This window comes from Paenibacillus sp. FSL R5-0701 (genome assembly GCF_037973995.1).
Taxonomy (GTDB): Bacteria; Bacillota; Bacilli; order Paenibacillales; family Paenibacillaceae; genus Paenibacillus.
Window position 1 is genome coordinate 4265466 of the sequence record NZ_CP150230.1, and the last position, 57671, is coordinate 4323136.

Below are 57671 nucleotides of genomic sequence, written 5' to 3' on the forward strand. Positions count from 1 at the left end.
GCCTCCCCAGCTTGGTACGAACTTTTTATCCTTGTATACATAACTTCCTTCAAACACATCCACTCCATCATACTTAACGGATTTGCCTTGAGGAATCTGAGCTTGCCAATCCCATTCTTGAGGTAATGTGCGATACATCTTCCACCAATGATCTTGGGGAACGTCACCTTTCCCAATAGCAATATAGCTGCCTACACGTGGTTCCGTATAAAACATCCCATAATGATGATCCGTCAGCGCGCCTTTAGCCACATCATAACCTCCGCGGAATTGGCCGACTTCAGGATCATATAGCGGAGTATAATTCATATTTGTAACCAACTTGCTTGTTTCCCCATGAAGTTCTTCATAGGCTTGCCCAACAACAATTAAACCAGCGGATAACCAGCCATTATCGACTTGGGAAATAAATTGCCCCCAATCTTTCTTCACTGAACCGTCATCCGTGTTATACCAGTTATAAAATAGGCCGTTCCACTTTTCTAACTTTTCGAGGGAATTAATAGTCGTTTGCAGGCGATGTACAGCTTCTTTCTTCGAAATAATGCCCAATTGTTGCGCTGAAACGGTACTCATCATATACATTGCGATGTTTGTGGGCGAGGTACGTTTAGCTTCTTCTGTCCCGTTTTCAGTGTGTCGTACTTCATCGTAAGTCAAGCCAGTGTTCTGATCCGTATAGTCCTCAAAAAACGTATAGGTCTTATATGCAATCGCTTTCAATTCTGCTCGAAATCCAATTAAATTGCTTGAGTCACCTGCTGAAGCCATAGGAGTTAAAGCTAGATTAGCTAACAGACAAAAAGTTAAAATAAAGCTGAATTGTTTTACTTTTTTCATGATTTTCTCCCTTCAAATGGATTCGAAACGTTTCGTTTATATGTTATCATAAATTTCCCATTTCCGTAAACAAGAAAATAGAACGCTTACAAATACTGAATATAATATGGATTATTAATAAATGTAAATTCGAAACGTTTCATTATGTATACAGAGCACCCATCTGTTAGCTAAGCAAGCCATTCTCATTTTCATTGGAACTGCTCTGCAAAATCGAATATGAATCAGCTAAATAAACGTGCAGATCATGGCTTGTTTCCAGATTTGCATAACATGCCTGTAGAATACTGTGAGATGGCTACATCAAGCGCAATATCCATGGACAAAGCAGTGCGATCAGGCATGAGAATAGCGGTTACGGCCATGAGTCCTTTTTACTTATTTCCATTAGGTGTCACACGTCATATTACAATCCTCATTTAACTCGGCACCTTGCTCTAAAAGTATCGCACCATTTCTTCTCCACAATATCTAACTGCCTACAGGATCACCGTATTATTTTTGACATTCAGATTAACTCCATGCTCTACCAACAACTTAACCACTTCCGGTTGATTGCAGATTAAAGCATGGTCGAGTGACGTTAATGCTATGTATTTACTGAGCGTAATCTCTTCTTCGAGTTCCATGCCCTGCTTAATGAATTGTTCTACAGCACCGGTATCTCCCTCATATATTGCCCTGGCATGATCAGGAAGCGTTTCAAACAATCCTTGATTGCCAATTTTGAACAAGAAAGATCCGCTACCACTTTTTCTAAACCTCTTCTATATAACTACAAGTTGTGAAAAACCAAAATATTAGCTTGAATATCCACTCTCGATCATAATCAACGTCCCAATTTTGAAACCACTCGCAAAAGCCTCTTTTGAATGCATAGAGTGAACTTGATCTGTCATATCTAATAGTTCCTCCAACTGTTTAAAGTCATCCTCCGAAAGCTTTCTCTGAAATTTTTCGATATAAGCTGTTATCTCCTTATTAATAGATCGATACTCCGAATCTTGAGGAACAATATTCTCCTCTGGTCTCAGATTACCGTAATATAATTCTTCTATTATATTTCCCACATCACAGACCCCTTTCTCTTATACATGTCTGGTACTCTTCTCATGACAATTATATAAGTTTGTCAGACAATGCTGGGGATTTATGCGATATTCGCATATGATTCTTATAGCTTTCATAGGATATCACATGTTACATGCTTGCTTTGACATAATAATGTAGCGCTTGTTGAGCCCTACCTCGGGAGTATGCTAAGATAATGGACACCTATTTCTACAAAATCCTATAACAAATCAACCGCACAGAAAGGACACTATGAATCCTTCATCACTGTCATCCAAATTACAACAGATCGTTCCACCGCTGGATCTGCGAAGCTGCCTCGTCAGCGTACGCGGTGAGATTATGTACGAACACTACCGCAACCATGAGGCTGCGACCGATATTGCAAAAGTCAATTCCTGTACCAAGAGTGTGCTGTCCGCACTCATCTGTATAGCGATGGATAAAGGCTTGTTGCCAGAGGCATCAACCCCAATCTCCACCTTTTTTCCACAGTTGACATCCGATCCTGATCCGCGTAAACCTTCGATCACACTGGAACAACTGCTCACCATGACAGCCGGGTTCAACTGGGACGAGTTCGGCGGGCAGAATTCATTCCCTCGCATGACCCGCACCAATCATTGGGTGGATTTTGCATTGGAACAACGCTTAAGTCATGAACCAGGTACATATATGGAATACAATTCAGGAGTATCACAGATTCTATCCGCCATCCTGATGCAAAATGCAGGTATGGACGTAGCCGAGTTCGCAGAACGCTATCTTTTTGGCCCGCTGGGATTTAAGGATTATGAATGGGAAAGTGACCCTCAAGGTGTACATACTGGCGGATTTGGTCTTAAAATGTTACCCATAGATCTGCTGAAATTCGGGCAGCTGTTTCTACAACAAGGGATGTGGGAGGGTGAGCCTCTCATTTCAAGTGATCTCATATCCCGTTCGACGCAACCTTTCATTACAGTCACTCCACCGAATCACGGCAGTTATGCTTGGCATTGGTGGGTGGATGTCTATCCGAACGGAAGGTCTGACTCCGAAAATTTTGCTGCTGAAGACGACCAACCCAATCTCCATTATTATTACGCGCGAGGATTTGGTGGTCAGTATGTATATATTGTCCCAGAGCTCGAACTTGTTACGGTGTTAACCAATGACAAACGAAAGAAAGAGAAACCTCCGCTGGATGTTTTTCCTCGATTAATCGCCCCCGAGCTATGGAAAATGTTATAAACGGAGAACAATCCTTCTATCCTGTTTGACAATGAACCCCCAACCTTGTGGCCATAACCAGCCCATAGGTTGAGGGTTTATTCGTCATGCCAAAGCTTCTTCGATAGCAATTGTTATTGGATAAGGACCAGACTCTTGATTAGAGACCACAACCAGTTGTAGATCATAGTCCGGATACACGGAAGACATGAACGACACCCCTGGATCGAATCCCATAACATGAAATTTGAAAATGTCTTCCCCCTTGCGGTCAATCCAGATACCCTGCCCATAATACTCTTCATCCTCTTGATGAGCGTGTGGAGTTAATAACTGCTGTGTCGTCTCTTCATTTAACAATTGGTGACCCAGTAAAGCATCCCAGAATCGAATCATATCCGGTGCCGTAACATAGGCTCCACCATCTGATCCACCTTTGACAGGAATGGAGAACATATTAGTGTTCCAAGAGCCATCTTCATGGTCGATATACCCTAAAGCTGTGTTACGCGGAAGCTGATCTGTTAAGAAATAACCGGAGTCCTTCATGCCACACCTTTTGAAAATGTGCTCCTCCACATAATCTGTAAACGACAGTCCTGAATGTTGCTCCACGATAAGCCCCAGCACAATGAAACCCGCATTATTGTAATGAAAACGTTCACCCGGAGCAGACTTCATTGGCATATGCTGAAACATGGGCAGAAAGTTACTTAAACGCCGCATCGCGTAGACGGGTCTGTCTTTCCATAATTCTGAAAAGTCATCCATCACTTCTTCATCGAAATAATCCGGAATGCCTGACGTGTGTGTTAACAACTGCTGGATGGTGATCCCTTTTTCCCACAGTGGAAACTCCACATCCAACACATCCGTAAGCTTGGAATCAGCAGACAATTTACCCGCTTCAATTAGTTGGCATATACTCACTGCCGTGAAGATCTTACATCCTGATGCAATTCCAAAGCGTGTGTCCACCTGATTGGCAAGCTCTTCACTGCGATTCGCATAACCACGTTTCATATTCAAAAGGGTTTTCCCGGCTTGCTGGAGTAATACAACACCCGAAAAATTCACGCGTTCCATGACTTCTTCTACTTTTGTTGTCAGCTCTACTGCATTCAACATTTTGTTGTTCACCTGCTTGTCTATGTATTTATTACTTTCTCATTCTTAATTCTTCGTCATATCCTGCATACCTGCCAAATTTTCATAAAAAGAAGGATTACTCCTTATAAAAGGAAATAACCCTTCTTCAGACAACGTAAGATTAAGTTTGACATAGCATGCTCAAATGCTGATCAATCACTTGTTCCACTCGTTTTACCGTAAGTCTATCTGGCTGCATTAACATATGAATGGCGAGTCCATCCACAAGAGCATATAACTTCTCTATCTCCATCTCAGCATCCAGTTCAGGATGTGTCATCCCCTGCTTCTGCAACTCCTCTATCACCCATTGAACCGATCGATACATCCCCTGATGCATCTGATCACTTAACTTTTTTAATTCAGGGTACACCAATAATTTGGCTGTAAACGAAAACCAGACCTCCATTTCCATCATTCTGTCTTCGTCCAACGGGAGAAATTGCAAGAGCAAATTCTTCATATCCAGCAGTACAGATCCACTCATCTGTAGTGCCTCCACCCTTTTCTGTACCCGTTCTGCAAAAAGATTCATGCAAAAGGTGAACAATTCGGCCTGTGTGGCAAAATAATGACGCATGGAACCTACAGATAGTCCCGCTTCCTTTGCTATATTCCGAACTGTAGCATGCTCCAGTCCATGCACTTGAATGACCCGGATTGCTGCATCAGCAACGATTTTCCTTTGAGCTTCATGATCTACGATTTTTGGCATGACAACATTATACAACAAACTTCTCTTTTTGTAATACACTGTGCTATAATCTTTTTTAATACATTGTACTAAAATATAAAAACAGCTGTAGGAGAGGAATTCATAAGATCATGCATACAACTACCCCAGCCTCAAAAAGCAAGAAATTCAGGTTTTCCATCTTCATAATAAGGTTATTCTGCACAATGCTACTACTGATCGGTGCCGCATTCCTCTATGAGTGGTTTGCTTCGTCGCAGGCCAAAAAGGACTTTCCACCTCCAGGTACGTTAGTTCAAGTCGGCGGTTACCAACTACACATTCATAAACAAGGTAATGGTTCACCGACCATACTTATGGAGGCTGGAAGTGGTGAGACCAGTTTGTCGTGGAGGGACATTCCTGCGGAACTAGCCCAACATGCAACGGTGGTCACGTATGATCGCGCAGGATATGCCTGGAGTGAATCTGCACCTACAGAACGTACAGGTGCAAATATCGTCAAAGATTTACATGCTGCTCTGGAGAAGGAGAACATCCGTGGCCCTTACGTTATGGTAGGTCATTCACTTGGGGGGATGTATGCCAGACTCTTTGCACAGACCTATTCAAATGAGGTTCAGAGCCTTGTCCTCATTGATGCGCGACCTGAGGATGATGAACGGAACACAAAGGCTTTGTTGGAACAGGCTCAGTTTCAGGGAAACCCGCCTGCCTCCTTGTTATCTTTACTAAAGGTATCTGGCGCTTTCAGATTATTTCCAGACTTTATGCTTGATGGTCTGGTTGCCAAGCAAGATCGGGATACTTTTGTTAATGTGATTGCTACCCCTTCCTATTTTCACGCCAAAGAAGAAGAAGCCCTCCACGCCCATTCAACAGAAGATGCCATTCGTGGCCAAAGTCTTGGATTAATCCCTGTACGTATCATTGCACGCGGACGTCCTCAAGACTATGCTAGTGCAGGGATTCCGGTTGACATTGGGCAGAAGCTCGAATCCATATGGCAATCGGGACAACGTAACATGTTGAATATATCGAAGGATAGTCAGCTCATTGTGGCCACCCGCAGTGGGCATATGATTATTCACGATGAGCCTGAACTGGTTGTGAAAACAATCCTTGAACTAATCTCTGATAAGTAGAGATATTTTTTCAGAACATCCTGCGCTCGATCCAATGTTAAAAGGCTGTTCCTATAGCCAGTGTATGACTTGGAACAGCCCTTCAAGCAATGTACATTAAGATTAGATCTAATAAGTTCGGCTTTTTTAAAAAATATGTTAGCGTAACGCTTGCAGGTCCGACTCTGGACTCCCTGCACTATTCTTCATTTCACGGGGAGACCTCGTATTGATCAGATAATACAATGTGACATAGATTGTAGTGATAAACGTGCCAAAAAACAGGCAAAACGCCAGAGACGGGCGGCTTACACTCTCGTGCATCAGTTCAATCAGCGTCTCGCGATTCGTCAGTGCATCCCAGCTATTCAGTCGATATACACGTCCAAGCAATACCCCGTAACTTCCCAAAGCACAGCCTGCCAGTACAAAGATCCAGGATGCCCAGCGCCCAATTCGGTGAAAGATCACTTCCTGAAGCTGATACATCGACAGGAATCCAAGCAGAAGTCCAGTCCAGACAAACATTAATACAACACTCAAGTCGTACCAATACGTGTAGTCCACTCCGTTCCCACCATAATACCGGGAACTCCTCGCTGTCAGATGAACCAGATCCGTAACAATATAAGAGGAGTTCGGGAAAAACAACAACCACAGCAGACCACTTGCGACTGCAAGCCATGCGGCACCTTTCCATTTCACATTACTTAGAAGATAGGCTGCATAAGAGAACACAAAAGGAATCCAGCCCAAGAACAGATTCCAGATCAGGAAGCGGAAATAACGCTGATCCAGCCAATCTGCGGCTACATAGTACAACCCAAGCGTTACTATTGTGACCACACTAAGGAAAATAAATATGCGAATATAATTCAGTTTTCTCAATGATTCTGACCTCACTTGGTAAAATTCAATTAGTTTCGAAAATAGCGGATGATTTCTTCCTTATTCTTTTCAACACGCAAATTCAATCCACGCTTATCCTTTAATCCATACTGTTGTAATTCATGGCCTGGATCAAGCACCAACGGTTTAGTTGCCACATCGACCAGCAAGTCCATCGTCAATTGATAGGTTTCCCGTAACTTGTCCATCGACAGAGAGGATTCATACCGTTTAATCAGCTCAATCAGACGTTCAGCATACACGAGACGAACCATACTGTCCGCACTCTTCAATTGTCTTGAAGCAAATGCAGTAATTGCCGTAACAATTGTCGGTTCTGTCCGATGTTTGGCAATCAAAGCAAGTTCATCCACCGCATCCCAATTCATGATAGACAGCTCGGAACTTAATTGTTGAATTCGCTCCCCTATCCATTGTTCCTCTAACTCTTGGGGTACGTCCCATCGCTTATAGTCTGCATACACGCCTTCTCGATGCATCTGTATAGCGCTCCCGTAATGTTTGACGAACAAATCCTTTGCTACACTCCAATGGGTCTCTTCCATCTTTCTTTAACCACCACCATACCTGTTCCTATTTGTGCTTACGCTTTTATCCATACACAATACATAAATTTACTACTCTCCAAGCATACTAGAATCATACCATTTACCAAAGGAGAATCAAATTTACAATGAATCCAAATTCCATGAACCCTCAGAATTTAGTACAACCCACATTAAATGCTAATCCAAATGTCACCCCTAACATGAATCATGGCGGCCATGAGATGTTCGATGTGCATGAGATTCTGTCCTCCACCATTAACGTGCTGGATCAATACATGATCTTTCGTACATTTGTGCAGAGCCAGGAACTGATTGGCATTCTGGACCGGCAGTACAATTTCATCTTATCCCAGTACAATCTGACAGCAGAGTGTTTTGCATCCGGACAGAAGCCTCATGAAGAGACGGCAACCTACATGATCCCCAACATCGTACCACCGGTATATGGCCTTAAGCCATCAGCACCGAAAAAGCCAAATCAGAGCTTGGCTGATGTAAAGGATGCCGGCATTAGCGGTCATATGCTGGGACTGATCAAATCACATGCCAGTCTGCTCGGCATGACCTGCAACGAGATCACAAATGGAACGGTTCGCCGAGTCGTCGCTTCGCAGATCCAGCATTTTATCGAGATGGCCTATGAAATTTTCATGTTCCAGAATAAAAACGCCTATTATCAAGTACCTCAACTCACTCCAAGTGATACACAACAGATGCTTCAGGCATACATTCCAGCAACCGGAGCACCTCAGATGCCTATTAACAATAAACCACTTCATTAATTAGAAAATAAAATCCGCTTCCCCAGAACAGTCTCTTCAACCCATGCGGGTTTTAGGGGCTGTTCTTTGGTTATTTATAATCATTTTCCTACTGAAGACACTTGATTCGCTTACCAGAAACTGGTTTAATCAAAGACAAACCCGTACATATTCAACATACGGATCATACATATAAAATACGGTGAAATGCGGTTATACGAGAATTCAAATGGCTTTTTCTTCATTATGGGGAGGTATACAAATGAGATGGAATCAACCTGCTAAACTGGGTTTACTGGCTATGGCTCTCGGCTGTACTGCCATTGGCGCAATAATCACACCTTCAACAACACTAGCTGCACCTGTTCCCGCTTCCAAAGCGGTGTATCATCAATTCCAAGCCTATCGAACAGAAGCAGTAAAGTCCACAGAAAGTCTGGTTAAAGCGCGTAAATACTTGATGAATCATATCGATAAAGTCGACCCTTGGCAGGCCACACTAATGACGCTGCAACTGGAGAACATGCAGAACGTGAAATTGGCTGATATGGATTACCAAATGTATACGGAACAATTTCAACAGGCCATATCTCAAGCCCATGAACAACTTGGTTACGAACAGAAGCTTACATATCGTCGTCTGCTCAAAGAAATTAAAGATCCGACCGTGAAGAAACTTCTGCAGGAAGCTTCAGATCTCGGGTTCAAACTGGAAACCAGTGAAGGCTTGTATTACCCCATCATCAATTATGAGATATATCAAAAGTTCAAACCTTTTGTTAAGGCTGATATTGCTGCATACATTGATATTATGGCTACCGAGTCCAACCAAATGACAACTTCAGATGGGGGCATTATCATCTCTTGGAACGAATTAATCCAGCGTACATTGGAGAAAGAAGCCTTTTTGAACAACTATCCGAATTCCAATCGTACATCAGCAGTGAAGCAAGGGTTATTTGTGGATTATCTCTTTTACGGAAGTGACAACACGCCTGCTTATGATTGGTACACGGACGAAGAAATCCGCACCATGGACCCTGAGGTGAAACAGGCTTACGAGAAAGCTTTAGCTAAGCGAGAACCCAACACGAAGAGTGTTCTTCTGGATACCATGGAAAAGATTTTGCTGGTTCTCAATCAGAACAATGATGAGCTTACACCTGAGATTAGAGCAATCATTGAACCTGTTCAACAACAATTTGCTAGTGAATAATCGAATGGTGAACAGCTAAATGTGAATGCAAAAAAGCGGCAATCCTCGTGACAGAGGTTGCCGCTTTTAAGGTTAAATATCCAATCCGTACGATTTAATCAAAAAGTTGACGTGTCAATCGATGTAAGTTTGTTCGGATTTACGACGAGATATACTCCCTCAATCCGCTCACGGGAAGGGTCCAACTCCAAACAGAATACCTCGGACAACTGCCCTTCTTTCATCAACGCGAGTTGAAGCTCGCCATTGATCCACATCGGTACCCATTCTCTTTCACGCAATCGAGTAAGGACTCGCCGTGAGGTCAGGAGTGCAAGCACGCCTTTGTGAACGTTCATCGTTCTCATAACCGTATGCACAACGCCACCGCCATCTGCTGTAAATACAGGCTGATCCGCCAGTAACCCCAGCATGGCAGAGACATCATAACGAAGGAACGCCGTTGTAAAACGGCTCAGTAATTCGCCTTTGGCTATCATATCCGCATCACTCTGCTCGATCGGCGGTAGTCTTTCAGGCAGATTTCGTCTGGCACGGCTAAAGATTTGACGGCAGTTACTCTCCGTTTTGCCCAACCAATCCGCTATTTCGGAATAGTCATACCGGAACGCTTCACGAAGTACAAACACTGCCCGTTCCATGGGCGAAAGACGCTCCAACATGACCAAGTAGGCGTACGATATCATCTCTTTCTTCTGCATCGTTTCCTCTGGCATGTTATCCACTTCACGATCACCCATCGGCTCTGGCAGCCACTCACCAACATAACTTTCCCGCTGGTTGCGGGCGGAATTTAGCAGATTCAAGCTTCGGTTCACAACCAGTCTGGCGATGTAGGACTTGGGATTTCGAATATCCTGAGCAGACTTGCTCTGAATCCCCGCAAAGCAATCCTGCACAATATCTTCAGCTTCTACCACACTGCCCAGCATACGGTATGCTATCGAAAATGCATAATTTTTATAACGAATATACAGCTCACCAACATCCAGAGAAGACACTTCTGGCTCATTGGCGTGGAAATTAGAATTCATAAGAAGCCTCCTCTGGCATGGTGCATGTATTTTTAGTTAAAGCAACCCGGATACATCCCAGTTGTGATCGCAATCCGGTTCCAGTTATTAATTGTATTAATGGCCAGGATCAGATCCACCAGCTCGGATTCACTGAAATGTTCACGAACCTTATCGTACAACGCAAGGGGTACGCCCTGTTCCGAGATTAGAGTCACAGCTTCAGCCAGCTCCAGCATAACACGTTCTTTATCTGTGAAGAAAGGCACTTCACGCCACACACTCAGCAAAAGAATATGATCCGCATAATCTCCCAGTTTCATCAGATCTTTGGCATGCATATCGAGACAAAAGGCGCAGCCATTAATCTGGGACACTCGGATTTTTAACAACTCGTATAACACTTTATCTTCAAATTGCCCAGAAATATATTGCTCCATTGCCATCATCGCTTTAAATGCGCCTGGATTCGCTACTCTGTAATTCGTTCTTAAATTCATTTTTCATTCGCCTCCGTCATTTGGTTTACATACTGTAGACAAATGACCGCCGGGATCTGTGACATTCTTTGCGAAAATCTTTTAAAAAGCCAAATAATAAGTCCGAGAAATAACAAATTGAGACTTTTTTCTCTTTTTTACAATTAACATCTGACGTAATGTAAATCCGAAAATTTCCGTATTCATGTACGGTTTTTGCTGTACCGTTTGTGATTTCAACCAAAAGTAGGTTGGATATATTGATAATTTGACCAAAAGAGTAGTAACATACGTCTAATGAAGTTAACTTTTCTAACATAAAAAGAGAATCGTTTATTCATATCGGCAAGGAGTGTTTCCTATGATAACTTCCAATGCAAACCATAATGTGACGACCGAATTACCTAGAGGCTGTACGTTCACGGCTGAAGACTGGCATGTATTATCCCAATATTGGTACCCGGTAGCCCAAGCAACCGAAGTAACAGACCAACCCCTGGCTGCTCAATTACTCGATGTGAAGCTGGTTCTCTATCGCAGTAATGATCAGGTTGTGGTAGCCAAGGATCTTTGTTTTCACCGCGGGGCCCCACTTAGCAAAGGCTGGGTAGAAAATGGTGAGATTGTCTGCCCTTATCACGGTTTTCGTTATAATTGTGAAGGAAAATGTACCGCAGTACCTGCGCACCCAAGCTCCAAGATCTCGCCTAAGCTCAAACTTATCGTGTACCCGGCAGTCGAACGTTATGGCTTAATATGGACCACTTTGGCAGGAACGGAAGAACAGATCCCCTCCTTCCCTGGATGGGATGATCCGGATTATATTAATATTTTGCCACCCAACTTTGACATTGCTGGTTCCTCTGGACGTCAAATGGAGGGATTCCTGGATGTATCCCATTTTGCCTATGTGCATACCGAAACATTTGGTGACCGAAACAACACAGAAGTCCCCCAATATAAAGTGAAACGCGAAGGTAATGAGTTATTGGCCGAGTATTGGAGTACGGTAAGTAACTATGGCAAAGGGCAGGATCTTGTTGCACCTGAAGGGTTTCAATGGCTGCGCGAGTTTCGGGTGTTTCCACCCTTTGCGGCTTCTCTTACGGTACATTTCCCAGGAGACGACAAGCTGAATATTCTGAATTGTGCTTCGCCGATCTCTGCTCGTTATACACGTTTATTCTGTCCAATCACACGCAACTTTGACAAAGACGCTCCAATTGAAGACACAATCAAGTTCAACTTGCAAGTATTTGAAGAAGACCGCGAGATGGTTGAGTCACAGAAACCGGAGGATCTGCCCCTTGATCTGCATGCCGAAGCCCATATTCCCGCAGACCGTACTTCGATTGCTTATCGTCAATTATTAACGGAGCTTGGCTTGGGACGAAATTACACATCGTAAATATTTGGGGAAGGGTAGACCATTTTTCTAAGGAACTCAGGACATCTAATTTGGCCTCTAGGTTCTCTTTTTAAATTGTAAGGAATCTCAGACTCGTTATTTCCCAAAATTCCCCGATAAAACACTTCATACGGCTGTTTATTCTGATACAACGTGTCTCAGATTCTTTAGATTTCTGAGCACGCTTCAAATCCTTGATTAAGACGCCTACGACTCGTTAACACTCCATGCTCCGGACATGTTCAGGTATGCATTGGCTTTCAGCAGGTTTGAAGACACCTTTAATCAAAAAAAGAAGCGTTCCTTTACGGACGCTTCTTTTGCTATACCTAATTTAACTGAAATACTTATGTGTATTAGATAAACCTCGCCTCATGACCGTCATCTTTCCTCTTGATTATTCGTATTCATAGGAAGCTCTATATAATACGGACAGCCCGGCTCATGAATAATACGTGGATCAACCCAAGTGCCCCAGTACGGAAGACGGTTCACGTAAGGTTGCATGTTTGGCTGTGTGTTTGGTTGCATGTTGGGCTGTACATTGGGTTGTACATTCGGCATTACGTAAGGCTGATGATTCACATTTGGAGCACTGTTAGAGACAGGGGCAGCTGAAGCCTGGCAATCTGCCGGTGGGCCAATAATCACTGTTTTTTGGATGGGGGCGAGCGCTTCTTGAACTTTTGTCTCGTCCAGACAGTACGTATGAGCCAGAACATTCGCAGGGGTAAGACGCAAGATGTCTGAGCCAAATATCGCTTCAGGCACAGGTGCATCGAAGATCGCCAATAAGTGCGTATGATCTAGAGTAGCCATTTCATAGTGCCACCAACCTTGAGGTACATTAGCCACCTGCCCTGGAGTAATCGGGAAATGAAGCAATTCATTGGTGAACGGATTAATGAGGGACACGACGGCCGAACCGCTGATGCAGTATACTAGTTCAGTTGCATTCTGATGAATGTGTGGTTCAACCACATTGCCAGTGCTGAGGAAAATATCCAGTAAAGAAGCATTGCCCAATGTGTTTAACTGTTTGATGGAAAGTGCGTTAATATAGTTGTTCTCGTCCTTCTTGAATAACGGATTTTTGCTCAAATCGTAAGTAAATTCGGTGGTTGGTAAAGTAAAATCCATGTATGAGGTTGCCAAAATAAAACGCCTGCCCTTCGCTCTCGGTTTAGGTCATAACCTATATCCCAGCTTATGCCCAGCGCCCAGATTCGTGAGCCCATTTCCGCCAAGTTATCATCGCATAACAAATATCCCTGACTCGGACATCCCGAGCAGGGCTCATTGGCTATTAAAATTCTTCTTCGTCAGAGATGTCATCCCAACTAATCCCTAATGGAGTGCTATTCAAATTTACACCTTGAAGCCAACTCATTCGCTTGACCATGTCTGGTATTCCCTCGATCAATCCATTAGTTACACTCAAATAACGTAGTTTTTTTAGTTTCTCCAGTTCAGGCGGAAGCTCACGTATGCCAGAGTAGCCTATATCCAGAGTTACGAGTTCGCTCAATTCACCAATCTCGGATGGAATATGTTTCAGACCAAGATCCGACTTTTCCTTTGGCTTCCACCCGGTAGGAACATGATAAGAACTACCGCAATAAATTCTAAGCTCTCGAAGTTGTTTCAATTTTCCAATGTCATGGTGAATACCTTCCAAATCCGCAGTCATGATCTCCAATTCTTCCAATGATGTCAGTTCAAAAAGAGCTGGAGGAAGCGTATAAACATCCTGCTCAAAAATCGTCAAACGTTTCAAGTGCTTTAATTCCCGAATACGTTCCGGAATCTCTTTCAAGTAATGTGAACTAATATTCAGCACATCCGTCTGATGTCTAATCGCATCGTCCAGTAAGCAATGAATGTCCTGATGCCGATCTAATCTAAAAAACAACCCAGTGATTCGCTCCATTAGCTCAATCGCTTCTTCTTGTGTAATATGCATGCCATACATATTCTCATGAGCAACAGTGTAGAAGTAGTCACTTCCATCCTCGTTCAGAAAACAAAGATCATCTGGCATTGAGGGATATAACCAGTCATGAAAGCGGTTGGCTTCCTCCTTAAGGATCTGCCCTGATTCCGGCGTGCAACGGTATATGTAATAGATACCCTCTGAGTACATGGCACCACTTTTCATCATCATTTCTTCCATATTACTGCTTTCAATTAGATAGGGCTCAAATCTCTGTAACACTTTGGCAACTCTTTTAGGTGTAGCTTCTTTAGCATATTTTCTGTCTACCAGCATGAAACGATCTGTCTTCTCTATCAATTCGTCAATCAACAGTTCATAGGCAGTTCCTCTAGGATCGGTGTGAAAAGCTACGGCTACCATATGTTCCCCTCATTAATCATTAATCTTCAATCTGCTGTATCATCTGAAACCACTGTGGCATAGGCTGATATCATCAATCCAGTCATTGGAGGCTTGTTACATGGCATACGGCCCTGGTTCAGTGTCATCCCCGCAACCTGCGGGTTATCCTTACCCTTATTATCCGCCACCCCCACCGTATCCTTACCCTTATCCCTATCCATACCCGCCCATCGTTCCTGTTCCACTACCATATCCGATCGGTGGTCCTTGGTGGCATGGTGGCTATCCAGGAGGCGGTTATCCCGGTGGTGGCTATCCCGGTGGACACCCTGGTCATTTTCCAGGAAGTGGTTATCCAGGCGGACCTCACGGCGGTGGACCTGGCGGCCCGGGTGGTCTTGGTGGACACGGAGGACCTCCAGGCGGAGGATTTCACGGACATCGTTTCTTTCAGTGGTAATCATTAGACTTATTCAAAGTATCTGTTCAGATAAAGGAGCTGCTTCGGCAGCTTCTTTATTATTGAAGGAATTGTCTAATCGTGCAGGACTTTTAATACGTGATCTCATCCATCATCTTTAGATTACGGTTCGACACGGTAAATAAATCCGTGAAGGTAGGCGTTAGATAATAGACAAAGTCCGGATCGTGTACGTACATAATAATCTGTCCATACGTCCCTTCCTCCGTTGGATCAAAATCGAGCATCAGATACAGTGAACCTCCTGCGATCGTTGCAAAAGGAATCCATGGTTTATGGAACAGGTATGGCTTGATCTCCGGGTCCAACTGGCTGATCTCCTCCTCAGAATAGTACTCTGCGAGCTTCTCATCCACTTCACAGAAGTATTGTTTGGTCTCTCGAATCTCTTCCAATGACATCAGATAAAAGGGTGTACAACGCCCACCCTCGGCATCACCGGGGTACAGCATATGCAGCCCGTAACCACTGCCATCTTTGCTTTGATAAAAGGTACGAAAATCGCCAGGTAGCCTGACGCCATACTCCTTTTCGAATAGATCCAGACTTTCCTCGGATGCACCTTCCCGTTGTTGATATTCTTCAAACAATTGCCGAATCTCTTGATCCTGTATTCTCTCATCTAACAAGTGATTCAGCTCATCCATTAACACGTTTAATGATACATTCGGCTCCAATCTCACCACACCTCCCCTATCTCAGTTCTTCTCTTCTTGTAGATACTGATGATATTCCCAAAACGCTTCTTCCTCTCCGCCACCTTCAATCAGAATCATGACTGCGTAAGATAACAAATTAAGCCATTGTTCCATCAACGCCACCTGTTCCTCAGAAATAAGATTATTTCTGCGAAGCATGCCTTCGGGTTCAACGGCCCAAGCACGAGCCATGTGAGTAATCCCCCATAGACATGCCATGACTTCCCGATCCAATGAAGGCCGTGCAAGTTCTGGTGCCAAAACACGCAGTATCTCCATCAACTCATGAAAATTCTCCTCAATTAATTGTCCACGAAAGGGCCGCAGACTGCGAAGAAAACCGTTCTCCATCTTGGGATGACTCAGATCATCACAGGAAAAAGCATGACATTTTAATAACATTACTGCCTCTTCACGTTCCATTCCTTCACCCCTAACTAGGTAAAATGCTGCCTCACCAGCGCAGAGGTTCTTCTCCACGCCACAACACATACCGCTCCAACTCACGAAGAGTGCCTGTACCGATCCCGTACTCGTCCATTTCTTTGGAACGAAGATCGAGCACATGCAACATGCCACCATATGTGCCAACTACAAGTTTGGATCGCTCTGGTGATACGGCGAAAGAATAGATCGTACTACCTACAAAATGGCGCCATACTTCCTCTCCCTTGTTATTCACACAATACAGATAACCGTATGCATCTCCAAGCACCATGCCCGCCTCTATTTCAGCTGCTGCATACACACGTGCATTCTCATCCATCACTGGCCAATCTTCCTTTGTTTCGTTGCCTGCAATTGATTCCAGCGGAACCTGTATGGTGACCCCGTTATAGAAATGACATGCGTTAAACCAGACGGTCTGGTTATCACTGGTGAATGCTGCATAATGAGGGTAGCTCGATTCCGGATAGAGGGAGTATGTCTTGTTCAGCTGGCGGTCCATCACATTATGATTGCTCCCTTGGCTACCATATGCAATCCACCGACCATCCCGAGATACCGCTGCATGTCCCATGTCTATCTGTGTATCCTCTAGCTCATATTCTTCGATCTCTGCCAGATCGGGATGAAGCAAGGTCACTTGATCTTGCGTTACAAGATATATCCCGTATCTTGAATGTATGAGTAGTGCTCTGCCTTCATCCAGAGGTATAAGTCCTTCAAGTGTCCGTTCGGGATGCTCACAGTCCGCAAGTGATTCAATCCGAGGTAATGCCGACTGTATCCGGGCTTGAATATCTTCCCATCGATATGTCGCTATCTCCTGTCCTTCCAACTTGCGATCTGGCTGACGAATGATACGAATCCCATCCGGTCCTGCAAGCGCATAGTCAAGTCCATCCGATGAGCAACCTGCAAAAGTATATGGAGTGATCAACTGCCATCCGTGCTGATCCATCGTATATATCTGACTATTCTCTGTGAAAATCCCCGTATGACATACAATCATTTCCTCGTTCAGATAACCTATAACTTTGACCGCTTGCATGGAACCCTGAAACGCCTCGTTCAATGGCCACGTCGCTGCGGGTAGCTCACGTCGAAGCACCTCCACATCACCGTGGAGATTGGCCTGTCTCACCATCTGGAATACTTCAGTACTCATTCCGCTTCTGGAGTCTCCCTCCAGCTCGGATTCATCCGGTTGCTCTCCCTGCATACTTCTCTGGACAAATGCATTGACATCCCTTGCATAACGCTTGCCTTCATTACGCCATTGTTCTGCAATGTCTTCCTTTAACCAACTCATCTATTCCCCTCCACTCTGCCCCTATTCATATGCCGTACAATGATGTGCCTGCAAGAACATACTGATTTCGTTATCCGTCGCCTCCTCTGCACCATTCTTTTCTTCATAGAACAGGGCAACCTCTCTCCCCGTTGCATAGTTAAATCGTAAATATCCTCCCATCGATACCATGAACATCTTGCACATGTACTCATTCTCCAACACAGCATCCCACTTAAATTCTGTTTTGCATGTATCGGCGAGTTCCTTCATGGAGCTTCCTTGTTCCGTCCCTGAAAAATGGTAAAACGTATGTTTCCGCAGCTCATTCCACGGTTCAAAGTATAGTGGCGTTATCGGTTTATCCTGATGGTAATACCCACAATAGATCCGGTCCAGCGTTTCACCAAATTCAGTCTCCGAGCATGTCCATAAGGTAATATTCTCATCATGACGCGGTAGCCACAACAGCCCCTCAACTTCCGGATGAACAGCAAGGAAATCTCCATCTACAGAACTGCCGATGGAGATGCACTGCTCAAGTTGAAGCTGACTTATAGGCGAATCATCCGTATGTATCCAAAAATCATATTCCACAAAAGGCTTCAACACTTCCGGGTCCGGCCTCTGCACATTCATCCATCCCGTGTATGTACCCTCTCCGTATTGTTCAATCCAGGTCCGGTATGACAAAGGTAGCGAGATGGCGTGCTGTTGTTCGAAGTGATCCAGTTCCTCTGCTGGAACCGGCTTAAGTACACGGGATACAATATACATTAGTTGACATCTCCCATCTCAGTTTGGTTCATTCGTTTTCAGAATCTAAGCCAGTTCTTCCTGTACAATTTCAGTCCATACCCCTTTACGATTCAGAATGCGAATGGCAAAGGCATCATATCCATCACGCTTGACCTGATCAAACCCCATGCGCTCTCCCGTAATCAGTTCATATACACCATTTTCATCTACATCTTCGCCAAACTCTTCATCCCAAGGCACATTGTAGTAGGCCGTCAACTCTACTTCAAAGATGTCCTCTCCTTCAACATCCAGGTAAGGACGAAGGGGTCTGTCATGTAGTGCTTTTTCCGAATAGGTCTCACATAACATGGCATCATATCCGTGCTTGGCGGTATCAATAAGCAGATAGCGCTCACCCGTGACCGTATGCTCCGCATATACAAGAAGAGGTGTCGAATCATGCCAGGTAATCAGATCATCTTCGGTTAAGTCACCATAATAAAAAATATGGAATTTATCATGACCATCACTCGTTTGAAGTTTGCCTGTCCACTCCACTTCATCGGACTTTATGTTTTCTTCCTTCCTAATTAATCCTTCCAGATAAGCAGGTCCGTGTTGTACACCATACTCATTCATCATCTCGCCTCCGATTGGTTCATTCGAATAGTAACTACTTTGTGCTCCTCATCCACCGCCAGTTTCACATCGATGTTTAACTTGTCGCGAAATAACGCCGTAATATTGATATAAGGATCGCGAACAGCTTCACCGCCGCCACCATTCGTAGAACGGCTCATTCCCTGATGAATGATGGATTCTACCAGCTGTTTATCTCCCTTGCCGGTGTTATTGTAGGTGTAGATCACCTGCCCATCCTGATCATACAGATTCAAAACCGTTGTGAAATCATTGGCGTTCTCATACTGTCTCTCGGTCTGTACATAGTTGTGATCTGTACGTTGATAGTTTACAGTACCAGCCAGATACGGATTGTCCCCGCCGGGCTTCACATCATATTCCTGATAGGCCAGATTAAACAGGTATTGGAGATGACTCATGTCGATCCGGTAATAAAACTGACGGTTATCTTCCTCTTTGTCCATCGCTGCAAAACTGTTAATCAGCGGCCAGGCTTCATAGGACTTCCCATTAACATCAACGGCGAGAGCATAGTCAGATAATACTGTCTCTTTTTGAAATACACCAAATGCCTCTAAAATAAAATAAGCCGGAATCATCAACACACCCAGAATGATTGCAAAAATAGTCAATTTTACGCGTAGTTTCATATCTTCTCTCCTTGCGGCCTTAACGCTTCATCTTCAATTTCATTCTCATCCAGTCTTGTGCTGAAGCTTTGACAGTGTACGAACAACCACATCCCTGTTCTTCGCATCCTTGATATAAGCCGGAATACTATGTGAAGCCGTTCTTATGGGCATATTTCCGTATTTCACACGCAGATCTGCTGAGACATAAGCGATGAGATAATTCAGATGTTCCCGATTTACAGCCCATATTATTTTTCCTCTGAACTCATCCAGGAAGTATAATTCCAACCCGAATACAGGGTCTTTCCCTGCACGAACCTCGGAAAAAAACCTTTGGTATGTCAGCTTGGCATGTAATTCTACCTGATTAACAGAACCACAATGCGGACATTCCACATGCGTTGATCGGTGAGAAGTCTTCTTCTCGTCTGTGACTTCCACGTTGAACCAGCGTTCACATACAGCACAATTCCCCTTGGCTTTATATTGATACACTGATTCTTCTAAAGCTTGAGCGTAACATTCGAAACACTTCCAACCCAGTTGATCATTTCGTTGTTCAATCGAAGCGTGCCCGCCGCATTTGGGACATTTCACATCAATCCGCTCTCCCCGTCGAAGAACCGAATAGAAACTATACTTATATGCTCCTTCATCTTCGAAACGTTTCATCCTATATCCACCCTCCTCCTGAAACTATGACACACACCGCGTCAGAATACTCAACATTTACCAATCCTTCTCACTAAAATTATATGAAACTCCGTTCCTCAGTACAAGAATTGAAGACAGATTGTTGGAAATGCCTCTAATACGACATACCCAAGTGTGTGCCTCATCACACCCGTCCCCACCTCAATAACGTAATCTATAACTAAATAACTATTGAAATGAAAGAAAACCTGCTTTTTAGATTGTGAAAAACATCACTTGAGTAAAGGTTGTGCAACTATGTTCTCCTTACTGAATGTATATAAATGGTCACTCGTATTCGCCATATTTACAGCAACTCTCTCTCACTGTAGTTCAACCGATACAGTTAAACCTGTTCACCACGATGAAGTCTCCTCCTCTGCGGTCAGTCAACCCCCGGTGGACCCGATCATTCGCAGAGAAGAAACTACGGTATATATTGAAATGACGGCCCAAGTTACAGATGTCGAAATCTCCGAAGGTGTGACCTATAACGCTTGGACGTTTAATGGCACCGTTCCCGGACCCGTCCTACGAGTGACCGAGGGAGATACTTTGGTGTTCACGTTAAAAAATAAAGATTCCAGCTTACCTCACTCTATGGATTTTCACGCTGTACATGCTGCTCCAAGCAGCAAATTTATTGATGTTATGCCCGGCGAGGAAGGTACATTCACTTATCCAACCTCCTCACCTGGTGTATTCATGTATCACTGTGGAACCAAACCGGTCCTTGCCCATATCGCAAACGGGATGTACGGCATGATTATTGTTGAACCCAAGGTAGGATACCCTTCCGATCACTTGATTGATCGTGAGTATACCCTTGTTCAGAGTGAATGGTACAAAGAACATGATTACGAGGCCTTTTTGAACGGGGAACCTGAATATGTCGTATTTAACGGCAATGATTATGGATTAGTAAAACATCCTCTGTTAGCCAAAGTAGGAGATACGGTGCGGATCTATGTCAGTAATGCCGGACCCAATGAAGTCTCATCCTTCCACGTTGTAGGTACCATTATGGACCGTGTGTATACCGACGGGAATCCACGAAATATCCAGTATGGAATACAGACGGTTATGCTTCCCGCAAGTGGTGGAGCTGTCGTAGAGTTCACCGTGACCGAAGAAGGTGATTACGCGATTGTGACCCATCAGTTCAATCATGTAGCCAAAGGAGCTGCCGCTGTTCTGCGTGTGACCAAGGATGGTACGGATCATGGTGGACCTACGATGTCTCACTGAGACATGACAATAGATAATGACTATACCCATCCTGAACCATTCGAGGTGATTAAATGATGATCTGTACACACGAAGCGAAGGATGCCTGTTTCTCCAAAGTATCTCTGTTCCAGCATCTTGATCCATCCGAAGCTACCTTGTTGATCTCCCTTCTGCATACCCGCAAATATAACAAAGGCGAAGTTGTCGTTCAGGAGGGCGAACGCTCAGATACGCTTTATGTGGTTCACCAGGGATGTGTGAAGTTATCCAAATACAATGAAAATGGCAAGGAACATATTATTCGGTTTCTGTTTCCCGGTGATTTCTTCGGACAAGATTCCCTGTTACAAAAAAAAGCACATGCGGCTAACGCCGAAATTCTGGAGCCTTCGGCCATCTGCTCCATTAGCAAACATGACTTTGACCAGTTACTTGAACATGATCCAAAGCTTGCTTACCATTTCCTGCTTGCCATTTCCAATCTTCTGCGTGAAACAGATGAATGGAACAGTTCACTCAGTGCGATGACAACGGAACAGAAGATTGCCAAGCTGCTTTTGTATTTCCATACCCGAAATCATGCAAGGCATGAGATCCGCTTGCCTGTTTATAAAAAAGATATGGCTCTGTTACTCGGGATTACACCTGAAACACTAAGTCGCAAACTTACCATGATGCAAACTCAGGGGCTACTTCAGGTTATAGGAAACTGCATCCTTATTCTTCAACTGGAGCAGCTTAGGGAAAAGGTTACTCACTGAACTAAAGATTTGACAATAACACTGAGATGACAGAATAACAGCGTATTTGGACAAGTATTATATTTCACATCAGATGTGAGTATCGTCACAGTGCGGGCTTACGTTAGCGTATACAGTTAAGAAAAGATCTACAGGAGGGTTTTGCGATGAATACGGTTGTTAAATTGGACAAACAGATCATTATGCACAAAATGCAGGAGTTATGTTCACTACTGTTACAAGATGAAGGATACAAAGAGATGCGGGACATGATTGATCAGTTTGCAGCAGATGAACAGGCCACAGCCCAGTATGAGCGTTTTATGGAGAAACATCAGGCACTGGAGGAGAAAGAACGGCAAAATATTGAGTTGCTTGCCTCTGAAATTCAGGTATATGAAGAGGAAGAACGCGCTCTTTATGATCATCCCCTCATTCGACGGTTCATCTATGCACAGCGCGAGTTCAGCCAGCTGCATCAGCAGATCAGTCACTATTTCACGAAATCCGTGGAAATGAACCGTCTACCCGAAGCGAATGAACTGGGTAAAGAGGCTTGCGGGTGTGGAGGAAGTTGTTCCAGCAACCACTAAGATTATCTTTTGTCTGAATAATAAAAAGAGTATCCGATCAGAAACCACTCTGTTCGGATACTCTTTTTATATAGATTTAACTAATATTTACACGACTATGTAGTGGACAGCGATCGGAAGCTTATTCTGTCATCTACAGATCCAACAATAGTGATACGAGCAATCCCATGGATGCAATCAAACCCACGACAGGTCCGCCTTCCTCAAAGGCTTCTGGCATCATCGTCGAGCAGATCATCGCAATGATTCCACCACCTGCAAATGCACCAATTGCTGCCCCCATCTCCTCAGGAAGCTGCTCGAGAAACAGATATCCACCCAGAGCTGCAAACGCGGAGATCAGCAATACACTTAACCACATCAACATAATTTTCGCACGACTGTACTTGCTGCCCTGCAATCCAACCGTACTCGACAGACCTTCAGGGATGTTGCTGACAAAAATGGATACCACCAGCACCACACTGACACCGTTGCCGGCCAGCAAGCTGGCTCCAAGCATGATGGATTCCGGGATAGCGTCCATTACTGTGCCTGCAAAGATCCCCAAGCCGCTTTGATTCGAGTCTCCTGACCTTCCCGAGCGTTTACGCCCTGCCCCACCCTTTGCCGAGATGAGCAGGTCAAACAAGGTATACACGACGGCACCTGCCGTAAAACCAATGGCTGTAGGGATAATCCCCCCATCATTCAGCGCATCTCCGAGTAGTTCAAAGGTAGCTGCCCCGATTAATGTACCTGTCCCAAAAGCCATGATCCATCCGATGACTCGTTTAGGAATCTTTAGAAACAGGGCTGCGAGTGCACCAATGACAACCGCTGAGGCAGAGATGCCGCCCCACATGAATGCAGTCCACATCCGGGTCGACCCCTCTCTTGTTCAATAATCTTCTATCATTCCATTAACCCTTGCCGACGAATCAAAAACAATCCTGTGACGTTGTGACCTATATCACCTGCTGTGTTCAAAAATCACGCTATGATGAAATGATGCGGTTTACAACAGAACAGACCAGATCAGGAACTGTACGGCTCCAATAATTTCAATGATACCGACCTTCATAGGACGCAGTGTTCTGCCTGCATATATGAAGGTGCGTACAGCGGAATAGATATACGCCAAAGACATCCATGGATATCCGATCACCATCGGTATGATAATTAGAAGGATATGTACCATGCGAGTTAGCATCAGCCATCGCTTATTCGTTCGCTCTCGAAAGACTGATTTCACAAAGAACGTACTTCCTGTAAAATGTAAGAAAGAAAACAAAACGACGATTGCCATTCCATAGTCCCAGTGCCCGCCTCCTATGAGATAAGCAGCTGCTCCCCCTAGAGAGAATACCAGCATGGCACACAGGTCATTGGTAAGCGAGCGTTCTACTTTGTGTCTCACATGCCAGATGTTCACCAGCAACAAGCCAGCCAGTACCGGGCCAAAGAATAATAGTGAGATCTGACCCAGAACTGGTGGGATCAGACAGATTAGAGCCACTGTACCGTAGATTGCCGCCCACTTGTAGAGACGATGTCGATTGGCATTCTTTTTCAAAGACTGTAGTAAGGGATACGCGGTTAGATATAATCCAAGCCAAGCTACAAATAAGGGCGCATGCAGCCAGTGCGGACCACTTGCAATCACACCTACCAGAAAAGGCACACTAACCATGGCCCAGCCGCCATGTTCATGAGGGATAACGATTGAATGCGTATTGGTTTTCACTTCACAGTTAACCTCCTAGGATTGAATGATATCGAAGTTAGAAATATGAACACAGAGAGGAAAGATTCTCATGAGCAGGGTAAACAAAGATTCAGCAGCGGAGTTTCTACAACAGTTCCCCATCTTTCAGGACCTTAGTCCAGAAGAATTAATGCAGGTCGAAGATATCGCCATTTCCAGAAGCATTCATAAGAAAACGGTCATTTTTAGCGAAGGTAGCGAAAAAGAAGCTGTTTTTTTCATTCGTACCGGCATCGTAAAAGCATATAAAACGGATGAGAACGGACATGAACAGATTGTCTCTTTTCTCAAAACAGGAGATATGTTCCCGCACACCGGCTTTTTTAACGCACACCCCTATCCGGCTACCGCTGAAGCGATTACACCTACCGAATTACTGGCCATACCCGTCAGACTGTTCGAACGTTTAATGCTGAGCACTCCATCGATTGCGATCAAAATCATGCGTGTACTCGGAGACAAAATACGAGAATTACAGGATAAATTGCAGGTACTCTCTGGTCAGGACGTGCGCAACCGCGTGCTTTCCTTCCTTCTCATGCTCGCAGAACAACACGGACAGACGCATGGAGACCAAATTATCATCAACCTGCCCATGACACACCAGGAGTTTGCCAATTCCATTGGTACAACAAGGGAAACAGCGAATCGGCTTCTGAATCAGCTTACAAAAGAGCATTTGATCGAAGTGGATCGCAGCCGAATTATCATTCTTGATTTACAAGCATTGAAGCAACAAAGGGATGCCTGACCGCCCAGCTCTACTGGGGTTATTCCAAGTTCTTACACCAATCTCTGTGTGCAAAAAGAGACCTTAACGCCTGCAATTGATGTAAAGGTCTCTTGCTGTATGCACAATTACCGATACATGTATCAGGCGATTGTGAGCTCTGGCCTGCCCATGTCACTGAACATGCCCGCATAATATTTGACATCGCCTGCCTCATTACGGATTGCCGTAATACTTAGCCATTCCTGATAGATCTCTCCGTTTTTCTTCCGATTCCAGATCTCGCCTTGCCAATATCCTTTTTCACGTAATTCCAGCCATAATTGGTCATAGAAACGTTTGTCCTGTTTACCGGATTTCAGCAGGCTTGGCTTCTGTCCAACCGCCTCTTCAGCACTATAACCAGTGACCGCAGTAAAGGCCGGGTTCACGGATGTAATAACGCTGTTCGTATCTGTGATCAGAATAGCTTCAATGGTACTCTCCAGAATGCTCGCAGATAACTGGAGTTTCTCCTGGTAGAACATCCAGATCACAAGTACAAGACTGACCAACGCAATCTGAGACAAAGCCATGAAACCAATGGCATAATGACCGGTCATGCTGTACAACAAAGTCAACATCAACGGAGGGAAGAATCCACCCAGTCCCCCCATAGCGGAGATCATTCCATTCGCTACACCTGGTTGTTTGACGAAATACATTGGCACTAATTTGAAAATGGTTCCGTTACCTGTCCCTGCGCATAATGCCACAGTCAGACATCCAATCGTGTATATATAGAATGATGGCGCGAAGGATAATACAATCGCTGCGATCGTTAATCCGCCGAACACAAACATTAATATTTTGAATGGATTAAATCGATCTCCAAGCCAACCTCCCACGGGCCTCATAATGGTTGCAACGAGAATGAATCCCGCTGTACGAATACCTGCATCGACTTTATCCATCTGAAAGTGACTAACCAGGAAATTCGGCAAGTACACCGTAAATGCCACGAACGAGCCAAATGTCAGAAAATAAAACAAGCAGAGCAACCATAGTTTATTGTTGCGTGATATGGCCTTCAGTTGCTGCATTAAAGGAGCGTTAACTCGTACTTCCTGTTTGTCACCCAGAACGAAATTCAGCGCCGCCATCCCTAATAGCAAAATACTGTAGAGCAGAACCGTCGTAGACCATCCCATACGATCAGCGATCAGCGGGGCTCCGAATGCAGACAGTGCTGTACCCAGGTTACCAATTCCGTAGATCCCGTTAACAAATCCATGTCGCTCTTTCGGATAATATTTGGGCAGTGAAGTTACACCGACGGAGAAGACAGCTCCCCCAATACCGAGGAACAATCCACCAATCACCAGATCACTGAACGACGTCGCACGGCTAATCCACCATACCGGAGCCAGCAGCAGGACAAAGCTGATCATGAAAATATTGCGTGCTCCATATCGATTCGTCCAATAACCAATCGGAATACGGGCAATCGATCCGATCAATACGGGAATCGCTGTCGCCCACGCAAGCTGGGAAGACGTAAGCGCAATATCTTCTTTAATAAATGGCATCAGAGATGACAGGATAACCCATACCATGAAACCCAGAACCAGACTTGCCGTTTGCAAGGGCAGTTGAACCTTTCCTTTATGTTGCATCTACATCGCCCTTTCCTTTTTTTGTTCCTGATTCGGATACACAGCACCATCTCTTCTGCGATACAGCACATAACTGCGTTTCAGATAACCCAGTGGCATACTCAACATGTGAACCAGACGTGTAAATGGAAACACGCAGTACAGTACAAAGGTAAGCAGAATGTGTACTTTGAAGTTCATCGGTACATTCTGCATCAGAACGGGATCAGGCTGGAATACGATCAGACCGCGCAACCACGGATTAATCGTTGTTCGATAGTCAAAACCTGTGTGATTCACCGCATTAGCCGAGGTCGCCAGTATTCCGGTGACAATGACTATGATCAACATGGCAAGTGCCATCCAATCCCCGATGCTGCTTGTCGCCCGCACTCTGCGAGCAACATAACGGCGAACCAGCAAAATGACAGCACCTGCCAATGCAATGATCCCCGCAGGCAGTCCTCCTGCGATAGCCATCAAGTGATATCCTTCATCACTCAGTCCAATCCAGCGATAGAACTCCACTGGAACAAGCAAACCGGCAATATGTCCACAGATTACAGCGAATATCCCGATATGAAAGAGTAAACTGCCCCATTTTAGCATGCGTTTCTCCAACATCTCACTGGACTTGGACGTCCAACTGAAAGGATTCGTCACATAACGCCAGATTGTCGCCGTAATACAGAAAACAATGACCATATAGGGAAGAGCGCCCCATAACAACAGTTCCAGTGTACTCACCGATTCCCCCTCCTCATCTGGGCAGCGATCTGCATAAGATCTGCAGGTTGTTGGTTAACTGTCTCTTCTTGTTCTGGCACATCAGGGGCAGGAGGCTCAGGAATGACCTGTAACATCAGACTGAGCAATGGTCCATATGGGCTGTTCTGTCCCGTAATGCTTTCGCTCATTGTGACCAACGCCTTATGGCAACTGGAGAGCACCCCTAAGGCATCTTCCTCGGGAGCCTCAGCTACAAATTCAAGCACCATAGGCAAATAGTCCGGCAACTCACTCACTTCCATATAAAATCCCGCAGCTTCATATCTGCGTTTCAATTCAATCAGAGCCGGGCCCCGATCCCGTTCATCTCCATGAAGAGCATACGTGAGATAGAGGTTACACTTTTTATCAAAATCGAATGTACGAACATAGGCATCCTGCCACTCAATCGAGCTTACCGACTGTGCTTCATCTACAAATGTCAGCAAGATCTGGTTCACCATCTCATCGGAAATGGACTGTATAGCTTCCTTCACTCCTTGCAGTCCTTCTCTCCACGCTGTATCCGGATATTGCAACAGGTAGGAGATCAGTTTACAGACCATTCTTCTCGTATTCGTATCGTAAACCAGAGCCTGACCTGTTCCCTCATTGGGTTCGATCGTCATCGTTGTCATTGTCTCCTTTCCCATCAAAATACCCCACAAGAACCAGGACCACCTGCAAAATCAAGTCCGCAGCTGCCCTGTTCGCTGAAGAGATCTTCCACTTCCTCACGGTGGGCTGGCGGGATGACAAAACGATCATTATACTTCGCAATCGCGAGCAGTCGGTACATGTCCTCCACTTCCTGCGCATCCATGCCTACTCTTTCCAACAATGCCGATTCACTGGTCTTACCCGTCTGCTGATTACGCATGTGAATGCGCATAACGGCCATCTTCCGCAGGACCTCACGAATTCGATCCGTATCTCCTGCTGTAAGCAGATTGGCAAGATACTCCACCGGAATACGCATGTTATCAATCGCAGGGAAAATATCATTAGCCTCCAGTGAACTTCCCTGTCCCTCTACCCGATTGGTAATCGGGCTAAGCGGTGGAATGTACCATACCATTGGCATGGTACGGTATTCAGGGTGAAGCGGGAGCGCAATTTTCCAGTCGATAACCATTTTATAAATAGGGGACTGCTGCGCTGCAATAATCCAATCCTCGGGAATTCCTGCCTCACGCGCTTCGCGAATCACCTCAGGGTCATTCGGATCAAGGAAAATATCCATCTGGGATTCATAGAGATCCTGGTCATTTTCAACGGAAGCAGCAGCTTCAACACGGTCTGCATCATACAGCATCAGGCCGATATAGCGGATACGTCCCACACAGGTTTCGGAACAGATCGTTGGCAGACCGGCTTCAATCCGCGGGAAACATAGCGTACATTTCTCGGCTTTGTTTGTCTGCCAATTGAAATAGACCTTTTTGTACGGACAGCTCGATACACAGAATCTCCATGCGCGGCATGCATTTTGGTCAACCAGTACAATCCCGTCTTCTTCCCGTTTGTACATCGCTCCGGAAGGACAGGAGGACACACAGGCTGGGTTAAGGCAATGTTCACAGATCCGTGGCAGATACATCATAAATACCTGTTCAAAATCCATCTTGATCGAATCCTCGACACCCTTCATGTTGGGGTCTTCCATCCCGGTTACATGGGCACCTGCCAGATCATCCTCCCAGTTAGGTCCCCACTCCAGATTCATATATTCACCGGTAATCTGGGATTTCGGTCTTGCTACAGGCTGATGTTTTTTCTCCGGGCTGTTCGTCAGTTTCTCATACTCGTAGGTCCATGGCTCGTAATAATCATCAATGGTAGGCTGATCCGGGTTATGGAAAATGTTAAGCAAGCGTCTTGCCCGTGTGCCGGACTTCAATTCCAGTTTGCCATTCTTCATCTCCCAGCCACCGCGATAACGCTCCTGGTCCTCCCATTGTTTCGGATAACCGACCCCTGGCTTGGTCTCTACATTGTTCCAGTACATATATTCTGCACCTGGACGATTGGTCCAGGTGTTTTTGCACGTAACACTACATGTATGGCACCCTATGCATTTGTCCAGATTCATGACCATACTGACTTGTGCTTTAATCTTCAAGCCAATCCACCTCCTGCAGTTTTCTTATGATGACATTGAGATCACGCTGATTGCCTGTCGGGCCATAGTAGTTGAAGCCATAACTTAACTGGGCATAACCACCGATCATATGGGTAGGCTTCACATGAATACGTGTCGGACTGTTATGCGTACCCCCACGTGTCTGTGATATTTTGGTGCCCGGAACATTAATATGACGGTCCTGAGCGTGATACATGAATGCCATGCCGCGAGGAATACGGTGTGTCACTACGGCTCTGGCAACGACTACCCCGTTACGGTTGAAACATTCGATCCAGTCGTTGTCAACCAGTCCGGCTTCTTCTGCATCTTCGTAGTTCATCCAGATTGTCGGGCCACCTCGGAACAACGTCAGCATCGGCAGCGCATCATAATACATACTGTGGATCGACCACTTATTATGCGGTGTCAGGTAGTTCAGGACAATCTCCTTGCCCCCTTCGATCGGACGTTTGCTGTTTGGATGGAACGGTGTATGCTTCAGCACAGGTTTAAATGTCGCTAATGTCTCTCCGAACTCGCGGAGCATCGCATGATCAATATAGAACTGCTGTCTGCCCGTCAATGTACGCCATGGAATCAGGCGCTCCACATTGGTGGTGAATGGCGAATATCGGCGTCCTCCTTTTTCCGATCCGCTGAATGCAGGCGAGGTAATGACCGTTTTCGGTTTGGAAGTGATCTCGTCAAACGTAAAACATTCCTCAGACCGTTCCTCAGCCAAATCTTTCAGATGCAATGCTGTTTTCTGTTCAAGTGCTTCCCACGCACGCACAGCCATCTTTCCGTTCGTTGTACTGGACAAGGTCAGAATGGCCTCTGCAACATTACGGTCTGTGCTCAGATCCGGACATCCTTGTCCAACGCCATCTTTACGGTTCACGCCCAGGATACCCTTGAGTTTTTCATACTCTTCACTGGCTGACCAGGATATGCCTTTGGTACCGATTGGTTTATCCTTCACTACAGGTCCAAGGCTGATCATTTTGTTATATACCGCAGCATAGTCACGTTCCACGACCTGAATATGCGGCATCGTTTTGCCCGGGATTGCTTCACATTCTCCCGCACTCCAGTCTTTGATCTCTCCGTACGGTTGAGCAAGCTCATCTGGTGAATCATGCAACAGCGGTGTAGCTATGATCTCCTTCTGTGGACCATCAAATTGCTGCGCAGCCATCTCGGAGAATACACGTGCAATTTCCTTGAAGGTATCCCAGTCCGAACGGGATTCCCACTGCGTGGCTACAGCCGGATTAAATGGATGAACGAACGGATGCATATCCGTACTGCTCAGATCGCTTTTCTCATACCAGGTCGCTGCTGGCAGAACAATATCGGAATACATCGCCGTACCTGCCATCCGGAAATCCATATTGATCATCAGGTCGAGTTTGCCTTCCGGTGCTTCATCCACCCATTCCACATGCTCCGGGCGCAGTCCATGATCGTCATCATTCAGCAATCCGTTCGTTGCACCGAGCAGATGCTTGAGGAAATACTCATGTCCTTTGCCGGAACTTGAGATCAGATTCGCTCTCCAGACAAATAGTACACGCGGGAAGTTCGCTGGATCATCGGGTTGCTCGATTGAGAACTTCAGATTTTTGTTCTGCAATTCAGAGGCTACATAAGCACCGATCTCTTCCTTCGTCGTTGCTCCAGCCTGCAGTGCATCCTGATGCAGATCAATTGAGTTACGATTGAATTGTGGATAAGATGGAAGCCAGCCCATACGCGCAGCCATCACATTATAATCAGCCACATGCTGGAACCTCGGTTCACCCTCAAGCGCCGAAGTCAATTCTCCTACTTGGGTCTCCTCGTATCTCCATTGATCTGTTGCAAAGTAAAAGAAGGATGTTCCGTTCTGCAGACGTGCAGGTCCGGTCCAGTCACGAGCAAAGGCAATCGTCTGCCAGCCTTCAGCCGGACGCAGTTTTTCTTGACCAACATAGTGCGCCCAACCTCCACCATTCACACCCTGACAGCCTGTCATCAGTATTAAGTTAATGATGGCGCGATAGATGACGTCGGAGTTGTACCAGTGATTAATACCGGCTCCCATGATGATCATGGAACGCCCTTTGGTATCGATCGCATTTTGTGCAAACTCACGTGCAATCTGTACGACAGTCTCTTGGTCCACACCAGTGATTTTCTCTTGCCACTCCGGAGTGAATGGTTTTACCTGTGGTGCATGTAAGATGTCGTCTCCACGGTGAACACGTACACTCCACTGCTCCGCACCAGTGACTACTTCTGCTGAATCCGCAGAACGTGTCATTTCACGTTCAATTCCGTATTTGGCAAGTACCAGATCGTATACGGCTGTTACCGTAATCCATCTGTCTCCCAGCCAGATCTGGCGTACAGGAATCTGCCGCTTCATGACATGTTTTCCCTCATCATCAAAGTACGGCAGTTGAATGGTTACGAGATCATGATGGACTCCGAGCATGGATAGTCTTGGATCAATCGGCTCACCGTTCTCCACCTGTTCCATTTTGAGATTCCATGTGCCTTCTTCACCCCAACGGAATCCCAAACTTCCTTTTGGCATCGCATAGGTTCCACTGTTCTCATCGTATACAAGCGTTTTCCATGCCATATTATTGCCCGTAATACCCAGGTCTTCCCCAACGAGAAATCTGCCTGCTGTGTGTATCCCGTCCTTTTCTTCCACAATCAGCAGATTTGGAAAGTCCGTATACTGTTTGGCATATTGCATGAAATAGTCCGTAGGCTTTTCAATATAAAACTCTTTCAGGATGACATGGCCCATAGCCATCGCCAGAGCGCCGTCCGTTCCTTGTTTTACCGACATCCATGTATCTGCAAATTTCACATATTCCGCATAATCCGGGCTGATCGATACCACTTTCGTTCCCCGATAACGTGCTTCAGCCAGGAAGTGGGCATCCGGTGTCCGCGTCATTGGCAGATTAGAGCCCCATACCAGAATGTATCCCGAGTTGTACCAGTCACTGCTCTCCGGCACATCCGTTTGATCGCCCCAGATCTGAGGTGAAGCCGGCGGCAGATCCGCATACCAGTCGTAGAAACTGAGCAATGGTGATCCCATTAGGGAGAGGAAGCGCGACCCTGCTGCATAACTGACCATCGACATGGCAGGAATTGGAGAGAAACCAATAATCCGATCCGGTCCGTATTCTTTGATCGTATGAATTAGCGAAGCGGCAATAATCTGTGTCACTTCACCCCATGACGCGCGAATTAATCCACCTTTACCACGTACCGTTTTGTATCTTTTCACTTTGGCCGGATCATCCGCAATGCTGGACCACGCCTGAACCGGGTCACCATGTGTCTGAAGCGCATCACGCCACATGTCCAGCAGCGCACCGCGTACGTAAGGATGTTTGACACGCAGCGGGCTGTACAGATACCATGAGAAACTCGCTCCACGTGGACAACCTCGTGGCTCAAATTCCGGCATATCCGGTCCGGTTGAAGGATAGTCGGTAGCCTGCGTTTCCCAAGTGACAATGCCGTCTTTCACATAGATCTGCCAGCTGCATGATCCGGTACAATTGACGCCATGCGTGGAACGCACCACTTTGTCATGCTGCCAGCGGCGGCGGTAGATATCTTCCCAATCCCGGTTGACCGGGGACATCTCACTCCAGCCCTCCGCACTTTTTTCACGTTTGGCAAAATATTTGAGTTTGCCCATCCAGGGCATGCTTTTGTTACTCATTGTTGTCCTCCCACATATATGACCTGTTGATGCAAGTCGAATCCTGAACCGCTGTTGCTAACCTCCGATTTGCGACATATGTCGCAGCGTTGGTGTGCCGTCAATCTGTTGCCCATTTAAGGCTTTTAACATGTCATGTGTCTCGGGTTTGGCTCCGAGCGCCTTGTAAAATAAATCCTGCACCGCCTTGTCATCACCTACGAGTGGACGAACATTGAACTCATCTGACCAGTAGAGACAAGGTTTGATATTTCCGTCTGCTGTCAGCCTAAGCCGATTGCAATTTCCGCAGAAATGGCTGCTCACCGGGTGAATCAGACCAAAGGTTCCGGCAGCTCCCACAATGCGATAACTATCTGCTGGTCCATTCCCATAAATCTCTCCACAGCTTTCGTACTCCCATCGTGCTCCGCATGTTTCCAGCACATGTTCGAGGGGCATATACCCAGATCTCCAACCTTCTCCACTTTCACCAATAGGCATGTACTCGATAAAACGAATATGAATGGGTTCATCCCGGGTCATCCTCAGAAAGTCTTCCACTTCATCGTCGTTCACGCCTTTCATCAGCACCACGTTCAGCTTGATCGGATGAAATCCGGCTTTTTGGCTGGCCTTAATGCCGTCCAGCACACGCTGCACCTTGCCGCCTCGGGTAATGCTTGCGAATCGTTCTGGCTTCAAAGAATCCAGGCTTATGTTCACCCGTGTTAGCCCCGCAGCCTTCAGCAGATCCGCATAAGCTGCCAAATAGATGCCATTGGTGGTCAATGCGATATCTTCAATTCCTGGAATAGCGGACAACATCGCAATCAGTTGATCCAGCCCCTTACGAACAAGAGGCTCCCCTCCAGTTAAACGCAATTTCCGAATGCCCAATGGAGCAAGCGCCTTAACGATGGACGTGATTTCTTCATAGGACAGGATTCGTTCTGTCGGTTCAAACTGCATTCCTTCCTCTGGCATGCAATACACACAGCGGAGATTACAACGATCCGTAACCGAAATTCTTAAGTAATCATGTTTTCTTCCAAACGGGTCCATTAATTTTGATTCCATACACGTACCTCCCTTCTCAAGGGTGCTGTATTCACATCAGCCGAAGGAGAAAGCTGTTTTCTCTCATCCAGTGTCATCTTGACGCTAAATATAAGGATGTCTCGCTCGCTGAACTGTGCAAAATATCACAAGAAGTGAAACATAGCGCACAGTTGCACATCTATATATGCTCACCAACCCTTTTCCAAACAGGATTCTGGTCTAAATAAGTCTAAATTATGGCAAAAAGAAATGTGTGAGCCTGCTCACACAGACCCCTCTTCACGTTTTCTATAATCAAATTGCAGCACCACACTATCCCTATTTGGAGGAATGACACATGAACACATACGCAGCAACCATTAATGCCACGGAGTATCCACCGCATTTGAAACATAAAGTTATTTTCGAAACGTTTGATCAGTTGCAACCACAGGAATCCATGCTGCTCATCAATGATCACGATCCAAAGCCACTTCGATTCCAGTTCCAGTCCACACATCCTGATGGCTTCAACTGGGAGTATATTGAGCAGGGCCCTACAACCTTCCAGGTCAAGATCAGCAAACTATAGAATTGGAGCTGAACCGCTATGGCCCACGTTGAAATCATTGACAATACTACACTTCGCATCACGCTGAGGTTGGAAGATGCCACAACCATGGTGCAGATAGCACAGCGTGAACAGGCCGAATATGCGCAAGAGATTGTTACCATTTACGAAAAAATGCCTGTGTTCGAATATACTCACTTCTGTTTTTACGCCTATGACAGTGCAAGACTTTTTGAGCGTGTGCTCGGCATGGACCCCAAAGCCTATCTGTCCTTCTCCCTCGATGCGCCGGAGTCATTCTTCTACGCGCTGTACGGTGGAATGGCCGCCCTGTATGAATCATCTCTGCAGTTGGTACAACAGGCGGATGTAGCTAGTGCAGGATTGGATGTGAACGCACATGTCTCCATCTGATATCCGTATGGTTGAATTGGATGTGCGCCCTCATCTGAGTAAAAAGCTGGAGCCGTTTCAGCTGATTATGGACACGGTCAAGGGCCTTCAGCATGACGATGTGTTTGTCCTACATGCTCCATTCAAACCAACGCCTCTGCTCGGTATTCTCAAGCTGAAAGGATATTCCAGCACATCGGAACGAAAAGGTTCAGATCACTGGGTTACCACATTTGTGCACAAAAAAAATAAAACCGGTGCAAAAGCATTATCTGCAATGGTTTTACCTGGATCAGAAGTTAATTCGGAGCCTGGTTCAGACGAAGAATCAGCTTCATGCAAAGGACATCCGGAGGAGCAAGCTGTTGCGATTGCAAACATTGAAACTCCACAGGCACCCAAAGTTATACTGGACAATCGCGGATTGGAACCGCCACAGCCCATGATGCGAACACTTGCCGCTCTGGAGCGTTGCAAACCTGGGGAAATCGTACTGATTCACAATGACCGTGTACCTGTATTCCTGATTGAAGAGTTAAACAATCTAGGTTGCACCTACACGGTTGAAGATCAAGCCGATGGCACAGCCAAAGTGAGAATTGAAAAAGGGTAAGGAGGAGAAAGCCATGTCCAGGTTGCCGTTTCTTTTCATCATCACGGGCATCTTTGGATTTGTAATGTATCACGCCTTCTCTCTGCTCTCGCTGACAGGCTGGCTTGGTGATGAACTCAGAGGACCCGAAGGCTGGTTTCATGCTCATCTGTTTGTGCTCGGGTGGGCAACCATGCTCGCAATGGGTGCCGTTTATCAGTTGATACATGTTATTTTGCAATCCAATATCTACAGTCTGGTTCTCGGTTATTGTCATTATGTCTTGTTCAGTATCGGAATCGTAGGCATGTTATACGGCTTCATTTGTGCAGATGTCATCTGGATTTCCGGTTCTGCGACACTCGCGCTCTCTGGCATCCTGTTGTTCGGATGGAATATGGCTGTTACCCTCTTACGTGCCTCACAATGGAATCCGGTAACGATTAGTGCAGCATGTTCGTGTCTTTATCTGGTTCTTACCGGGCTATCCGGTATGCTGATGGGTCTGAATTTTGCCTTTGGTGATTGGAATGGTATGCATGAACGCTTGTTCGGCGCACATATCTGGATGGGAACACTCGGCTGGTTTGGCATGTTAATTACCGGATTCAGTTACAAAATGCTGCCCATGTTCTACCTGTCCCACGATTACTCCCTTCGATTACAGAAAGTGGTCCTGGTTCTGTGGAATGCAGCTGTAATTACAGGCGTTGTCGCATTTCTGACTGGGCTTAAGGGAGGTTTGCTCTGGTTCGCGCTCTTGCTCCTAACCGCAGCCCTACTCTTCTATGTGTATCACTTGGAGCAAATTCAGGAGAAACGTCACAAAAGCAACCCCGGGCCGGGTATTCGCTGGTCTGTGTATGTAAGCCGTGCCTTTGCCGCATATGCTGTCGCCCTACTGATCTATTCGGCGCAAGGAACCGAACTGCTGCTCCATCCAAGGGTTGTTCTTCTGTCTGGATGGGTATATCTCGGGGGCTGGGTGTCCCTCACCATACTCGGATATGCCTCCAAAATCGTGCCTTTTCTCTGGTGGACCCACAAATACGGCAAGCAGGCAGGCAGACCCGGAACACCGCTAATGGCTGGTATGCTGAGTGAACGGAACGTCAATTGGGGGATGATCGCCATGGTGGCTGGAAGCCTTCTGCTAGTCAGTGGAATTCTGATTAATCTGGCAGAGGTTATGATGGTTGGAGGAACAGCCTTATCTCTGGTTTCCATCGTTTATATAGCGAATATTGCTTTGGTATTCAGACGTTAATGTTAAAAAGGTAGATTGGAGGGTGAACATGATGGAACAAACAACGCATTTACTGGAATGTCTCAAGGAAGTATATGACCCTGAATTAGGTGTCAATATCGTTGACCTTGGTCTGGTGTATGAAGTAAAGGAAGAAGCTGAACGAGTACATGTACGGATGACGCTAACTACACCAGGTTGTCCGCTGCACGATACCATCGTTGGTGCGGTGAAATGGGTTTTACAGGAAAATACGAATAAGACTGATATTGACGTTCAAGTGGTGTGGGAGCCACAATGGTCTCCACAGATGATGTCGAATGAAGCCAAGGAATTGCTGGGATACTTCTAGGCAGAATGACTATAGACCGGATAATGAACAAGTTGCTGGCGGAATACGAAGAAGCGTACTTAAATCTGATGTTCTCAGACTCAAGTATGCTTTTTATTTTGCGATGGGAAACACTTGATTAAGATATTCTTGAATAAAAATAAATAAGGAAACTCCAGAATAGAGTTCCCCTTATATTAGTTCCGATCAGTGAATCGTTGTATCGCTTCCTTGATATTCGATGTTAGATGTCCTTTGCATAGGATGCTGCTGACACTTTGTTTAACACCACGAACAAACGAACCTCCTGAGCTCCTGTATTATGGAATGCAAACTCCACTTCACCGCCGCAATGAATTACATCCTCTTGTTTCACTTCTTGTTCTTTTCCATCCAGCATAAGTGTGCCTGTGCCTTCGACCACCAGCAAAATAACGTCTGTGCCTGGATGTTTATGAACGGGAAGCTGCTGACCTGGCAGAAAATGAAGTACAAAGGTCACTCCACCACCCTGTTGGAATAAAACTCGTTTAGTAAAACGCTCCTCACTGAATGCTTTGACTTCTTGCAATGACGTGATACTCATCCTAATCGTCCTCCTCGATAATGTAATCTGTGAATACATTCATCTTATCGCAAGAAAGCCCGCATTTCCTTGATCTGAATCAAGAAATACGGGCAAATGAACAAATCATAGTCGGTCCCTTATGATCGTTTGTTTTTAAGATAGTTACACCATCATTTTGCGCAGAGAAGCGATATATCTGGAACGTATGACGATGAAATAAAACGTCTGTGCAAGTACAAAGGCACCAAAAACAGTCAACACCGGCATCGTATAATTGGTAATACCAAACTCAGTCAGGAATGGTTTAACCACTACCAACGTTTCAATGATAGCTACCCCAATCGGTAAAAAGAACAGAATGGCAATCTGAACGGTGGATGATCGTTTCATCTCCTGGAAACTGAGGCCCATTTTCGAAAGAGAATGCACCATCCTTCCATCTGCTTCAAGATCGGTATGCAGTCTGAAATACAGAAAGCTTGCGGAAGATATCGAGAAGATTAATCCGATAAATATACCCAGAAAGGTAAAGAGTGCTGTACCCTGTCTGTATCTCTCAAAATCTCCATATCGTGTAGTCAGATATCCAGAGTTGTTATCCGTTGAAGCGTTGCTGCTTCCAATGGAATTTACGGAGAATAGAAGCTGATCGCTAACCATGGCTTCCGAGGAGTGGCGGTCAGGTACAGCATGGCCCCATGCAGGGATCTGATACAGATATTTTCCTGATATCATATTCTCTTTGATCTGTTGGGCAATCTCTTCATACTTCTCATCCGGGAGAACAACTACACCTGTAGCATAGAGTAGGGTTCCAAACCGTGGATCGATATCTGTATCCGTAACCCGGGCTTCCAGAGGGCTATCGTTCAGATTCAACGTCAACTTGTCTCCCTTCGCATAATTACGAAATCTGTTGCGCTCGATCTGACCCTGATCCTTCTCATTGCGGGTATCCACAAATAAAACGGATCCGGTATCCAATTGGAACATCTTTCTCCCTTGTGTCCGATTGTATTGGTTGTAGTGACTAAGCGGCATAACCGAGACAGCACTCTGATCTGCAGAGGACCACAGATATTCCAGATATATCTGTTGATAATCCAAGCCTGCGGCTTCAAGTTTCGAATCAATAGCGCTCATATCCAATTGCTCCGCTGGTCTGAAGACGTTGTATTGAATTGGAAAATCGTTGTTCGTAAACTGTTCCCGGTTCTCCTGATCCAGTGACAAAATTACAACTGCACTCATTGAAGCAATCGCAATCACCACGGTCACCATAAAGAGCATGCGTGCATTATCCTTCATTTTATAACTCATCTCTGAGATCCATAACAGACGTGTACCCTGCCATACGGTTTTACGATTACGTTTCAATAAGCGAATGATCATGACAGACAGTTGAGAGTAGAAAAAATACGTTCCCGCTATCCCTGTTACAGCTGCAATCATGATTGTTCCGCCATTTAACTCGCTGCGGAGTACCACAAAACCTACTGTTAGTAATGCAAAACCCAGAAGTGAGAAGAACCATGAAGCTTTGGGCTCTTTTTTAGGCTTGCTGGTTCCCGTCAAAAGTTCTAACGTTCGTTTGTTCCCGATAAAAACCAATGTGAAGAGTGATATGCAGAAAAATAATAACAGAAAGGCCCCGATCGTAATCAGAATCGCTTTCACCGGAAAATAAAAGGGCAGATCATCCATCCCGATAAAACGAGTAGTTAACATCAGGAACAGCTTGGACAACAACATACCTCCGCCGATCCCGGCAATAATGGACAGGCAGCCGATCAACATGTTCTCCAGAATGACCAATCTCCGAATCTGCCTAGGCTCCGCACCAAGTATGGTCAGAATGCCAAACTCTTTGTTCCGTGATTTGAGAAAAGCACTGATGGAATACATAACAAAGAAAAATGCAAACACATACACAATAACCGAAGCGATCTGCATCCCCGTAGCGGTTGTGTCACCCATTGGCAACTCTGCCACATATGGATGATAGATAAATACCGCATACGCGAAGAAAATCATGACCATAAACACACTACTAAGAAAAAAAGCAATATACGCTCGCCCATTCCGGCGAATGTTATTAAACGCGAACTGAGGAAAGCTCATGTGAATTCCCTCCCCAGAAGGATAAAGTATCAATGATCCGCTGGAAAAACGTCTGTCGATTATCTCCGCGGTGTACCTCGGCTGCCAGTTTTCCATCCTTGATAAACACGATGCGGTTGCAATAACTTGCAGCAAGCGGGTCATGTGTAACCAACATAATGGTTGTTTTCTCCTGCTGGTTAATCTGTTCAAGTGACTCCATGACCGCTTGGGATGACGTAGAATCCAGGGCACCGGTGGGTTCATCCGCCAAAACAATCGAAGGCATATTGATCATGGATCTCGCAATGGCTGTCCGTTGTCGCTGTCCGCCCGAAATTTCGTAGACTCGTTTATCCAGAATATGATCAATCCCGAGCTTCGCTGTAATGCGATGAAGTCTGCTCTCCATCTCCTTCAGTTTGACCTTGTCCAGTGTCAATGGAAGCACAATATTCTCAGCAACAGTCAGCGTGTCCAGCAGATTGAAATCCTGAAAGACAAATCCGAGTTCCCGACGTCGGAACATGGCAAGTTCTTTCTTTTTCATATCAAACGGGTTCATGCCATTAATCAGCACCTTGCCTGAGCTGGGTTCATCAATGGTGGAGACCATGTTTAACAATGTGGTTTTGCCACTACCCGACGGGCCCATAATACCCACAAACTCACCTTGCTTGATTGTCAGATGAATATCACTAAGGGCCCGAGTCTGCACTTTGCCCTGATATACTTTGTTCAGTCCCGATACCTGTAACATTTCCATTCGTAATTCCCTCCTGATCCATCATTCTTTATACGTTAATTCTATTCTTATCCTAACCGACCTCCCCTAACGGTGCTATCGAATTACCTTAAACTTCTCTTACAGCCCGTTTAAGGTTTTGTTCCCCTACCTCCTCTATCACAATTCTGTGCATTAAAAAAAGCACCTCGCCCATGGGCAAAGCACTTTTCACTTCGGATATTTCGAATGAATCCAGCTGAATCTAACCAACGTTCCCTCATTTGGCTCCGAAAACAACTCGACACGGTTATCCAGGCGGGCACTGATCTCACGAACCAGATATAATCCCATTCCCGTAGATTCATGGTATTGTCTGCCCCGTTCGCCTGTAAAATAGGGATTGAACACGCGATGAATATCTTCGGACGAGATGCCAATTCCCTCATCCTGAATGTCCAGGATTGTACGTTCTTCCTGCTTATAGCCTGTAATGATCACTTTTTTGCCAGATTTGCTATCGGAATAGTTCACGGCATTGGTCAGAATCTGGGTGAACATGAACCGCAGCCACTTGGAGTCACTATATATCTGAAGGTCGTCCTCCATACGAATATCCGGCGTAATGCCTCTGCGAATAAACAAACGTCGGTTCTCAGCAATGCTACTCCGAAGCACTTCTTGCAAAGACAACAGCTCCACACGAAAATCCCCTTCAAACTGTTCAAGCCTTGATGAATGCAAGACCATTTCAAGTCCTTTGCGCAGCTTATCCAGCTCATCCTGAATACTGCCAGCCGTCTCATCGTCCACATCTTCCAAGGTCAGTTGGATGATGGACAACGGGGTCTTCATCTGATGAACCCAGCGATTCATGAATACCACCTGCTGTTCCTTGCTAGTACGTAACTGACCCATCTCGTTCTGCCGATTACGCTCCAGTTCATGTAACAATTCCTGGATGGCCTCCGCCACGACCGAATTTCCAAGCGTTTGAAAAGGCTCGTTTACCAGTTTGCGTGGTTGTTGAAGTAGACGGTAATATGCTCGCAACTGGAAGTAACGAGTGACCAGATAAACCATCAATACCACGATACTGATCAGCATGCCATAAAGGACAATCTTCATCGGACGGCCCTCACCAGAGAGCCAGTAGACACACGGAACCAGCAGCATCTGTAACACATAAAATCCGACTAACATCAGGTGGTCTTTCAGGAAAAGTCTCATTTTCCTTTCCCCTGTGCGGATGAATCCAGTTCCAACACACGATAACCCGCTCCGCGAACCGTCTCCAAAATCTCTTCTGCACCCAGCTCCTTCAACTTCCGGCGAACACGTGTAATATAGACATTCAACGTATTATCATCGATAAAATGCTGATCCTCCCACATCTGTTCCAGCAATTTTTCCCGGCTGACAACTCGACCCGCCTTTGCCATCAGTGCTTCCACCAGTATCGCTTCCTTCTGTGTCAGCTCTGTTGAACGTTCCTCATACTCCAGTACATATCGCTCAGGATAGAGGATCATGGGACCATTCTTCACTGTTACTTCCTGCTGAACAGCAGCGTAAGAACCATAGGCTCGGCGCAGCTGACTTCGTACTTTGGCAAGAACGACTTCATATTGAAAAGGTTTCGTAATATAATCATCCGCTCCATGTTCCAACGCCATAATCTGATCCATACCGCTATCACGAGCCGATATGAATAAAATGGGACATATGGAATGTGTGCGTATCTGCCTGCACCAGTAGTATCCATCATATTGAGGCAAATTCACATCCATCAGCACAAGGTCCGGATTCATTTCCACAAATTCATCCAGTACATGACGAAAATCACCGGTGACTTGTACCTGAAATCCATTTCGGGTCAGATAAGCCGCCAGCAATCCTGCAAGCTTGGCATCATCTTCAACCAACAATATCGATTGCATCGTTAACCCTCTTTCCGTTTCCTGACGTCAATGTATCACATCTAGTTACCCATTTTAGTTGGAAACGGCTTGAAAATAAAGCTTTAGACCACGAGACGCCCTCTCTTCTCTGCCAAACCAATGATAGCTTCCACTCCTGAATTAAACTCAAGAAAGTCCTGCTCGACCCCATCGCTGAAAATAACACCATCCTCTGGCATCTGGGATACAATGTGCAGTGGTTGCTTCGAATGAATCTGTCCAAACACCAGATTGGCCGCAGTCGTCCGGCTCGGGAACGGTTCACGTACTGAAAAATATAAATAAGGCGCATCCCAGTTAAAATGATTCAGATCTTGCCTGCTTCCATGAATGGATGCCGATGTTGTAGCGATCTCCGCTTCGGAATTCATGTTCTGCCATGCCGCCGATCCAACAATGCCCGTGGCTCCCGCCAGCACACTTTTGAACCAGCCTGTCGATCCCATGCCAGTGGATACAATGATGCCACTGGAGGATTGTTGTTCTGTCGATGTACCCAAACGCACTTCATAACGCGCCGACACATGTGTCTTCCGACCAATGAACAGATCATTGACACCATATAGATACTGTCCATCATTGAGTTCCACTTTGGCGAGAGTGACTTCTTTTAATGTTCGTTGCTTTCGAATGACATCAGGAACAATGAAGCTCAGATCTTCCACGGTAAAAGGTAATAACACGCCATCCCACCGCATCGGGTCCGGGTTCACACCGATGAGCGGCTGCTCGGTTACGTATTTGAGGGTGTTGGCTACAAGCCCATCCTGTCCAACCACGACCACGATATCCTGCTCTCCAAAGATAAAATTGGGCACATGTTCCCGATCAATCGTCTGAACGCGCCCCAATTGACCCAGTTGCTGTTGTGCCTGCTGCACAGATAGCCGATAACGACGGTCTTCCTCCATATAATCACTGAAATCTGCGCCCAGACGTTCAATATAGAACTGAGCTTGCTGCACCGTGTTGTATCGAACCACCAGTTCCTCCAGTCGGGTCCGGCGCTTCACCAGAATCAGCTTGTGTTCGGTCATTCGATCGTCCGCTGCAGCCTGCTGACGTACTGATTTTTCTGCCTGTTCAGCTTGTTCTCTTCTTCCTAATCTCATCTCGCTCGACCTCCCTGATCTCTGCCCTGCGCAGGAGACATCAATCCCTGCAACAGATCCGGCGAGATATTAAGCTGTCCGATCTTGCCTGCATTTTCAGCCAGTTCCTGGAACGCGAGTGCGATCAGCTTATCAGAATTCATGCCCATATTCGCCATTGCTTGCAGTACATTCGGCTGTACATTTTGCAATGAATTCATTACCGCAGCAATCTCATAGGCTTTGGCATCCGCTTCGGCATTGTGATTAGCAATGGTTAACTCAATCAGTTGCTGCTTGCGTTCCTCCATCGCTGTATTGAACTGAAGCTGCTCCTGCTCCATCTCATTTTGTTTCTGTTTCACCGAGCGTTCTGCCTGCAATTGGGTCTCACGAATCTGCTGTTTCTTTGTCTCTATGGCAATTTCGGTGTTCAGTTCGTTCTCTTTCACTCGTCTTTCCTGTTCAATGGATGCATTGCGACGGACATAGAGTGCTTCGTCTGCCTGACGCAAAATCTCTTCCCGCGCTTGTGCTTCCAATGCACGCATCGTCTCTTTATTAGGCAGGATGGCCAGTATCGATAGACTCATCAACTCAACGCCCAGTTTCTCCAACTCTTCACTTTGCACAACTTCGCGTTTCATGCTGCTTGCCAGACGTTCACTGGATTGAATAGCTTCTTTCAGCGGCATTTGTTCCAAATGTTTCTTGGTCAGTACTTTGGCTGTGGTGATCACCCGTTGATCCAGCTTGCCGGGATCGTCGGAGATATACCGATTCTTGCGCAAATTGTACGTGTAATTCAGGCTCTGGGTTATTTTCAGGTAATCCACAATGCGATAGCTTAGTTGCCCTTGCACAGTAACCGTCTGATAGTCCCCTGTAATCTCTTCGAACATGAACGGTACATCCACCGAGGACACGGGTAGAACCACTACCGATGTGGTCGGCTCATAATAATAGAAGGACAATCCCACACCTTGACGCTGTACCTTACCATTTTTCACCTTCATGACATACTCACTGGGTTGAAATTTCACAAATCGGAATCCAAACATGGCTCATTCCTCATTTCTTAATATTGTCGTTTTGATATTATCGAAATGATAACAAACGAATTCAATATTGTCAATACGACATTAACAAAATGTTTATATGTCTATTTAGAGAAAGGGATGAAGTCTGAACCTCATTTTTTTTCCGCAAAAAATAAAGAGACCGGATCATATGATCCGATCTCTTTACCTGCTTTGTTATTTTCTATTCATGAGTGTTGATAATGCCACCAAGCATCATCCTTCATAATCAAAAGCGAGCTTTTTGAACTACCTCTAATACAGTTGTTCCATCAGTCTGGCGACTGCAACAGCCCCTTGTGCACGGTTCGCCGTTTCTTTCGGAGCAAACGTGCCATCAGGCATGCCGTTTAACAGTCCAAGTTGTTGCATCGAGGCTACAGCTTCTTTCGCATACCCAGCGATCTCAGCGTTGTCTACAAACACCGTATTTCCTTGTGCAGCATTGGTCGCATCCTGATCATGTTGCACAACCTGCAGCACTCGATTCAGCATAACGGCCATATCTTCTCGTGAAATACGTTCATTGGCTCCAAAGCTTCCATCTGCTCGGCCTTGAATAATGTTCATTTCAATTCCAAGTCGTACTGAATCGGCATACCACTGCCCATCCTTCACATCTGTTGGGATCGAAATAGATGAATCCGGCTTACGTGTATCACCAATACCTTTAATAATCATTTGCAAAAATTGTGCTCTGGTCAATTCACCTTGTGGGGCAAAACGAGTTGCACTCATCCCCGTAATAATTCCCTTACCGTATAGGTTCTGCACTTCTTGGAGAGCCCAATTGTGATTTAGCAGATCATGTAATGGTACTTCAACTTCCGTAATGACATAACTGCCGGATTCCAGCGGTTTAAACGCCATCGTCTTCGTCTTGTCATCGTACTTGGAATACGTAACAGGTTGCATTTCCCCATTTGAAGATATGGAATGTACAACCATAACTACATCATTCTTCTTAGGCTGCTCTACATTGGATAGGGCAACTTCAACCGCTCTGTTTGTCCATTGCAATGGCTTATTGTTCATTAACAAATTCACATCAACAATTGCATGATTACCGATCGCTGCTTTTTGAGATGTAGTCAGTGTACCTGTCGATCCTGTTGCCACTATGATGTCGAACGTTCCCGCAGTCTCCGCAATGGTTAGCGAGAGTGATTTTAGAGGAACACGAACGGTAGTCTGTCCTACAACTACATCCAGTGATTTAACTTCCTCGGAACGAATCCACGCCGCCAGTTGACTTGCAGCCAATTGGAATGTGACTGTCTTGGCTGTGTCAGGCACATCTGCAATCAGTTTCAACGTTCGATTTCCTGCATCCATGGATTGAAGTGCCTGAGTTAATTGAGTTACATCTGGACGAATCGAATACTTGTCATCCCCGGTTGCTGTTCCTTTCACCGTTATTGAACCCTTCGCTGGTGGATTACCAGGTTCAACCGGTGGTGTTACAGCCGGATTCCCCGTTGAAGGAGCTGTTCCCGGGTTGGAAGGTTGTGAAGGTACACTTGGTTCTGATGGATGGCCAGGGCCAGGTGTACCATCTTGACGTACAAGCTTACTCACAGCATCTTGTAACGCACGATCCGCATTGCTCACATCTTGCGTTGAAGATTCAACATCCAGAATGAATGCCTTCGCTTCAGAAAGCGCCTTACTAAATACATTCCAGGTTGAAGTTGTGTATTCGGTTTGCTTTAATTTCTCAGCGGTATCCACAGTAGCTTGCAGTGCAGATTTGTCCGCCGGGAACGTACCGTATGCTTCAAATTCCATGAATCCTACCCAGGTGGGACCTGTTTTAATCGTTACCCGAATATAACGTCCCTCCGTGCCTTCTGGAAGTACATGGCTAGGTGCGGTCGATACAACAACATCACTTGTGGTGTCCACTACTTTCACAAAATTTTTGTTATCGTTGGACACTTCGATCGTATATTTGATGCCGCCACTCCACATCGACATTTCGATTTTGCGGAGGTTAGCAACCTGACCCAAATCCACTTGCCACCAGCTATCCTTACTTTGGTCTGTTCCCCATGAAGTGTTCGGATTGTTGTCAATTGCACCTTCAGGAGAGTTGGCTTGATTACCTCCTGTCCCGGCACTGCTTGAAGCCGTTGCCGTTTTTCCCGTTGTTAAAGCCTCGAGAGAGACCAGATTAGTAAAGGCTTGTTTCAACGTAATCAGTGCTGAATTCACCTCAGACTGGACAACAGCATTGTTATCTCGGACCTGGATCGCTGCCTGCAAAGACTGTCCCAATACAGACCAACTCCGGCGTGTATAGGAAGATTTAGTCTGCTGCTGCATTTGTTGAATGTACTGGTGCAGTTGTGTTTTGTCCACATTGGATAGACCTTGAATGGCATCATGCAAACGTTTAACCGCTGTATTCGCATCCGTCTGTGTTGCTCTTGGATCATTCAAGACCTGCTCAGCGCCTTCCAGCGCTTTGGTCAATACCGCCCAAGTGGCCGCAGACCAGTCAGTCTGCTGATACGTACGCGCTTCCGCTATTTTGGCTCTGAGCTCGTCAAGCTGCGGGGCGATAACCTGCATTTGCTGCATCACACGTTCCAATGCTGCTGTCGCTGCATCTGTATTTGCTTGAGTCACCCCGCCCGGCGTGTATGCCTGTTCGTATACATCATTCGCTGTCGAGATTGCCGGAGCCAGAGTCACCCAGCTTTCCGGAGTAAAATCAGTCTGTACCAATGATTCGGCTCGTGTAAGTGCCGCATCAAGTTGCTGGCGGTCTGCGGGCAGAAGACCCAATCCACGTTTGTACACATCCAGTGATGGCAAGGCTCGTCCTTCGTAGGAGTATCCACCATTCCCCGGAAATTCATCATAGTCGAACATGGCATGATTTTCCCATGCATCTCCCTCGGAATCAATCCAGCCTACATTGGCGGCAATCCACGCGGGCTCCCAATAGAAGAAGCCTGCTCCGCGGTTTTCCGGCACGCCAGCAATCATATCCATAATGCCAGCAATAGCATCATATTGCCCCTGTACCGTTGCAGGGAATGTTGCTCCCCCAACATGAAGCGCTTCGTCCGATCCGATGATGTTTCCATGAGCGTCCCCGTTTTTGTAGGAAAACGGATAGGACGTTTCAGCGATAATGACATCTTTGCCAAACTCGGCTGACACTTCATTCATCGTTTTCTGTACATCTGCAAACGTCCCATGCCAGAACGGGTAATACGAAAGTCCGATGATATCGTACTTCAGTTCGCGTTTCTCCAGCTCACTGAAATACCATTTGAACGTATCCACCTTGCCACCTTCAGCCAGATGGATCATAATCTTCACCTTATCCGCGTTATCGGTGATCTCTCCTTCTACTGCACGTACAGCATCAATTCCGCTTTTCAGCAATGCAACATTTTGCTTAAAATCCACGTCGCTGCTCAAGCCGTTCAGGACACCACTGTTGATCTCATTTCCGATCTGCACCATATCAGGCATGGCGCCCCTTGCTTTCATTTCTCCCACAACTTCATACGTATAGTTGTATACGGCCTGCTTCAGCTCTTCGGGGGAGAGACCTTCCCAAGCTTTGGGACGAAGCTGTTGGCCCGGGTGCGCCCACTCATCCGAGTAGTGGAAATCCAGCAGGATTTTCATACCTTTTTGCTTCACCCGCTCAGCCAAACGAATGACATCGTCCTTGTCGTTGTATCCCCCTGATTTCTGTGGATCATTCCACAGACGAATGCGCACGTAATTGACGCCGCGGTCCTTGAGAATATCGAGCAAATCACGCTCTGTACCGTTGCTGTCCACGTATTTTCCGCCTTTATCCTCAATGGCAGTCAACGTGGAAATATCGACACCTCTAACATAGTCTGCACGATACCCCTCAACGATCACCTTAGCTTTAAGCTGAGGCTCTGGAGGCGCACCATATACAACCCCTGTAACCGTAAAATTGCCCGCAGAGGCGTATTGCATAGGGTCGATATGATCCCATGTCACAAGCACCATTCCTGATTTTCCATTCTGGTACCATGCTTTTACCTGATTAGGCAGAACTGGCGCGCTTCTGGTCACCGTTCTTACTTCGATCTCATCATATCCTATAATATTGGCTGGTTCAGTTCCTTCTGCTTCTCCCCACACTTTGAACTCCAATATTTCTGGCCAGACTCCCTCACCCTTGTAAAAGGAGATGTTCAGTCTGATGTATCGCACATCATTCTGCTCAAACGTCAGATCAGCGATCTGTTTAGGATCGGCATTTTCACTTTGATCAACAACTTTGGTCCATGCCTGCTGGTCAGCAGAGGTTTCTACCATATATTTCACAACCGTGTTTTCTCTCCACGTTATTTCCGCTCCGGACAGATTGTAGTCTTCACCCAGATCAATCATCGCCCACTGTGGTTGTTCCGTTGTCACTCCCGCCGTAGCAGTCCAATGCGTGTCACTTTTACCATCAACCAAATGGTCTTTGTTACTTCCCCACTCCAAATATTCTGTGCTTACCGTAACCGCCTTGTTAAGTGCCACGTTCACTTTTGCATCTTCTGCAGCCGCTGGACGAACCATTAACCCCAGATCACAGAATAGCATCAGTAATACCAGACACCCGCTTATGTACCTCTTATTCACTCTTGATCTCCCCCTTTTTGTGTTTGATTGTGCATAGATCAATGAATGTTATGAATCCTCCTCATTGTAAGCGCTTAATAGCGATAGGCGACACGGCATAATCCAAAGGAAACAGCAGTTATTTTAACAATATGATCCTGTGACAGTTACATTTGAGCTATATCGATCACATTATTTTGCAAAAGAAACAAAAAAATCTGCCCGTCCACCGTAAGGCAGAACAGAGCAGATTTTTAGATATATAATCGTTGTTACACTTATTTAGAAAGTTTCAATTCAAGCTGTACCTGGATATCATTTTCAGTCGAGAGCACAACGGAGTGTGGATTTTCCATTCCGAAATCTTCGAATGTTACCATCGATGTCGCCGACAACAATACTGCATTATTCTCATAAGCAGCTTTTGCATCAAAAGTTACTTCTTTTTCAATACCTTTAACCGTAATGGTACCATTCATTTTGATATCAACCGTTTGACCGACAGGCCATTCCGCAGGTACCCCTTCGAATGAAGTCGCTGTAAATGTAGCTTGTGGATATGTAGCGATGTCGAAGAAATCGGCTTGCTTCACGTGACCATCACGTTGTCCATTCCCGGAATCAATTCCGTCCATCTCGATCTGTCCTTCTGCCTTCATCTGAGAAGCATCGTCTACGTTAATTGTCCAATTCCCTGTTACCTGCTCGTCCACAAAGTTAACGGTCTCCTGTGATGTGGTTACGGAGAAATATACTTTGGAACCTTCGCTGATGCTCCAGTCTCCGTTCAGTTGCTCTGCTCCTGCAGTTTCATTGGCCACAACCGTTCCTGTGCTATCTACAGCTGTTGTGGATGTCGCTGTGCTCGCAGGAAGCACTTGTTCAATCTCCACGTTGTTCCCCAAGTAACTATTGGTGATATAGTAACCACCGCCACCGATTACGGCAACCGCCGCTACACCTGTAATAAGCCATGCTTTTGCTTTCTTATTCATCTCTATGTTTCCTCCAGTACATGATTGTTTAGGTTGCTTCTTGGAGTGAATCATATCAATTGAATGTGTCAGGAAGAAGTCAAGATAAGACAAGTCCCATATTTTTTTGAAATCCGTAATACAGGATTGGCTTTACGCTCTAGCTCATGTAAAATCAGTACAAGTTTACAAAGCGAAAGGAGAACGCTTTTCTTGAAATCCATACTCATCGTTGAGGATGAGCAAGCTATTGCACGAGTACTGGCTGCTTATCTGAGAAAAGCAGAATTTGAAGTTCATCATGCAGCAGATGGACCAACTGCACTTACCCTTTTTGATACCGTAACGCCTTCCCTTGTATTACTTGATGTGATGCTGCCAGGAATGGACGGATGGGATCTGCTGCGGATTATTCGTGAAAAAAGTGCTTGTCCCGTGATCATGCTAACTGCACTGGATGACATTTCAGACCGTCTCAACGGACTAAATGCCGGTGCTGACGATTATATGAGCAAACCTTTTGTACCGGAAGAAGTGGTCGCCAGAGTTAATGCGGTGTTGCGCCGTAATCCACATTGGACCTCAGGTGGCGAAGAGAAACGTTCCTTTGGAAATCTCGTCATTGATCTTGCTGCCAAACAGGTGCTGCTGAACGGTGCAGAGGTTGCACTCACACCTCGTGACCTGTCGTTACTGTTCTTCCTGTCCGATTATCCGAATCGTACATTTACCAGAGATCATCTTATTGAGCAGGTATGGGGGATGGACTATGATGGCAGTGACCGTGCTGTGGATCTATCGATTAAACGACTACGTCAAGCCCTCTCCCACTGGTCGCAAGAGACGGGAGAAATTCGGACGTTACGAGGAATGGGGTATCAATTTTGGATCGCCAACTGAAACCAAAGAAACCCAAACGAACCATATCCATTTTGTCACACTGGACACTGCGATATTTTCTCATTTTGTGTATTGGTTTCACGATTATTGTGGCAGGCGCACTTTACTGGATTAGAACAACCTCTATTGAAAAAAGCCTAAAAACCGCAGAACTGCTTGGTCTGGAGATCGCTGATCAAGTCACTAGTGAAAACAATATGCTTCGGGTTCCACCCGATCTGGACAGACTGGTAACCAAACGAGAGAAACTATTCAACACAGATCATTATTTTTGTGTCATGATCTTGGACAACAACAATCAATTGATTTTTTCCCAGCCTAAAATGGAGCAAAAAGATGTGCATTATCGACTGTCAGATGACTATCGTGAACCGCGAAACAACAAATATGCGGGCGTAACGGTCAACATATCCGAAGGCGATCAAACCTTGGGCAAAGTGTGGGTCATGCAGTCCAAACAATCCATTACATTTGGTCCAGAGACCCTATGGCTTGTTGCTCTAATTCTGGGAGGATTAATCCTCTGTGGATGGTTTACAATCTATCTCCTGTCCAGTAAGTTATCCAGACCGATTCGTCAGGTCGCCTATGCGGCTGAGCAGATTCGAGGTGGTAATTATGATGTGAGTCTTGATTTGAATACACGAGAACGTGAGATCAACGAACTTGTAAATTCATTCCGCGATATGGCTACACGTCTACAACAACTCGAAGAGTGGCGTACACTATCGCTGGCAGGAGTAAGTCATGAACTCAAGACACCGGTAACTTCCATCAAAGGGCTCGTTATGGCAGTACGTGACGATGTGGTGAGTCCACAAGAAGGTAAAGAATTTTTGGATATCGCTTTGAAAGAATCCGAACGTATGGAGCGTATGGTCGCAGATCTGCTTGACTATAATGCCATGGCTGCAGGAAGTGTTTCCGTTCGCAAGGAACGGACGGATCTGAAGCTGTTGGTCGGTGAGATCATCTATCAGTGGAAGATTGCGTATGAGGACAAAATGCCAGAGGTTCAGCTGCACGCCCCTCCAATTAACTTTTTTACCATGGGGGATGCTCTCCGCATTCAGCAGATCATTGTCAATTTGCTTAATAACGCACTTCATGCCACAGCTCCTGAACAAAAGGCTGTCTTCGATATTTATCTACGCGTAGAAGAACAGATGCTGTACGTTGATGTTAAGGACCACGGCACAGGCATCGCAGCCGAAGAACAACCCAAAATCTTCGAACGGTTTTATCGTGGAGAACTCAAAAAACGTCGTAACCGCGGTCTGGGTCTAGGATTAACATATAGCCGCCTACTCGCTCAGGAACAGGGCGGTGAACTGACACTTGTCTCCAGCAGCCCGGAAGGCAGCATGTTCAGATTAAGCCTGCCACGCTGGACTGCTACACAAGAAGCCATGAATACAGAAAAAGCATACGGAGCAGCCGTTAAAGTATAACGCACCTCGCTAACATGACAACTAGCCCAGAACTCCATTCAGGAGACTGGGCTAGTTCAACGTGTTCCTTGTTGCTTTATCCAGAATGGAAGCAATCAACACTCTAATACACGTGGTCTGTATTCATCGTAAGCATCTGAGATCAATTGCTTATGAAGTGCACTACTGGCAATGATTGCTTTCCGCTTTGCTTTCAAAACGATCTGCTCTATATCCGCATAACTGCACCCAGTCAAGCGTTCACATATGTAATCTTCCAACTGAGTCTCCTGTTCAAATGATCCCACCAACTTATTGATATATAATTTGCGACTCGAATCATCAGGCATACCGTAGGTCATCTTGGTATCAAACCGCCGCCAAATGGCGTGATCCAGTTGGGTTTCCAGATTCGTTGCAGCCACCAGAATGCTGTCCCCATCGAATTCGTCCAGACACTGCAACAACGTATTGACAACACGCGCCATCTCTTTCACCTCATCATTGCTCTCACGTGTTCGACCTATGGCATCAAATTCATCCAAGAATAGTACACAGGGATTAATACGTGCATATTCGAATAACTTGCGTACATTACTTCCGGTCTCCCCAAGATGACTATGAATGATTGCATCTAATCTCACAAGTACCAATGGCAGGTCAAGGCGCTCAGCCAGATGTGATGCCGTTAATGTTTTACCAGTACCGGGTGGCCCGAACATGACCATTTTGTTGGGGATTGATACATCATGCTCCCTGAACTTCTCTTTCATGCCCAGAATGGTGATAAATTCATCAATGATACGCTCATTTTCTGCGGAAAATACAATATGCTGGGCTTTTCGCCCACACTCTTTTGGCGTGTAAAAAGCAGCCATATCGATCCCTTTCGCGCGGGGAATCCGATTCATATGATTTATTTTGCTCATGTATTCACATGCTCCTTCATTTATGGTTTCAGTCCGTGATTCAAGTTATTTAAGTTGAACTAATGAATATTTACACTGACCACTTCGATGACAGAACAACCTTCCGATCGCTGTTATCCCCAGATTTTTTGGTTATTTCCTTGAGGGGAAATCCGGGGATAAAGGCGAACGCTCCGCTTCTTCAGGTTCTTTCTGCCCTCTCTGTTTTCGTGTAAATGTTTAGTTCAATTTATATAGATTTTAATCGTAATTATTACTATTAAATAATAACATACTACTTTCTTTTTGCAAATATAAACACAGCACGTCCACTATTTTGCCATAGATGGGGGCATTTGGTTGCAAGCATCAAGAAAATTTGCTATTCTGAATATGCATCGTTGTGTATAACGCAAAAAAGCCCTCTAAATTCATGAGAGCATCAAAATTTTTCCAGATTTCGCAAGCGGCAACTTGTTATTTCCGGAATCTTTATACCAACGACTGTAATCCAAATTAAAAGTGAGGTTAACAATCCATGGCAAAAGACGTATTGTGTGAAGTTAATTCCTGTCGTCACTGGGCTCAAGAGAACAAATGTAACGCTTCCTCGATCTACATCGTGAGTCACAGTAACAAAGAAGCAAGTCAGTCTGCTGAAACAGACTGTAAGACTTTTGAAGTAAAATAAGTAATTTCATGTGATTCACTTAAAGGAGCCCTTACCGGTTCCTTTTTTCTTTGTCTATTGTAACAAGAATGATAATTATTATCAAGCCCTATTCTGTAAAAATCCTTCTCACTTCTTAAATGCACATTGGACAGATGACCTACGTACACTACGTAAGAAGTCAGTATGCCCATGAACGATTAGAACCAAGAGGTGAATAACAATGCCTGTTAAAAGTGGCACACAGTATCGCGAACGAATTGATGCACAGTCCGTCCCTTGCTGGTACAAAGGTAACCTTATTACTGGAAAACGCTCTGAACATGTAGCATTCACTGGTTTAATGGAGACTCAGATGCACATGTATGATCTGCAATCGGATTCTAAATTTGCAGAAACGATGACGTATGCCTCCCCGGCAGACGGCAAACCTGTGGGGATATCCTTCCTGCCTCCAACCAGTGCCGACGACCTCCGCAAACGACGGGAAGGGATGAATATCTGGGCAAATGTGCATCATGGCTTTCTTGGTCGCTCACCCGATTACATGAATACAGCCATAATGTCCTTTTACACAGGTGCCGATCTCCTGAACGAACTATCTCCCCAGTATGCAGAAAATCTCAAAAGTTATTATGCGTACTGCCGTGATCATGATATCACGTTATCCCATGCCTTCATTCAGCCATATGCCAGCAAAATCTCAGGGCAACTGGACGCTACCGAGGATGCTATTGCCGCAAAGGTCGTGGATCGCACCGAGGAAGGTCTCATTATTAGCGGAGCATTCATGATGGCTACACAAGCTGCCACATCGGATGAGATTTTTGTCTATCCGTCACCTTCTCCCGCCCCATTTGATGACGAAAATCCATTTGCCTTCTCTTTTGCTGTCCCCAATGATCTTCCGGGAATCAGTCTGGTATGCAGGGATACCTACGCAGCCGAATCTCACACCAACTATCCCCTGAGTTCCAGATATGAAGAAATGGACAGTATCGTCATCTTTGACCGGGTGCTCGTTCCGCATGAACGAATATTTTTTGCAGGAAGTGAGGAAATGTCCTCGCGTCTCTTCAGTGGTAGTAACTTTCATATTCACGCAGGTCATCAGGTATTGTGTCGTTATATTGCCAAGACGGAATTTGTTCTCGGTACACTTCAGCTTCTCACGGATACGCTGGATCTGAATACGGAAGCACATGTTGTCGAGAAAACCGCGCGTGTGTTCGCAGGTCTCGAATCGTTAAAAGCATTGGCCTTGGCCGCGGAGGCAGGTGCCATCCCAGATGGGCGCGGATTTGTGTTACCTGCACCCAAACCATTGATGGCAGCCAATCTCCTTTTTCCGAAACTTTATCCTGAGATGATTGAAATTCTGCAACTCTTGGGTTCGAGCGGGGTGATTATGATCCCTCAGGAAGAAGAGTTTCAATCCGATATCGCTCCTTCACTGAATATATATCTGAAAGGGAACGATATGGCTTCTCACGAACGCAACGCTCTGTTCCGCCTGATCTGGGAGCTTGGGGCTGGATCATTTGGGGGCAGACAGACCCAATTCGAACGATTCTTTTTTGGCAATGTCCTTACGGTATCCAATCGGTTGTTCTCCGTCTACAACAAAGATCAGACGAATCGTCAGCTCGTTCGTGATTTTCTATTCAACACCAGCAAATAAGAGAACTAATGAATCTTTTTTTATACCAGATGGTCATAGACCGTCATCAGTTCAGAGGCTGGTCTGCTTGCATCCATATCCCGCAATGCAGGCTGGTCTCCGTAACCGATATGGAATACCCCCAGCACCTTCTCATCACTTGTCAAACCCATCAAATTCATAAACACAGGATGTTGTTGATAATCATTGATCTTCCAGACAGCATTCAAACCCTGTTCCGCAGCCAGAATACTAAAGCGTTTGCTCCAGGCTTTGGCCGGCAGAAGATCATCCTCACGGGCATTTTTAGGCGCCACAACAACCAGATGGGTAGGGATTGCTTCCGTGTATTGATATGTAGCCCAATCGCCGTAGCGATCAGCCAGGTGGGGTGGATAGCTCTGTCTGACCGCTTCCAGATAAAGCTGTCGTCCTTCGCCTGCAAACAACATAAACCTCCAGGGTTCTGAACTCATCACATATAATGAAGGATCTGCTTCATCAAGCAACTTTCGTATAACCGACTGGGGTACTGGCAACGGACTGAATTCGCAAGTTCCTGCACGTCTCTTGCCGCTGCTTATATCTTGACTTAGACCGGTAGACATGGCAACTTCCCCTCCTCTATCTGCATGAGATATCTTTATCCTTCAATCGCCTTCACATCAACCATGTTTTCTTCGGTTCAACGGCTTCCGTTTTCCAGCGATCCACCTCTTCGTGGATGCGCGCTTTATCACGCGTCGTAAACTGTTCTGACTCCAACACTTCTGCTTGAGGCATGCTGTCACGTATCAAGCGAATGTAGTCCATGGAACGGATCAGAGACTGGCGTCCAGGGATGTACCTAATTTTGCGTCCTTCCAACAAGCAGTATATCTCGATCATACCCGGTAATTTACCGAAGGCTTCCCAGCAGAATGCACTGACCATATGCTGAAACGCCTCAACTACGTTTGGATCGTGGACAACCATATATTTCTGAATAAGCAGCGAATCCCAGCCTTCTGGTTGCCAGGCCGCCTGAAATATCATCGACAAATGCATGGATAATGAAGGTAACTCCGTTCTCCACTGTTCAAAAAGAATGGCTGGATGCTTCAGATCATCGTTCATTGCAATGGCGAGTGACAATTCATCCGTAATCTT

The 57671-nt window shown here is 45.7% G+C and carries 57 protein-coding genes (2 of these 57 cut by a window edge); 19 read left to right on the forward strand and 38 right to left on the reverse strand.

Going from position 1 to position 57671, the window contains the following annotated elements; genetic code table 11:
- The 3 genes from MKZ13_RS18675 to MKZ13_RS18685 form a co-directional block, all read right to left on the reverse strand.
- Positions 1 to 840, reverse strand: partial view of a glucoamylase family protein gene (locus MKZ13_RS18675; protein WP_339177281.1) — the 5' portion only. 513 nt of this gene lie to the left of the window's left edge; 840 of the gene's 1353 nt are visible here — the first part of the coding sequence; it begins with the start codon at positions 838 to 840; its stop codon lies off the left edge, out of view.
- Between the two features lie 479 nt (positions 841 to 1319).
- Positions 1320 to 1574, reverse strand: a complete 255-nt coding sequence (locus MKZ13_RS18680; protein WP_339177283.1) for a hypothetical protein — start codon at positions 1572 to 1574, stop codon at positions 1320 to 1322.
- Positions 1575 to 1640: 66 nt separating this feature from the next.
- Positions 1641 to 1910: a DUF6809 family protein gene (locus tag MKZ13_RS18685; protein WP_339177285.1), complete on the reverse strand. Its 270-nt coding sequence runs from the start codon at positions 1908 to 1910 to the stop codon at positions 1641 to 1643.
- 253 nt (positions 1911 to 2163) lie between these two features.
- On the opposite strand from MKZ13_RS18685, the gene MKZ13_RS18690 reads away from it, so the two are divergent.
- Positions 2164 to 3144, forward strand: a complete 981-nt coding sequence (locus MKZ13_RS18690; RefSeq protein WP_339177288.1) for a serine hydrolase — start codon at positions 2164 to 2166, stop codon at positions 3142 to 3144.
- Positions 3145 to 3228: 84 nt separating this feature from the next.
- Here the strand turns inward: MKZ13_RS18690 and MKZ13_RS18695 are convergent, their stop codons facing one another.
- Positions 3229 to 4251 (reverse strand): serine hydrolase, encoded by a 1023-nt coding sequence (locus MKZ13_RS18695; RefSeq protein WP_339185415.1) that lies wholly within the window; start codon positions 4249 to 4251, stop codon positions 3229 to 3231.
- 142 nt (positions 4252 to 4393) lie between these two features.
- Positions 4394 to 4987 carry a TetR/AcrR family transcriptional regulator gene (locus MKZ13_RS18700; RefSeq protein ID WP_339177290.1) on the reverse strand — a complete coding sequence of 198 codons (594 nt, stop codon included), beginning with the start codon at positions 4985 to 4987 and terminating at the stop codon, positions 4394 to 4396.
- A gap of 185 nt (positions 4988 to 5172) precedes the next feature.
- On the opposite strand from MKZ13_RS18700, the gene MKZ13_RS18705 reads away from it, so the two are divergent.
- Positions 5173 to 6111 carry an alpha/beta hydrolase gene (locus tag MKZ13_RS18705; protein WP_339177293.1) on the forward strand — a complete coding sequence of 313 codons (939 nt, stop codon included), beginning with the start codon at positions 5173 to 5175 and terminating at the stop codon, positions 6109 to 6111.
- Positions 6112 to 6249: 138 nt separating this feature from the next.
- Here the strand turns inward: MKZ13_RS18705 and MKZ13_RS18710 are convergent, their stop codons facing one another.
- Together MKZ13_RS18710 and MKZ13_RS18715 are read right to left on the reverse strand one after the other, a co-directional pair.
- Positions 6250 to 6978 carry a DUF1361 domain-containing protein gene (locus tag MKZ13_RS18710; RefSeq protein WP_221820478.1) on the reverse strand — a complete coding sequence of 243 codons (729 nt, stop codon included), beginning with the start codon at positions 6976 to 6978 and terminating at the stop codon, positions 6250 to 6252.
- 29 nt (positions 6979 to 7007) lie between these two features.
- Positions 7008 to 7544, reverse strand: coding sequence for a hypothetical protein (locus MKZ13_RS18715; RefSeq protein ID WP_339177297.1), 537 nt, complete (start codon positions 7542 to 7544; stop codon positions 7008 to 7010).
- 203 nt (positions 7545 to 7747) lie between these two features.
- Here MKZ13_RS18715 and MKZ13_RS18720 point away from each other — a divergent pair, with 203 nt between their 5' ends.
- Positions 7748 to 8329: a spore coat protein gene (locus MKZ13_RS18720; protein WP_237175732.1), complete on the forward strand. Its 582-nt coding sequence runs from the start codon at positions 7748 to 7750 to the stop codon at positions 8327 to 8329.
- A gap of 241 nt (positions 8330 to 8570) precedes the next feature.
- Positions 8571 to 9524 carry a hypothetical protein gene (locus tag MKZ13_RS18725; RefSeq protein WP_339177300.1) on the forward strand — a complete coding sequence of 318 codons (954 nt, stop codon included), beginning with the start codon at positions 8571 to 8573 and terminating at the stop codon, positions 9522 to 9524.
- 98 nt (positions 9525 to 9622) lie between these two features.
- Here MKZ13_RS18725 and MKZ13_RS18730 read toward each other — a convergent pair whose 3' ends face one another.
- Both MKZ13_RS18730 and MKZ13_RS18735 read right to left on the reverse strand, forming a co-directional pair.
- On the reverse strand, positions 9623 to 10558 hold the full coding sequence (locus tag MKZ13_RS18730) for a sigma-70 family RNA polymerase sigma factor (protein WP_339177302.1): 936 nt from the start codon (positions 10556 to 10558) through the stop codon (positions 9623 to 9625).
- A gap of 32 nt (positions 10559 to 10590) precedes the next feature.
- Positions 10591 to 11037, reverse strand: a complete 447-nt coding sequence (locus tag MKZ13_RS18735) for a carboxymuconolactone decarboxylase family protein (RefSeq protein ID WP_339177304.1) — start codon at positions 11035 to 11037, stop codon at positions 10591 to 10593.
- A gap of 340 nt (positions 11038 to 11377) precedes the next feature.
- Here MKZ13_RS18735 and MKZ13_RS18740 point away from each other — a divergent pair, with 340 nt between their 5' ends.
- Positions 11378 to 12424: an aromatic ring-hydroxylating dioxygenase subunit alpha gene (locus MKZ13_RS18740; RefSeq protein ID WP_339177307.1), complete on the forward strand. Its 1047-nt coding sequence runs from the start codon at positions 11378 to 11380 to the stop codon at positions 12422 to 12424.
- A 381-nt stretch (positions 12425 to 12805) separates the two neighbouring features.
- On the opposite strand, the gene MKZ13_RS18745 is transcribed toward MKZ13_RS18740, so the two are convergent.
- Both MKZ13_RS18745 and MKZ13_RS18750 read right to left on the reverse strand, forming a co-directional pair.
- On the reverse strand, positions 12806 to 13579 hold the full coding sequence (locus MKZ13_RS18745) for a cupin domain-containing protein (protein WP_339177309.1): 774 nt from the start codon (positions 13577 to 13579) through the stop codon (positions 12806 to 12808).
- 151 nt (positions 13580 to 13730) lie between these two features.
- Complete coding sequence (locus MKZ13_RS18750) at positions 13731 to 14780, reverse strand: leucine-rich repeat domain-containing protein (protein ID WP_339177311.1); 1050 nt, start codon at positions 14778 to 14780, stop codon at positions 13731 to 13733.
- Positions 14781 to 14880: 100 nt separating this feature from the next.
- Between MKZ13_RS18750 and MKZ13_RS18755 the strand changes: the two genes are divergently transcribed.
- Positions 14881 to 15222, forward strand: coding sequence for a hypothetical protein (locus MKZ13_RS18755; protein WP_336764487.1), 342 nt, complete (start codon positions 14881 to 14883; stop codon positions 15220 to 15222).
- 92 nt (positions 15223 to 15314) lie between these two features.
- Here the strand turns inward: MKZ13_RS18755 and MKZ13_RS18760 are convergent, their stop codons facing one another.
- Genes MKZ13_RS18760 through MKZ13_RS18790 form a run of 7 tightly spaced genes read right to left on the reverse strand, consistent with a single transcriptional unit; the run spans position 15315 to position 20363 of the window.
- Positions 15315 to 15920, reverse strand: coding sequence for an SMI1/KNR4 family protein (locus MKZ13_RS18760; protein ID WP_339177316.1), 606 nt, complete (start codon positions 15918 to 15920; stop codon positions 15315 to 15317).
- Positions 15921 to 15941: 21 nt separating this feature from the next.
- On the reverse strand, positions 15942 to 16364 hold the full coding sequence (locus MKZ13_RS18765; protein WP_339177318.1) for a hypothetical protein: 423 nt from the start codon (positions 16362 to 16364) through the stop codon (positions 15942 to 15944).
- Positions 16365 to 16395: 31 nt separating this feature from the next.
- Complete coding sequence (locus MKZ13_RS18770) at positions 16396 to 17697, reverse strand: PQQ-binding-like beta-propeller repeat protein (RefSeq protein ID WP_339177320.1); 1302 nt, start codon at positions 17695 to 17697, stop codon at positions 16396 to 16398.
- Between the two features lie 21 nt (positions 17698 to 17718).
- A complete protein-coding gene (locus MKZ13_RS18775; protein WP_339177323.1) occupies positions 17719 to 18453 on the reverse strand; it encodes a hypothetical protein in 735 nt (244 codons plus the stop codon).
- 45 nt (positions 18454 to 18498) lie between these two features.
- Complete coding sequence (locus tag MKZ13_RS18780) at positions 18499 to 19056, reverse strand: hypothetical protein (protein WP_339177325.1); 558 nt, start codon at positions 19054 to 19056, stop codon at positions 18499 to 18501.
- On the reverse strand, positions 19056 to 19709 hold the full coding sequence (locus MKZ13_RS18785) for a hypothetical protein (protein WP_339177327.1): 654 nt from the start codon (positions 19707 to 19709) through the stop codon (positions 19056 to 19058). Before MKZ13_RS18785 ends, MKZ13_RS18780 begins: the two co-directional genes overlap by 1 nt.
- Positions 19710 to 19754: 45 nt before the next feature.
- Positions 19755 to 20363 carry a hypothetical protein gene (locus MKZ13_RS18790; RefSeq protein ID WP_339177329.1) on the reverse strand — a complete coding sequence of 203 codons (609 nt, stop codon included), beginning with the start codon at positions 20361 to 20363 and terminating at the stop codon, positions 19755 to 19757.
- 279 nt (positions 20364 to 20642) lie between these two features.
- Between MKZ13_RS18790 and MKZ13_RS18795 the strand changes: the two genes are divergently transcribed.
- From MKZ13_RS18795 to MKZ13_RS18805, 3 genes are all read left to right on the forward strand, one after another.
- Positions 20643 to 21632, forward strand: coding sequence for a multicopper oxidase domain-containing protein (locus MKZ13_RS18795; protein WP_339177332.1), 990 nt, complete (start codon positions 20643 to 20645; stop codon positions 21630 to 21632).
- Between the two features lie 53 nt (positions 21633 to 21685).
- Positions 21686 to 22375 carry a Crp/Fnr family transcriptional regulator gene (locus tag MKZ13_RS18800; protein WP_339177333.1) on the forward strand — a complete coding sequence of 230 codons (690 nt, stop codon included), beginning with the start codon at positions 21686 to 21688 and terminating at the stop codon, positions 22373 to 22375.
- 146 nt (positions 22376 to 22521) lie between these two features.
- A complete protein-coding gene (locus MKZ13_RS18805) occupies positions 22522 to 22947 on the forward strand; it encodes a YlbF family regulator (RefSeq protein WP_076210007.1) in 426 nt (141 codons plus the stop codon).
- A 133-nt stretch (positions 22948 to 23080) separates the two neighbouring features.
- On the opposite strand, the gene MKZ13_RS18810 is transcribed toward MKZ13_RS18805, so the two are convergent.
- The gene (locus MKZ13_RS18810) at positions 23081 to 23806 is read right to left on the reverse strand and encodes a hypothetical protein (protein WP_076210006.1); all 726 of its coding nucleotides are present in this window, start codon (positions 23804 to 23806) and stop codon (positions 23081 to 23083) included.
- Positions 23807 to 23944: 138 nt separating this feature from the next.
- Positions 23945 to 24673: a YwiC-like family protein gene (locus MKZ13_RS18815; protein ID WP_256704177.1), complete on the reverse strand. Its 729-nt coding sequence runs from the start codon at positions 24671 to 24673 to the stop codon at positions 23945 to 23947.
- A 70-nt stretch (positions 24674 to 24743) separates the two neighbouring features.
- Here MKZ13_RS18815 and MKZ13_RS18820 point away from each other — a divergent pair, with 70 nt between their 5' ends.
- On the forward strand, positions 24744 to 25445 hold the full coding sequence (locus MKZ13_RS18820; RefSeq protein WP_076210005.1) for a Crp/Fnr family transcriptional regulator: 702 nt from the start codon (positions 24744 to 24746) through the stop codon (positions 25443 to 25445).
- A 122-nt stretch (positions 25446 to 25567) separates the two neighbouring features.
- On the opposite strand, the gene MKZ13_RS18825 is transcribed toward MKZ13_RS18820, so the two are convergent.
- From MKZ13_RS18825 to moaA, 6 genes are read right to left on the reverse strand one after another with little or no spacing between them, the layout of a single operon-like run.
- Complete coding sequence (locus MKZ13_RS18825; protein ID WP_339177336.1) at positions 25568 to 27079, reverse strand: MFS transporter; 1512 nt, start codon at positions 27077 to 27079, stop codon at positions 25568 to 25570.
- Positions 27080 to 27805 carry a respiratory nitrate reductase subunit gamma gene (narI, locus tag MKZ13_RS18830; RefSeq protein ID WP_076210003.1) on the reverse strand — a complete coding sequence of 242 codons (726 nt, stop codon included), beginning with the start codon at positions 27803 to 27805 and terminating at the stop codon, positions 27080 to 27082. It lies immediately after the preceding gene.
- Positions 27802 to 28479 carry a nitrate reductase molybdenum cofactor assembly chaperone gene (narJ, locus tag MKZ13_RS18835; RefSeq protein ID WP_339177339.1) on the reverse strand — a complete coding sequence of 226 codons (678 nt, stop codon included), beginning with the start codon at positions 28477 to 28479 and terminating at the stop codon, positions 27802 to 27804. Before narJ ends, narI begins: the two co-directional genes overlap by 4 nt.
- Positions 28479 to 29948: a nitrate reductase subunit beta gene (narH, locus tag MKZ13_RS18840; RefSeq protein WP_076210001.1), complete on the reverse strand. Its 1470-nt coding sequence runs from the start codon at positions 29946 to 29948 to the stop codon at positions 28479 to 28481. Before narH ends, narJ begins: the two co-directional genes overlap by 1 nt.
- Positions 29938 to 33690, reverse strand: a complete 3753-nt coding sequence (locus tag MKZ13_RS18845) for a nitrate reductase subunit alpha (protein WP_339177341.1) — start codon at positions 33688 to 33690, stop codon at positions 29938 to 29940. The genes narH and MKZ13_RS18845 overlap by 11 nt, the downstream gene beginning before the upstream one ends.
- Before the next feature lie 57 nt (positions 33691 to 33747).
- Positions 33748 to 34749: a GTP 3',8-cyclase MoaA gene (gene moaA, locus MKZ13_RS18850; protein ID WP_076209999.1), complete on the reverse strand. Its 1002-nt coding sequence runs from the start codon at positions 34747 to 34749 to the stop codon at positions 33748 to 33750.
- 319 nt (positions 34750 to 35068) lie between these two features.
- Between moaA and MKZ13_RS18855 the strand changes: the two genes are divergently transcribed.
- The 5 genes from MKZ13_RS18855 to MKZ13_RS18875 are packed head-to-tail and all read left to right on the forward strand — an operon-like array spanning position 35069 to position 37864.
- Positions 35069 to 35302 (forward strand): DUF2249 domain-containing protein, encoded by a 234-nt coding sequence (locus MKZ13_RS18855; protein WP_036613358.1) that lies wholly within the window; start codon positions 35069 to 35071, stop codon positions 35300 to 35302.
- Positions 35303 to 35320: 18 nt separating this feature from the next.
- Positions 35321 to 35695: a hypothetical protein gene (locus tag MKZ13_RS18860; RefSeq protein WP_221820433.1), complete on the forward strand. Its 375-nt coding sequence runs from the start codon at positions 35321 to 35323 to the stop codon at positions 35693 to 35695.
- Complete coding sequence (locus tag MKZ13_RS18865) at positions 35682 to 36287, forward strand: DUF2249 domain-containing protein (protein ID WP_221820432.1); 606 nt, start codon at positions 35682 to 35684, stop codon at positions 36285 to 36287. Before MKZ13_RS18860 ends, MKZ13_RS18865 begins: the two co-directional genes overlap by 14 nt.
- A 13-nt stretch (positions 36288 to 36300) precedes the next feature.
- Positions 36301 to 37533 carry a hypothetical protein gene (locus tag MKZ13_RS18870; protein ID WP_221820431.1) on the forward strand — a complete coding sequence of 411 codons (1233 nt, stop codon included), beginning with the start codon at positions 36301 to 36303 and terminating at the stop codon, positions 37531 to 37533.
- Between the two features lie 31 nt (positions 37534 to 37564).
- Entirely contained in the window at positions 37565 to 37864 is a 300-nt protein-coding gene (locus MKZ13_RS18875) for a metal-sulfur cluster assembly factor (protein ID WP_221820562.1), read from the forward strand.
- Positions 37865 to 38087: 223 nt separating this feature from the next.
- Here MKZ13_RS18875 and MKZ13_RS18880 read toward each other — a convergent pair whose 3' ends face one another.
- The 9 genes from MKZ13_RS18880 to MKZ13_RS18920 all read right to left on the reverse strand — a co-directional run bounded on the left by MKZ13_RS18880 (position 38088) and on the right by MKZ13_RS18920 (position 50975).
- A complete protein-coding gene (locus MKZ13_RS18880) occupies positions 38088 to 38429 on the reverse strand; it encodes a cupin domain-containing protein (protein WP_339177348.1) in 342 nt (113 codons plus the stop codon).
- A gap of 144 nt (positions 38430 to 38573) precedes the next feature.
- Positions 38574 to 40532, reverse strand: coding sequence for an ABC transporter permease (locus tag MKZ13_RS18885; RefSeq protein WP_221820429.1), 1959 nt, complete (start codon positions 40530 to 40532; stop codon positions 38574 to 38576).
- A complete protein-coding gene (locus tag MKZ13_RS18890) occupies positions 40507 to 41277 on the reverse strand; it encodes an ABC transporter ATP-binding protein (RefSeq protein WP_221820427.1) in 771 nt (256 codons plus the stop codon). The genes MKZ13_RS18885 and MKZ13_RS18890 overlap by 26 nt, the downstream gene beginning before the upstream one ends.
- A gap of 189 nt (positions 41278 to 41466) precedes the next feature.
- The gene (locus MKZ13_RS18895) at positions 41467 to 42465 is read right to left on the reverse strand and encodes a sensor histidine kinase (RefSeq protein ID WP_221820425.1); all 999 of its coding nucleotides are present in this window, start codon (positions 42463 to 42465) and stop codon (positions 41467 to 41469) included.
- Positions 42462 to 43175, reverse strand: a complete 714-nt coding sequence (locus MKZ13_RS18900) for a response regulator transcription factor (RefSeq protein WP_339177353.1) — start codon at positions 43173 to 43175, stop codon at positions 42462 to 42464. The genes MKZ13_RS18895 and MKZ13_RS18900 overlap by 4 nt, the downstream gene beginning before the upstream one ends.
- Positions 43176 to 43258: 83 nt before the next feature.
- A complete protein-coding gene (locus MKZ13_RS18905; protein WP_339185416.1) occupies positions 43259 to 44233 on the reverse strand; it encodes a sugar kinase in 975 nt (324 codons plus the stop codon).
- 71 nt (positions 44234 to 44304) lie between these two features.
- Positions 44305 to 45348 carry an SPFH domain-containing protein gene (locus tag MKZ13_RS18910; protein WP_339177356.1) on the reverse strand — a complete coding sequence of 348 codons (1044 nt, stop codon included), beginning with the start codon at positions 45346 to 45348 and terminating at the stop codon, positions 44305 to 44307.
- 273 nt (positions 45349 to 45621) lie between these two features.
- Positions 45622 to 50001, reverse strand: coding sequence for a glycosyl hydrolase 53 family protein (locus MKZ13_RS18915; protein WP_339177358.1), 4380 nt, complete (start codon positions 49999 to 50001; stop codon positions 45622 to 45624).
- A 257-nt stretch (positions 50002 to 50258) separates the two neighbouring features.
- The gene (locus MKZ13_RS18920; RefSeq protein ID WP_339177359.1) at positions 50259 to 50975 is read right to left on the reverse strand and encodes a YceI family protein; all 717 of its coding nucleotides are present in this window, start codon (positions 50973 to 50975) and stop codon (positions 50259 to 50261) included.
- Positions 50976 to 51167: 192 nt separating this feature from the next.
- Between MKZ13_RS18920 and MKZ13_RS18925 the strand changes: the two genes are divergently transcribed.
- Both MKZ13_RS18925 and MKZ13_RS18930 read left to right on the forward strand, forming a co-directional pair.
- Positions 51168 to 51854, forward strand: coding sequence for a response regulator transcription factor (locus MKZ13_RS18925; RefSeq protein WP_339177363.1), 687 nt, complete (start codon positions 51168 to 51170; stop codon positions 51852 to 51854).
- A complete protein-coding gene (locus tag MKZ13_RS18930; RefSeq protein ID WP_339177366.1) occupies positions 51839 to 53305 on the forward strand; it encodes a HAMP domain-containing sensor histidine kinase in 1467 nt (488 codons plus the stop codon). The genes MKZ13_RS18925 and MKZ13_RS18930 overlap by 16 nt, the downstream gene beginning before the upstream one ends.
- A 95-nt stretch (positions 53306 to 53400) precedes the next feature.
- Here MKZ13_RS18930 and MKZ13_RS18935 read toward each other — a convergent pair whose 3' ends face one another.
- Positions 53401 to 54213 carry an ATP-binding protein gene (locus MKZ13_RS18935; RefSeq protein ID WP_339177368.1) on the reverse strand — a complete coding sequence of 271 codons (813 nt, stop codon included), beginning with the start codon at positions 54211 to 54213 and terminating at the stop codon, positions 53401 to 53403.
- Between the two features lie 517 nt (positions 54214 to 54730).
- Here MKZ13_RS18935 and MKZ13_RS18940 point away from each other — a divergent pair.
- The gene (locus MKZ13_RS18940; RefSeq protein WP_076209985.1) at positions 54731 to 54883 is read left to right on the forward strand and encodes a DUF1540 domain-containing protein; all 153 of its coding nucleotides are present in this window, start codon (positions 54731 to 54733) and stop codon (positions 54881 to 54883) included.
- A 202-nt stretch (positions 54884 to 55085) separates the two neighbouring features.
- Complete coding sequence (locus MKZ13_RS18945; protein WP_339177370.1) at positions 55086 to 56543, forward strand: 4-hydroxyphenylacetate 3-hydroxylase N-terminal domain-containing protein; 1458 nt, start codon at positions 55086 to 55088, stop codon at positions 56541 to 56543.
- Between the two features lie 20 nt (positions 56544 to 56563).
- Here the strand turns inward: MKZ13_RS18945 and MKZ13_RS18950 are convergent, their stop codons facing one another.
- Complete coding sequence (locus MKZ13_RS18950) at positions 56564 to 57130, reverse strand: nitroreductase family protein (RefSeq protein WP_339177373.1); 567 nt, start codon at positions 57128 to 57130, stop codon at positions 56564 to 56566.
- Positions 57131 to 57182: 52 nt separating this feature from the next.
- A protein-coding gene (locus MKZ13_RS18955; protein WP_339177375.1) for a hypothetical protein crosses the window boundary here: on the reverse strand, positions 57183 to 57671 show its 3' portion. Its footprint extends 318 nt past the window's final position; the window shows 489 of its 807 coding nt (coding positions 319-807); the start codon falls outside the window, past its right edge — the gene reads right to left on this strand; its stop codon occupies positions 57183 to 57185.

What these genes read in the sequence shown, in the direction of transcription:
- MKZ13_RS18735 (WP_339177304.1), bottom strand. Translation starts at nt 11,037, where the DNA reads ATGAATTTAAGAACGAATTACAGAGTAGCGAATCCAGGCGCATTTAAA.
- MKZ13_RS18905 (WP_339185416.1), bottom strand. Translation starts at nt 44,233, where the DNA reads ATGACCGAACACAAGCTGATTCTGGTGAAGCGCCGGACCCGACTGGAG.
- MKZ13_RS18940 (WP_076209985.1), top strand. Translation starts at nt 54,731, where the DNA reads ATGGCAAAAGACGTATTGTGTGAAGTTAATTCCTGTCGTCACTGGGCT.
- MKZ13_RS18825 (WP_339177336.1), bottom strand. Translation starts at nt 27,079, where the DNA reads ATGCAACATAAAGGAAAGGTTCAACTGCCCTTGCAAACGGCAAGTCTG.
- MKZ13_RS18880 (WP_339177348.1), bottom strand. Translation starts at nt 38,429, where the DNA reads ATGAGTATCACGTCATTGCAAGAAGTCAAAGCATTCAGTGAGGAGCGT.
- MKZ13_RS18715 (WP_339177297.1), bottom strand. Translation starts at nt 7,544, where the DNA reads ATGGAAGAGACCCATTGGAGTGTAGCAAAGGATTTGTTCGTCAAACAT.
- MKZ13_RS18750 (WP_339177311.1), bottom strand. Translation starts at nt 14,780, where the DNA reads ATGGTAGCCGTAGCTTTTCACACCGATCCTAGAGGAACTGCCTATGAA.
- MKZ13_RS18795 (WP_339177332.1), top strand. Translation starts at nt 20,643, where the DNA reads ATGTTCTCCTTACTGAATGTATATAAATGGTCACTCGTATTCGCCATA.
- MKZ13_RS18810 (WP_076210006.1), bottom strand. Translation starts at nt 23,806, where the DNA reads ATGTGGACTGCATTCATGTGGGGCGGCATCTCTGCCTCAGCGGTTGTC.
- MKZ13_RS18895 (WP_221820425.1), bottom strand. Translation starts at nt 42,465, where the DNA reads ATGAGACTTTTCCTGAAAGACCACCTGATGTTAGTCGGATTTTATGTG.
- MKZ13_RS18935 (WP_339177368.1), bottom strand. Translation starts at nt 54,213, where the DNA reads ATGAGCAAAATAAATCATATGAATCGGATTCCCCGCGCGAAAGGGATC.
- MKZ13_RS18900 (WP_339177353.1), bottom strand. Translation starts at nt 43,175, where the DNA reads ATGCAATCGATATTGTTGGTTGAAGATGATGCCAAGCTTGCAGGATTG.
- MKZ13_RS18780 (WP_339177325.1), bottom strand. Translation starts at nt 19,056, where the DNA reads ATGAATGAGTATGGTGTACAACACGGACCTGCTTATCTGGAAGGATTA.
- MKZ13_RS18730 (WP_339177302.1), bottom strand. Translation starts at nt 10,558, where the DNA reads ATGAATTCTAATTTCCACGCCAATGAGCCAGAAGTGTCTTCTCTGGAT.
- MKZ13_RS18800 (WP_339177333.1), top strand. Translation starts at nt 21,686, where the DNA reads ATGATGATCTGTACACACGAAGCGAAGGATGCCTGTTTCTCCAAAGTA.
- moaA (WP_076209999.1), bottom strand. Translation starts at nt 34,749, where the DNA reads ATGGAATCAAAATTAATGGACCCGTTTGGAAGAAAACATGATTACTTA.
- MKZ13_RS18885 (WP_221820429.1), bottom strand. Translation starts at nt 40,532, where the DNA reads ATGAGCTTTCCTCAGTTCGCGTTTAATAACATTCGCCGGAATGGGCGA.
- MKZ13_RS18820 (WP_076210005.1), top strand. Translation starts at nt 24,744, where the DNA reads ATGAGCAGGGTAAACAAAGATTCAGCAGCGGAGTTTCTACAACAGTTC.
- MKZ13_RS18765 (WP_339177318.1), bottom strand. Translation starts at nt 16,364, where the DNA reads ATGGAACGTGAAGAGGCAGTAATGTTATTAAAATGTCATGCTTTTTCC.
- MKZ13_RS18720 (WP_237175732.1), top strand. Translation starts at nt 7,748, where the DNA reads ATGAATCATGGCGGCCATGAGATGTTCGATGTGCATGAGATTCTGTCC.
- MKZ13_RS18845 (WP_339177341.1), bottom strand. Translation starts at nt 33,690, where the DNA reads ATGAGTAACAAAAGCATGCCCTGGATGGGCAAACTCAAATATTTTGCC.
- MKZ13_RS18725 (WP_339177300.1), top strand. Translation starts at nt 8,571, where the DNA reads ATGAGATGGAATCAACCTGCTAAACTGGGTTTACTGGCTATGGCTCTC.
- MKZ13_RS18690 (WP_339177288.1), top strand. Translation starts at nt 2,164, where the DNA reads ATGAATCCTTCATCACTGTCATCCAAATTACAACAGATCGTTCCACCG.
- MKZ13_RS18910 (WP_339177356.1), bottom strand. Translation starts at nt 45,348, where the DNA reads ATGTTTGGATTCCGATTTGTGAAATTTCAACCCAGTGAGTATGTCATG.
- MKZ13_RS18700 (WP_339177290.1), bottom strand. Translation starts at nt 4,987, where the DNA reads ATGCCAAAAATCGTAGATCATGAAGCTCAAAGGAAAATCGTTGCTGAT.
- MKZ13_RS18775 (WP_339177323.1), bottom strand. Translation starts at nt 18,453, where the DNA reads ATGTATATTGTATCCCGTGTACTTAAGCCGGTTCCAGCAGAGGAACTG.
- MKZ13_RS18920 (WP_339177359.1), bottom strand. Translation starts at nt 50,975, where the DNA reads ATGAATAAGAAAGCAAAAGCATGGCTTATTACAGGTGTAGCGGCGGTT.
- MKZ13_RS18855 (WP_036613358.1), top strand. Translation starts at nt 35,069, where the DNA reads ATGAACACATACGCAGCAACCATTAATGCCACGGAGTATCCACCGCAT.
- MKZ13_RS18860 (WP_221820433.1), top strand. Translation starts at nt 35,321, where the DNA reads ATGGCCCACGTTGAAATCATTGACAATACTACACTTCGCATCACGCTG.
- MKZ13_RS18890 (WP_221820427.1), bottom strand. Translation starts at nt 41,277, where the DNA reads ATGGAAATGTTACAGGTATCGGGACTGAACAAAGTATATCAGGGCAAA.
- MKZ13_RS18865 (WP_221820432.1), top strand. Translation starts at nt 35,682, where the DNA reads ATGTCTCCATCTGATATCCGTATGGTTGAATTGGATGTGCGCCCTCAT.
- MKZ13_RS18740 (WP_339177307.1), top strand. Translation starts at nt 11,378, where the DNA reads ATGATAACTTCCAATGCAAACCATAATGTGACGACCGAATTACCTAGA.
- MKZ13_RS18790 (WP_339177329.1), bottom strand. Translation starts at nt 20,363, where the DNA reads ATGAAACGTTTCGAAGATGAAGGAGCATATAAGTATAGTTTCTATTCG.
- MKZ13_RS18770 (WP_339177320.1), bottom strand. Translation starts at nt 17,697, where the DNA reads ATGAGTTGGTTAAAGGAAGACATTGCAGAACAATGGCGTAATGAAGGC.
- MKZ13_RS18755 (WP_336764487.1), top strand. Translation starts at nt 14,881, where the DNA reads ATGGCATACGGCCCTGGTTCAGTGTCATCCCCGCAACCTGCGGGTTAT.
- MKZ13_RS18950 (WP_339177373.1), bottom strand. Translation starts at nt 57,130, where the DNA reads ATGTCTACCGGTCTAAGTCAAGATATAAGCAGCGGCAAGAGACGTGCA.
- MKZ13_RS18805 (WP_076210007.1), top strand. Translation starts at nt 22,522, where the DNA reads ATGAATACGGTTGTTAAATTGGACAAACAGATCATTATGCACAAAATG.
- MKZ13_RS18870 (WP_221820431.1), top strand. Translation starts at nt 36,301, where the DNA reads ATGTCCAGGTTGCCGTTTCTTTTCATCATCACGGGCATCTTTGGATTT.
- MKZ13_RS18705 (WP_339177293.1), top strand. Translation starts at nt 5,173, where the DNA reads ATGCTACTACTGATCGGTGCCGCATTCCTCTATGAGTGGTTTGCTTCG.
- MKZ13_RS18695 (WP_339185415.1), bottom strand. Translation starts at nt 4,251, where the DNA reads ATGTTGAATGCAGTAGAGCTGACAACAAAAGTAGAAGAAGTCATGGAA.
- MKZ13_RS18785 (WP_339177327.1), bottom strand. Translation starts at nt 19,709, where the DNA reads ATGAAACTACGCGTAAAATTGACTATTTTTGCAATCATTCTGGGTGTG.
- MKZ13_RS18875 (WP_221820562.1), top strand. Translation starts at nt 37,565, where the DNA reads ATGGAACAAACAACGCATTTACTGGAATGTCTCAAGGAAGTATATGAC.
- narJ (WP_339177339.1), bottom strand. Translation starts at nt 28,479, where the DNA reads ATGGGAAAGGAGACAATGACAACGATGACGATCGAACCCAATGAGGGA.
- MKZ13_RS18945 (WP_339177370.1), top strand. Translation starts at nt 55,086, where the DNA reads ATGCCTGTTAAAAGTGGCACACAGTATCGCGAACGAATTGATGCACAG.